Below are 45,300 nucleotides of genomic sequence, written 5' to 3' on the forward strand. Positions count from 1 at the left end.
GGTGAAGACGTACGTCAGCCACATCTTCGACAAGCTTGGGGTGCACAGCCGCACGCAGGCGGTCACACACGCCCTGCGGCTGGGGCTCGTGCCGTCCGGAGAACTCGCCCACGGCCTCGCCGCGGCGGACGAGCACCGGTGGTCGGCGTGATGAAGCCGCACCGACACCGGCCATCTGCGTGACTACACCAGCGACCCCTACGGCTCCTACACCCGCCGCAGCGGCTACTACGTCGAAGGCGGCCCGATCTTCCCCGTGCTCGCCCGCGACCGGTCGGGGCGGCTTGCGGACAAGGACGTGGTCGTGGGCGTACGACGGGGCCCACATCGCCTCGCGATCAGCAAGGAGCGGATCGAACGCGAAGGGTCCGTCCGAGCCGAGCTCGGCGGCGCGCCGGTGACCGTCCGGTGGGACCGGAATCTCGGCACCGCCCGGTCGGCGCGCGACAGCGATCGCGACCCGGCCGAGGCCTTCGACGCGATGTGGTTCGCCTGGTACGCCTTCTACCCCGACACCCGGGTCCTGCCATGAGCCGGGTGGTGGCCGCCCTGTCCCGGGCGGGAGATGCGGGGGATCGGGTCGCCCACGCCGTGGCGGCCACCCCCTCCCGCCTCCGCCGGGCGCTGTCCGTACAGCGGAGGCGGTGGATCGCGTTCGGTGCGGCGGCCGCGCTGCTGTTCCTGTACCTCTTGGCCATCGGCGACCTCGTCTTCTCGCCGTCGGGCCGCTGGGCTGGTATGCCGTTCGCGCAGACCGAGTGGGACCGGCTTTGGAACACGCGCGCCCCGTATCTCTTCGAGCCGGTGCTGGTCCTGCGCGCCCCGTACGCGGCGCTGTTCCTGAGCCCGGTCAACGTGCTGCTCGGCGCGGTCGTGGCGCTGCTCGCGGCGGCCAACACCGCCGTCGCGCTCGCCGCCCGCGACGAGGCGGCCTGCCGCACCCCACGCGCGCGGGGCCTGACCGGACTGCTCAGCGTGGTGCCGGGCTTCCTGCTCGGCTTCGCCTGCTGTGTACCGGCCTTCCTGCTGGCCCTGGGCACCGGCACCGCCGCCGCGGTCCTGCCGTTCGTGGTGCCCCTGCGCCCGGTGTTCTATCCCCTCAGCTTGATACTGCTGACCGTCTCCGTTGTGTGGGGCGCCAGGAAGCTCGACCGCCCGGCGGCGCCGAACGGGGCCGAGGAAGATGCACTGAAACATGGTCGGTTTGCTCAGATGCCCCAAGTGCCACCCACTTCGACTTCCCCTCCGCGAAGCTCGCGGCCGCAGCCGGGTGACGACGGATCGTCGAGCGTTCCGCCCAGACCGACGTAGGCGACGGTGGCGGGGACGATCCCGATCGCCGTGGTCGTGACGTACGGCACCAGCCGGATCCCGGTGGCCCCGGCCGCACAATCGACCGGCGCGGACGGGAACAGCGGGACCAGTCTGAGGAGCAGTACAGCCATGAAGCCCCGCGCGGACGCCATCACATCCAGCCGTGCCGGCCGCCCATGGCCGACCCATCGGGCCAGGCCCGAACGACAGCACCGTGGCTGTACCGGTCACCCACCGAACAGCGCCCCGGCGAACGTGGTCGGCACAGGCTCCGGGCGCGAGTGTCGTCGCGGCCAGTGGGCGAGCACGTACGACGGCGCCCGTACCCCCGAGGCTCACGCGGGTACGGGCGCCGCAGTGGATCTTCGTGTCACACAGTTCCGTCGTGCGCCTTGCTCGGAGCACCATCGACGGGCGGACGGTGATGGTCCGCCTTGGAGGGCTCCCGTTCCGGGGCGGTTCGGCGGCTCCACAGGGTCCGGGCCGTCCATCCGAGGGCCATGAGCACGGCGAGGGTTGTCAGGATGGGGGCCGGGCCGAGGTCGTTCAGCCACCGGGTCACGGTGCCCTGCCAGTGGGTGGCGGTGGTGATCACGGGGTCGTCCGCCGTGCCTCCGTGCAGCAGCCGGATCTCGTACCAGCCGTAGTACGCCACGTACGCCCCCGCGATCAGCAGCAGTGCTCCCGAGATGCGCGTGACATACGGCAGGACGGCGCGGATGCGGGCCACGGCGGCCTGCCGGGAGAGGGCGACGGCGAGGGTCAGCACGCCGACGACGGCGCCCATCCCGGCGGCGTAGGCGAGGAAGACGCCGACCACGGCCGGCACGCTGCCGCCCCGGAAGGCCGTGGTGGTCAGGGCGAGGAAGGGGCCGATGGTGCAGGACAGGGAGGCGACGGCGTACGAGATGCCGTACAGGCCCATGGACAGAGCCGAGTCGGCCGGGCGGCTGGTCGTGTGCACCTTGGGCAGCCGCACCTGCACTTCACGGCCTGTCAGCAGCCAGGTGCCCAGGGCGAGCAGGACCAGGCCGATGACGACGGTCGCCCAGGGCAGCCACCGCTCGACGGACAGGGCGAGCGGGGAGACCACGAGCGCGAAGGTCCCGAAGACCGCCGCGAAGCCGCCGGTCATGGCCGCCGTCGCGATCAAAGCCCGGGTCACCGCGCCTCGCTTGCCGGCATGTTCACCGCCCGGTTCACCACCGGAGACGAATATCGTCAGGTAGGCGGGCAGGAGCGCGAAGCCGCACGGGTTGACCGCGGCCAGCATGCCGGCGGTGAGCGCGAGGGCGTAGGGAATGCCGTTCACTGCTGGGTCAGCCGCTCGAGTTCGGCGTCGAACTGGGCGCTGGTGACCGGCCCCAGACCGACCTTGACCTTTCCGTCGTCGTTGACGAACGCGACCGCGGGCTGGGCGGGCACGCCGAAGCCGGCCCACAGCGAGCCGTCGGCGTCGACCGCGTGCGGCATGCCGTCGAGCCCGGTGTCGGAGATGAACTGCTTCATGTCCGCGGTCTCGCCACGACCCGGCACCCCTACGAAGGTGACCTTGTCGCTCCACTTCTCGGCGACCTTGGCGACGGTCGGCGCCTCACCCCGGCACACGGTGCACCAGGGGGCCCAGAACCACAGCACCGCGTCCTTGCCCGCCAGCGAGGAGCCCTCGAACGCCTTGCCGTCCACCGTCTTCGCGCTGAACCTCAGCTGCGTCGGCACCTTCGCCGCCGTGCTGCCCGCGCCCGCCTCGGAGGTCTTCGAGCCGGTGCTCCCAGTGCTCTCAGTGGTCTCTGCGGTACCACAGCCCGCCGTGAGTGCGGCGAGGACCACAGCCGTCAGGGCGGCGGCGGTCGTCCGGAAACGAAGAAGGCGCATCGAGTTCCTCCGGGGGAAGGCGTGAAGAGCGAATGGCGAAGGTGTACGGCACGACGGAAACCCGGTATCGGGCCTGGGGCTTCCCTCATTCGGCAGGGAACGCGACGTTCCGCGGTGGCCCTGTCCGTACGCTCAACAGACAACGACGCCGTCCACGCCTCGATGTGCCTGCCCGTTGTCACTACTCTGCCGTAGGTGTCGGGGCAGATCAGGCGCGTGCTGCGCAGGGCACGCAGGCGCATCCGCGTCCGGCCGGCGGCGGCCGGGCTGGATGAACTGCTTGCAAGGTGGCCCGGGTCCTACAGGGGTACCTCGACGGGGAGACGGACGAGGTCACCGCCCGCCGGGTGACAGCGCATCTGGAGGACTGCCGCCGCTGCGGACTGGAACTCGAAACCTACCGGGAGATCAAGGGTTCGCTCACTCGCCGGTCAGCACCGGACGCGGACGCGGTCGAGCGGCCGCGCGGGTTCGCCGAGGGACTGCCGCACAACGGTGGGGACGGGGAGGAGGGGGAGTGGGGCTCGGTGTGGTGTGGGCGCGGGAGGGACAAGCGTGGCGGTGAGCGGCATCGACAGGGCGGCGGCCGACACGGCTGGGACGGCCGCCGCCCTGCGTCGGCTCGTGCCCGTTCCAGAGGGGTCAAAGGGAATGTGGAGGCGCCGTCCCTGGGTTTCCAGCGTGTGGAAAGCCCCCTCACTGGGCGTCGACGGCACCTGTCGGCGGTGAGCGGGGGTTGTCGACTGTCCAGGCGCACGGGGTGGACGGTCCGGTTCCCGAGTGAGCGTTCCCGAACGGTGACAGCGTGCAGCGCCTCGACCGGCTCCGGTTCGGGGGCCACACCGTTGGCGAAGTCGGTGACGAACCCGACCAGGGCCAGGGGCAGTTCGGCCTCCCCGGCCAGTACCGCCTCCGGGCCGGCGGTCTGGCTGACGGCACTCACTCCGGCGGCGCGCAGGGCGGCGATCTCGCTGCGGGTGTTGAACCGCGGCCCGTCCACATGCCCGTACACGCCGTACGGCAGGACCGGTACTCCCAGTTGCCCAGCGGCGCTGATCAGCGCCTGCCGGAGGGGTTCGCTGAACGGCCGGTCGAAGATCCAGTGGCCTCGGCCCGGCTGACCCGGGGTGTCGTACCAGGTGCAGGGAGAGCCGTCGGGCAGCCGGTTGGAGGGGAAGTACAGGTCGTCGAAGACGACCAGCGAGCCGGGCGCGACCGCCGGGTCGACCGCCCCGCACACGGTGAGTGAGACCACGGCGTCGACGTCGAGCGCGCGCAGCGCGGCCAGGTTGGCCTTGTGCTCGATCTGGTTCGACAGACGGCGGTGGCCCGCGCCGTGTCGGGACAGCTGGACGATGTCCGTCCCCTTGAGCCGTCCCTCGGTGACCTGGGCCTCGCCGTGCGCCGTGGTGACGGAGCGCCCCGTCGCCCCTTCGAGATGGGGCCAGTCGTAGCTGCCTGAGCCGGTGATGACGCCGATGCGCATCCGGACTCCTCTCCTTTGCTTCCTTGCCGATTACTTCCTTGCCGACGTGCGGACTTCGACGATCGGCAGCAGCTTGCGCAGCTCGGCGTTCTCCACCGGGTCGAGGACCGAGTGCTGGACGCAGGCCGGGACCAGGGTGCCGTCCTCGGGGTGGGCCATGGAGTACTGGCAGGCGGCCAGGCGCTCCTGCGTTTCGCGCACACGGGGGTCGTCGCTGGTCTCGCCGCGCTGCATCAGTTCCCAGGCCGGGGCGACGTCTTCGGCGTCCATGAACATGTGCATCACGAACGTCATTGGCCGCACGCGGAAGATGTGTCGTAGCAGGCGGCCGGTACCGACCCGGCGCACGGTACGGGCCAGCCAGCCCAGTGCGATGCCGACCGTGTGCGGGTGGCGGGCGACGACGCGCAGCACCTTGGCGGTCAGCAAGGCGGGTGGGGTGCCGGTGAAATTGACCTTGCCGAGGTGGCGGAAGAAGGCATCCCGTACGGCGATGTCGCGTGGGTCGTCGCCGTCGAGGAACGGGAACCAGCGGCGGCCGACGTAGAAGCCGTAGGCGGTGCGGTTGCAGCGCACATCGCCGTTGTGGAAGACGTTGTAATCGAGGCGGGTTCCGGCGCCGCGCTCGATCTCGGTCCACACCGTGTCCGGGGTGGCCGCACGGTACTGCTCCTTCCAGCGCCGTTCGTCGCCGACGAACGCGGCGGGCTGGAAGGAGAACATGCCGTATCCGGCGGCGTGGTTGTCGCGGATGACGTCGGCGATCTCGTCCAGGTTGCCGGGGGTGACGGTCATGTTGTGGGCAAGGAAGAACCGCACCCCGTGGGCCCGCTTGAGTTTGCGGAACATGGCCGCGAACCGCTGCCGGTAGGGGCCCAGCGCCTTCTCGGTGGGCGGGCGCTCGATGCCGCGCCGGCCGTACATGAACTTGTCGAAGTGCGCGGCGAAGGAGAGCCGGTCGAAGCGTTTCTGCCCGTTCGGGCCGAGGGCGAGCCGGGTGAGGTAGTCGTAGTCGAAGTCACCGTGGGTGAAGCTCATCGGCTCGCGGCCGTGGTCACGCATGATCTTGAGGGTGGCGGCGTGGTCGTCGGGCGGCAGCAGGCTCACCTCGCCGCCGATCAGCTGCGTGTGGGCGCGGGGACCGCGTAGCTTGCGCAGCAGTTCCATCTGGGTGGCGACCTGCTCGCGGGTGTGGGGGCCGTCGACGCGGACGGCGTTGGCGTCGTGGGAGTGGTAGCAGGGGGTGCACTTCAGGTTGCACTTGGGGAAGACGCCGTGGGTGCCCTCGCAGCCCACGCCGTGCTGTCCGATGATCTGTGCCGGGGTTTTGACCCCGTCCGGGAGTTCGGCCCAGCGGCGTTGCATCGCCTCGGTGAATTCCGGGTCGTAGGGGCGGGTGGCGCGCTCCAGGGCACGCAGTCTCGCCGCGAATCCCATCAGTTCTGTTCCTGCTCTCTTGGTGCCGTGCGGCCGACCGGGATGGCCGACGTGGGTATGTGGGGTCCGGTGGGCGCGAGGGCGCGGCTGCTCCTGCTCCCGCGCAGCAGCAGCCAGGCGTACAGCAGCATCAGCGCGTCTTCGGCCAGCACCCACCAGCGCAACGGCTGTGTCGCGTACCGGCCGAAGCAGCCACAGTTGTCGATGGCGAGCCCGCGCGCGTACGCCTGCACGGCCAGCACCGCCCACACCGCGCTGACGGTGGTGTAGATCCATACCGGCGTACGCACCGTGGAGCGGGGACGGGCCAGGAACCACACCCCGGCGACCGCCTCACCGGCGATCAGCGTCACGGCGAGGACGGCCGAGCCCGCGCCGGCGGTCAGCCGGTAGGCGTCGAGGATGGCGGGCATCGCGTCGAAGGACACGAGCTGGCCCACGGCCATGGCGATGAACAGCGCCCCGAGGACGAGACGGAGGATCACCGCCGCACCCTCCTGCGCAGGCCCATCAGGCCGCCGATGATCCCCTTGTTGCGGGCCAGCCGGTCGTAGACGTCCAGCAGGGCGGCGTGCCAGGGCCCGTCCGCGTACGTCGGATACGCGTGCACGGTCCTCGCGTCCTGCGACGGCGTCCAGCCCAGCCGGTCCCGTTCCACCACTAGGTCGTTCGTGCTCATCGAACCGCCTCACTCGTCCTTTCCGTACGCACCCGCACTCCTGTCGCACCAGCGGTACGCGGGGGGAACCCGCTCAGGTGGTGGTTCCCTTCCGTTCGGGTACGCCTATTCGCGACGAGGGCCGTAGCGGTCTCGAACGGCGTCGGCGCGGCGTGTCCTGCGGAGACAGCGACCGGGGGAATGAACGCGGCGGCCTGGCGGGTTCCCGGCAGGCCGCACCCTGGCCCCCGGCGGACCGCCCGACGAATCATGGAGAGAGATGGCACTCGACACAGCCGCACCCACCGGTGAATCCCTGGTCAAGGAGTCAGTGAAGGAGTACTACGGCAGGGTCCTCGCGTCCTCCGCGGGCCTGAAGACCTCGGCGTGCTGCACGGACGCGGCTCCGCCCCCGCACATCGCCGCCGCGCTGGGCCGGGTGCACGAGGAGGTCCTGGACCGCTTCTACGGCTGCGGTGTGTTGTCGCCTCCAACCGACGCGATCAGTGCCCCGCTCCTCGCTGTGTCAACGGCCATCTCGTTCGGTCTCGCAGGCCGCCAGGAGGCGGCCACCGGCGATTGGAGGCGCTCGGCGTGGAGGGCGACCGCCTGACGATCACCGGCCACCACAGGCACCAGTCCGGCGACGGCGGCCGTTCTCGCACATGGCGCTGGACACGGACCAGCCTGGCCGCCGAGGTGGTCCGCACTGGGCCCGGACCATGGCCGTCACCACACTCCTGACGTATGCGCGTCGGTCATTCGCGGACCGCGAGGCCATGTGAGATGAGAAGCGGGTCTTCAGCTTGCGGGGGCAGCGCCAGCGGCGCGGGCTGACGAAAACAGGTCGGTCGGAGGAGAACGCCGGAGTCGGCGTGTTCTCCCCCGGCCTCTTGAATAAGGACACCATCCGTCGATCGCCTGATGGCGATCACCTCGGCAGGGTACGGCCACCTTCACTAGCCCTCGGACGACTCTTCGCCCTCGGCCTTTGGCGCCTCTGCCTCCTCCTTCTCCGTTTCGGCTGGGGGCTGTTCGCCTTCGGCCGGGGTCGCCTCGGCTTCCGCGGTCTCACCGGTCGCGGGAGCTTCCGCCTCCGTGCCTTCCGTGGTCTCCGCCGCTTCGGCCGCCGGCTGCTCGCCCTCGGTCGGGGTCTCCTCGGGTTCCTGAGGTGCCTGTTCGGTGTCGCTCATGTGTTCACCTCCTTCTCGCCGCGCACAAGTCAGAGAATGCACACTTTCATATGCTTTACAGGTTTTGTCCTAGTCCTCGAAGGTGAGGATGTCAATGGGACCTGGGGCGCGAGGTGCGGGTGCGAACGCCAGACTGCAGTGGTTTCTCGCCGGCGCTCTCCTTGCTGCCGCTTGTAGGTCGGTGGTTTGCGCCCGGACAGCGATGCGTCGTTGGTGGCGAAAGGGGAGTAGCCGACTGCGTTGTCACACAGGACGGTGTCACGCGAGTGGCCACCGGATCGGAGAGGGGCGGTCAGGCCCTTACCTCCCCAATCCCCCGTGCAACACGGAGAGTTGGTCGGCCCACTTCCGGCGGGGGCCTGAAGGGACACGGCGGCCTGGTCCGTATGGATCGGGGACACGCCGACGGGGCCGTTTCGATGCCCCAGTCCTCACCGCCCCCTACCCTCGGCGCTGTGACGCTGACAGACGGAACGTACCGGCTCGGGCCGTCGGCCGCCCGCCTCCTGATCAGGACCGGCCGTGCCGGGCTGGGTCGCAGGGCGGGACACGACCTCATGATCGAGGCCACCCGGTGGTCCGGGGAGGCAGTGGTGGTTGCCGGTGACCCGGACAGGTCGTCGGTGAATGTGGTGGTCGAGGCGGGCTCGCTGGAAGTCCGGGAGGGAACGGGCGGGCTGAAAGCGCTCACCGACGCCGACCGTGCCGAGATCAAACGGACGTTGGGAGACAAGCTCCTACTGCACACCGCAGAGCACCCCACGATCACCTTCCGCTCCACCCGCATCACGGGAACACCGAACTCCTTCGAGATCACCGGGGACCTCACGATCAAGGGCCGGACTCACCCGGCGACGGTGCACGGCAAGGGGAATGGCGACGGACTCTTGCGCGGCTGGGCGACCATCACACAGTCCACCTGGGGAATCAAGCCCTACACCGCGTTCCTGGGCGCGTTGCGACTGGCCGACGAGGTCCGGGTGGAGTTCGAGGTGGCCAGGCTCGAACCGGTGAACCGGCCTGAGTAGTCGCCCACACCAACTTCCCGCTCGCGCAGGGCATCCGGCACCCGGTCGGCATCAAGCCCCACCGGGGCGGCGGTTCGCGACGCCCTGCCTCTCCCGGCTCTCCTGAAGACGCGGCTTCGCGCGGGGTCCGCTTCGGGCTTGGGCCCACGCGGAGCCGGTCTCAGGGGTGGAAAGGCCGATGCCCGGTGGTTCGGTGCGGAGGATGTCCCGGCCGCCCGGTGCGGCCTGGAGGGGGACGCGGACGGGTACAGGGCGGTGGGGTGGGCGCCGGGGAGTCCTGCGCCGGTGCGTAGGGGGCCGGCGGGTCGAACTTGTCGGGCTCGTCCTCCCGATTTCCCGCAGCCACCCGAACGGCCCATGCGCCCCTGTGAGCCGAGCCACCCGCTATCGCCCGCCTCCCATGCCCCAGAGCCTCGGGACAGCATCTTCCCGCCGTGCACTGTGCGCCGTTTGGACGGACGCTGAGCAAAGGCTCGATCCCGGCGACTGCGGGAGGCACCGTGTGGTTGTGGCTGCCTTGCTTGTGCCAGTGGGGATGCTGTTGCTCCTGATCGCCATGGAGGCGTACGAGGACCGGCTGTTTCCTCTGCCTCCAACACCCCCGCCGCAGGGCGACGACTCCGAACAGCCCGCATCGGACTGAACCGGCGGCTCCGTCGGTGGTCGCCACGACACCGTGCGACTGACTTGACTTCGCCGTTCGTCATCGTTCGGTCGCATGACCCATGCCCATGCATGCTCGTTGGGCACAGCATCACGTTCTTGATCCCGCGGGTGCGCGATCCCTCGTGAGGGCCCGATCCCCATCCAGCCCTGGGTCCTCACCTGGTCCGTGGGCATCTCCGATGACACCCCGGTCTTCGACCGGCGCCCTGTCACCCTCGATCACATCCGTGCGCTGCGCACGCTTGGGCCCGGTGCCGACGAGCTTTACCTTGTCTTCTCGGCGAGCGGGGGAGCGGAAGTGCTGCCTCTGGACACCATCGAGAGGCGGCTGGCCAAGGGGTGGCTGGGCGTCCTCATCGCAGGCGCCCGTGATCTGCCCGGAAGCGTGATCGGCCCGGAAGCGTGATCGGCCCGGAGGAGCCGGAACACAGTCCCGAGCCCGAGGCGCGTGATGCTCAGCTGCCCGGTCGCGGCCAAGGCGTCCACGATCCGTATTTCCCGAAGGTCTGGGTCTTGCCGAGGGCAGACCCGCCGCCAGACCTACGGCACCGAAGACCGGGACCTGGATCTTCGCCTGCTTGCCCTGGCGCGCGGCGTGCACGACCTGCGAAGCCTGGACGCCGGACGGCCTGGTGGGCTGCCGGCGGCGGTATGGCACGGCCTGCTCACGGAAGACCGCCTCGACCTCGCGCCTTTCCGCCGGCCCGGCAGTGACCGTTGGCGAAGCGGCAGCGGCCTCCCCTTGGGCCCCTTGGCCGCAGTCCAGCTCTACATCACCAACGCCAACCCGAAGATGACCGCGGGTCTGTCGAGGACCTCGGTCGGACTATCTGATGGCGGCCGGGGATCCGGCCGAGGTCAGCCGGGCGCATGTGGAGGCGTTCCAGGCATGGGTCCTCCCATGGCAGTGTCGTCGTCCACCACGAGGCACACCGCCCGCCCCCCATCGCGCATCCGTGCCAGTATCTCGTCGACCGGCTGGTCGGCCCGGCAGGTGAGCACCTCGCGCTGCGCCACGGCCCCCGCCGACAGCGCCGCGGCGGACCGTCCCTCCGCGAGCCATCCGGCTGCCAGCCAGTCGGCCTTCCCCGGAACGTAGTCGTAGACCTGGCGTTGGACGCTCAAGACCGGCGTTTGCGGCAGCTGGGCGGCCCGGTTGTCCGGCAGGTAGGCGGGGTGCGCTCGGCCATGTCCTCCAGGGTGGCGCGCGCAGCGGCCTCGGCGGCGCCGATCGACCGGCTGCATGAGCAGCCTGGCCAGGATTCGTCCATACCCTGCGCTCTTCCCTCCTCGCGCATCCGTTTCAGGCGCGGCACCGCGGGGACCCGGTACTGGATTCTGTGGGAAGGGAAGCAGGCCGTGCCCGACACCGAGCTGCGCCGCATCCGGGACGAGGCGCTACCCCTGACCGATCAGACGTCGCTGGACCCGCTGCTTGAACGAATCGGCGACGCCCGTTACGTGCTGCTCGGTGAGGCGTCCCACGGCACCGCCGACTACTACCAGGTCCGTGACGTACTGACGCGCCGGCTCATCAAAGAGATGGGCTTCTCCTTTGTCGCGGTGGAGGGGGACTGGCCGGACTGCCTGGCCGTGCACAGCGCGGTGGTCGCCGCGCCGGGCGCGCCCGAGGACCCCGGCGAGGTGCTGGCGGGCTTCCGGCGCTGGCCGACCTGGATGTGGGGCAACACCGACGTGGCGGACTTCGCCCGGTGGCTGCGTCGGCACAACGAGCAGCTGCCGCCAGGGCGGCGCGTCGGCTTCTTCGGGCTCGACGTCTACGGCCTGTGGGAGTCGCTGCACGCGGTGCTCGCCCATCTGCGGGAGCACGACCCCGACCACGTGGAGCACGCCTTGGAGGCGTACCGCTGTCTCGAGCCGTATGCCGAGGACCCCCAGGCCTATGCGCCGGCCACCCGCTTCACCCCGGAGGACTGTCAGCCGCAGGTGGTGTCCCTGCTCACCGAGCTGCGGCAGCGGGCGGCACGGCCCGCGGTGGCCGACGGCTCGCTCGCCGAGTTCGCCGCACGGCAGAACGCGGAAGTACTGGCCGGCGCTGAACGCTACTACCGGGCCATGCTCTACAGCGGGCCCGAGTCCTGGAACATCCGCGACCATCACATGGCCGACACCCTGGACCGGCTGATGAAACACCACGGTCCGGACGCCAAGGCGGTGGTGTGGGCGCACAACACCCACATCGGAGACGCCCGCGCCACGGACATGGCTGACATCGGCGAGGTCAACATCGGCCAGCTGGTGCGCGAACGCCACATGGGCAAGGGCGTCGTGCTCGTCGGCTTCGGCTCGCACTCCGGCACCGTCGTCGCCGCGGAGGAGTGGGGCGACGTGCCCCGGATCACGGATGTGCCGCCCGCGCACACCGGAAGCATGGAAGACCTGCTCCACCGGGCGCTTCCGGCTGAGCGGGCCCTGTTCATCTTCCCCCACGTGCAGTTGCAGCGGCCGCCGACCACCGGCCTGGGCGAATGGTTCCACCAGGAGCGCGGTCACCGCGCCATCGGCGTGGTCTACCGGCCGCAGTACGAACGCATGAGCAACTACGTCCCCACCGTCCTCGCTCAACGCTACGACGCCTTCTGCTATCTCGACCGCACCCATGCCCTCACCTCGCTGCAGCCCTTGGCTGCGGAGAGCCTGGAGGAGCAGACCTGGCCCGTGGGCGTGTGACGTTCAGTGCGGTTGGGGTGGAGTCGCTGGGCCGTCCGGGGCAGACTCCGGAAGCGTTGCCGGAGTGACGGCAGCTGCGCGGCTCAGCCGACCGAAGCAGCCGCTGAGCAGCCCGGAGACGGGCTCTGCGAGATCGCCGAATGCCGAGTGGGGCGGGCGACTGCTGCGGCTCCTGACCGACCGCGGCGCCCGCCGACGCGGGCTGTCCGCGTCACCCGGATCCTCGGCGCAGTGGACGCAACCGCAGTCCCTGCATGCCGCCGTCGACGGCGAGGGCGGTGCCGGTGACGGAGGCGGCGGCGGGGCTCGCGAGGTAGGCGACGGCCGCGGCGACCTCGTCGGCGGTGACCAGACGGCCCATGGGCTGACGGGCGCCCAGGGCGGCGCGCTCCGCCTCGGGGTCGTCGGCGGCGTCCAGCAGCCGGGAGACCCAGGGGGTGTCGGCGGTGCCGGGGTTGACGCAGTTGACGCGGATGCCCTCGCGGACGTGGTCGGCGGCCATCGCCAGGGTCAGTGACAGCACGGCGCCCTTGCTGGCGGAGTACAGGGCGCGCTGCGGCAGACCGGCGGTGGCGGCGATGGAGCAGGTGTTGACGATCGCCGCGCTCGTGGAGCGCCGCAGATACGGCAGGGCGGCACGGGTGGTACGGACGATACCGAGGACGTTGACGTCCAGGACCCGGTGCCACTGCTCGTCGGGGTTGTCCTCGACGGTGCCCGCGGCGCCGATGCCGGCGTTGTTGACGAGGATGTCGACACCGGCGAGTTCCGCGGCGGCCGTCTCCACCGCGGTCCGTACCGAGGCGTCGTCCGCGACGTCGGCCGTGAGGCCGAGCAGCGGCGGGCGGACCGCCGACGGGTCGAGGTCGAGTACGGCGACCCGGGCGCCCTGCACGGACAACGTCCGGGCCGTGGCCAGCCCGATGCCGGACGCGCCACCGGTGACGAGGGCCCTGAGGCCTGACAGGCCGGTCATGCGGCCTGCTCCGTCCCGGCGAGGTCGGCGGCCCAGAACGCGCCGTCCGGATAGCGGTATTCGGCGATGGACTCGGGGTGCATCGTCGCGGAGAAGCCGGGGGCGAGCGGCGCGGTGTAGTGGCCGTCGCGCATCACCACGGGCGCCTCGAAGTGCTCGTGGAGGTGGTCGACGTACTCGATGACGCGGTCCGCTGTGGTGCCGGACAGGGCGAGGTAGTCGAACATCGACAGGTGCTGGACGAGTTCGCACAGTCCGACCCCGCCGGCGTGCGGGCACACCGGCACCCCGAACTTGGCTGCGAGCAGCAGGATCGCCAGGTTCTCGTTGACGCCCCCGACCCGGGCGGCGTCGATCTGCAGCACGTCGATGGCGTCGGCCTGCAGCAGTTGCTTGAAGACGATCCGGTTCTGCACGTGTTCGCCGGTGGCGACCTTCACGGGCGCGACACCCTTGCGCACGCTGGCATGGCCGAGGACGTCGTCGGGGCTGGTGGGTTCCTCGATCCAGTACGGGTCGAAGGCGGCGAGTGCGTTGGTCCACTCGATGGCCTCGCCGACGTTCCAGCGCTGGTTGGCGTCGATGGCGATGCGGATGCCGTCGCCGACGGCGGCGCGGGCGGTGCGCAGCCGGCGGACGTCGTCCTCCAGGTCGGCGCCGACCTTGAGTTTGATCTGGGTGAAGCCGTCGGCGACGGCCTGCCTGGCCAGCCGGGTGAGCTTCTCGTCGGAGTAGCCGAGCCAGCCCGGAGACGTGGTGTAGCCGGGGTAGCCGCGCTCGAGCAGGACGGCCTCGCGGTCCGCCAGACCTTCCCGGCGGGCGCGGAGCAGGCCGAGGGCCTCTTCGGGGGTGAGGGCGTCGGCGATGTAACGGAAGTCGACCTGGGAGACCAGCCACTCCGGTTCGGCGTGGGCGAGCAGCTGCCACAGCGGCTTGCCCCGCCGCTTGGCGGCCAGGTCCCACACGGCGTTGACCACGGCGCCGATCGCCATGTGCATCACGCCCTTCTCGGGGCCGAGCCAGCGCAGCTGGCTGTCACCGATCAGATCCCGGTTCACCAGGCCGGGGTCGGTGCACAGTTCCTCGACGCCGCGGCCCAGCAGATGGGGGCGCAGGGCGTTGATCGCGGCGACCTGTACGTCGTTGCCGCGCCCGATGGTGAAGGTGAAGCCGTGGCCTTCGAGCCCGTCGCCCGCGTCGGTACGCAGCACCACATAGGCGGCGGAGTAGTCGGGGTCCGGGTTCATCGCGTCGGAGCCGTCCAGCTCCCGTGAGGTGGGAAACCGGATGTCATAGGTGTCGACAGCGGTGATCCGGGGTGCGGTTGCAGTCACGAGGCTGCCTTTCAGGCTTGGGCGAAGGTCTGGCGCTGGCCGCCGAGCCCGTCGATGGAAAGTTCGACCGTGTCACCGGGGCGCAGGTACGGGGTGCCGGGAAGTCCGAGGGCCACGCCCGCGGGTGTCCCGGTGTTGATCACGTCACCCGGTTCCAGGACCAGGTACTGGCTCAGGTACGACACGATGTGGTCGACCGGGAAGATCATGTCCTGGGTGTGGCCCTGCTGCCGCTTCACGCCGTTCACGCTCAGGTGCAGGTCGAGGTTCTGTGGTTCGCCCACCTCGTCCGCGGTGACGAGCCACGGGCCGAGCGGATTGAAGGTCTCGCAGGACTTGCCGAGGTCTCACTGGGACGAGTACTCGAGCTGGAACTCGCGTTCCGAGACGTCATGGCTGACCGCGTAGCCGGCGATCACGTCGGCGGCTTCCTCGGGACCGCCGAGATAGCGGGCCCGGCGGCCGATGACGACGGCGAGTTCCACCTCCCAGTCGGTCTTCACCGAACCGCGCGGGATGAGCACCTCGTCGTAGGGGCCGACCACCGTGCCGGGGTCCTTCATGAAGACCACGGGACGTGGGGGGATGGCGGCCCCGGTCTCGGCGGCGTGGTCGCGGTAGTTCAGACCGACGCAGATGACCTTGCCGGGACGGGCGACGGGCGCGCCGATCCGGACGCCCTCGGCGTCGAGTTCGGGCAGCGTGCCCGCCCCGACGGCGGCGCGCAGCCGGTCGAGGCCTCCGGAGCCCAGAAACGCGCCATCGATGTCGGCGGTGACGGAGGACGCGTCCAGCAGCAGCCCGTCCTCGGTGCGGACGGCCGGCTTCTCCTCGCCGGGGGCGCCCAGGCGCAGGGCGTCGCCTTCCTCTTCATCTCCCACCATCTGCAGGAGGTCTACGACCTCTGCACCACGGTCACCGTCTACCGTGACGCCGCCCACATCCTCACCGCGCCCGTCGCCGATCTGGGCCACCGGGCACTGGTGGAGGCCATGACCGGAGAGTCGGCCACCGCCGCCGCGACGTCCGCCGCGGGCGGCTCCGCGTCCGCGCGGACCGACTCCAGGGAACTGCTGAGGATCGAGGGTCTGACGCTGCCGGGCGCGTGCGAGGAGCTGTCGCTGTCGGTCCACGCGGGCGAGGTGGTCGGGCTCGCGGGTGCCACGGCCAGCGGCAACGTCCGGCTGGGGGAGGCGATCGCCGGTCTGCACCGCTCCGACAGCGGCACGATCCGCGTCGACGGCCGCAAGCTGCGCCCCGGCAGTGTGCCGGCAGCCCTCGCCGCCGGGGTGGGTCTGGTGCCCGAGGACCGTCATCTGCAGGGCCTGGTCGGCAACCGCAGCGTGGCGGAGAACGCGACGCTGACCGTGACCGACCAACTCGGCCCGTTCGGCACCGTACTGCCCGCCCGCACCAGGACGTTCGCCCAGCGCATGATCCGGGATCTCGACATCAAGACCCCGGGAGCGGCCACCCCGGTCTCCGCCCTCTCCGGCGGAAATCAGCAGAAGGTCGTCGTCGCCCGCGCCCTGGCCACCGACCCCCACGTCCTGGTGGCCATCCGCCCCACGAACGGGGTGGACGTCAAGTCCAAGGAATTCCTGCTCGGCAGGATCAGTCAGGTCGCCGACGCCGGGAAGGCCGCCCTGATCGTCTCCGACGAACTGGACGACCTCAAGGTGTGCGACCGGGTCGTCGTGATGTTCCACGGCCGCGTGGTCGCCCGGTTCGACCGCGGGTGGAAGGACGAGCACGTGGTCGCCGCCATGGAGGGCGTCGGCGGACCGGCCACCGCATCCGGCGTCGAGCACACCGCCGTATCCGATCCCGGGCAGACAGAGCAGCCCGAGCAGCCCCAAGCGCACGGAAGGTAGTCATGTCCGCAACCACAGAAGTCACCGACCCCGCAGCGAGCGTGGCGGCGCCGCCCGCCGCGGACCCCGTCCGGCGCGGGCTCGACCTCGGCCGTTTCCGTGACCTGTCCCTGGTACCGGCCATCCTGGCGCTCGGCGTGATCGGTTTCATCGTCTCGCCGGCCTTCCTCACCGCCGACAACCTCATCGGCGTGGCCCAGCAGTCCACGGAGCTGAGCCTGCTCGTGCTGGCCACGGCGCTGATCCTCATCGTCGGCCGGATGGACCTGTCGCTGGAGTCCACCATCGGTGTGGCCCCCGTCATCGCCGTCTGGCTGGTCCTGCCCAGCAGCGGCGGGCGGTTCACGGGCCTCGGGCTCTTCCCCGAGTGGATGGCGGTCCCGCTCTGTCTGCTGGTCGGCGTGCTGATCGGCGCCGTCAACGGCTTCCTCATCCTCAAGCTGCGCCTCAACGGATTCATCGTCACCCTCGGCGGGCTGACCATGCTGCGCGGGCTGCAGGTCGCCCTCTCCGAGGGGCAGTCCATCGTGGATCTGCCCTCGTCGTTCACCTACCTGGGCAAGGCATCCTGGCTGGGCGTGCCGGCGGCCATCTGGATCTGTGTGATGCTCTTCGCCCTCGGCGGCAGCGCGCTGGCCTGGCTGCGGCACGGCCGGGCGCTGTACGCGATCGGAGGCAACGCGGAGGCCGCCCGCACGGCCGGCATCCGGGTGGACCGGATCGTCTGGGGTGTCCTCATCCTCGGCAGCCTGCTCGCCGCGTTCGCCGGCATCCTCTACAGCGGGCACTACGGCTCCGTCTCCGCGACCCAGGGCAGCGGCTGGATCTTCCAGGTCTTCGCCGCGACGGTCATCGGGGGCGTCAGCCTCAACGGCGGCCGGGGGTCGGTGCTCGGTGCCCTCACCGGTGTGCTGACCCTCCAGCTCGTCGTCAACGTCATGACCCTGGCGGGTGTGCCGCCGCTGTGGAACCAGTTCCTCAACGGCGCGATCATCATCGTCGCGCTGATCATCTCCCGGTTCGCCTCGGGCGAGAAGCAGGAGTAGGAGGCCCCCGCGCCGCGGCTCCGCCCGGATCTCACGGGTTCCGGGCGGAGCCCCCCACCCGACCGGCACGGAGAGGCTCACTGATGGCGCTGACGGACGAGGCCATAGACAAGATCAAGGCGATGATCCTGGACGGCCAACTGGCCCCCGGCTCGAGGCTGCCGAAGGAGGAGGTCCTCGCCGGACAGCTCGGCCTGTCCCGCAATTCGCTGCGCGAGGCGGTCCGGGCGCTGACCGCGATGCGGGATCCTGGTCGCCCGGCAGGGTGACGGCACCTATGTGTCCAGTCTCGAACCCCAACTCCTGCTCGAGACGCTGTCCTTCGCCGCCGACGTCTCCCAGGGCGACACAGCCCTCCAACTGCTCCAGGTGCGCAGACTGCTCGAACCGCAGGCCACGGGACTGGCCGCCGCCCTGCTCAAGCCGGAGGACCTCCGTGCGCTGCGCGGCATCCTCGACCAGTGCCGCTCCGCAGCCACCGTCGAGGAGTTCGTCGCCCACGACATCGCGTTCCACCTGCGCATCGTCGAAGCCGTCGGCAACCCGGTGCTGTCCATGCTGTTGCGCGTGCTGTCCACCCGCACCCAGCGCGTGCGCATCGTCCGCGGCAGCCGTACCCGGTTCGCCCTGGGGCAGGCTCACCGGGACCACGAGGAAATCCTCCGCGCGCTCCAGTCGCGCCTCCGCCGCCACGGTGCACATCTCCGCCGTCGAGCAGTGGCTGGCGGGGCACCCAACGGCCACGGCCCACAACCGGGGAACGCTGGACAGCGGCTGAACAGCTCGTCGCCCGAACCAGCTCACTGGCGCGATCCCGTCGGTTCGGCGAGGCGGCGGGCGGGCAAGGTGGCGGTGGGCATCGGGAGGGTGTCGTGCGCGGTGTGGCGGAGGTGCCGTACGTACTGCTCTCGCGGTGCGAGAACGGCGCCCAGGTCGCGGACGTGCGGGCTGTCCCGCTGCGCGTCGAGCAGTACGCCGCCGGCCTGGGCGAAGCGTGCCGCGAGGTCGGTCACCGCGACCTTCGAGGCACCGGGACGGTGGAAGAACATCGAGTCCATGCTGAAGACCGAGCCGACCTGGAGGCCGAAGACGCCGCCGATCAGATCGCCGTCCTCGCCGCCCTCCCACACCTCGACGCTGTGCGCGTGGCCCGGATCGTGCAGGCGGACCAGGCTTGCGATCAGTTCGTCGGTGAGCCACAGGGGCACGCGGCCGGCGCGGAATTCGCGGACGACCTGCTCGAAACGCCGGTCCAGACTGGTCGACCAGGCCAGCCGGTTGCGCAACCGCCGGGCGAGGCTCCGGCTGAGGTGCGTGGCCGCGACGGGCAGCACCGGCCTGGGGTCGGCGACCACCAGGACACGGCGTAGGGATCGGCCGATTCCTCGCCCACGCGGCGGCCCTGCTCGCCGCCTCGACGGTCTCCCTCGCCCTGCCACGCCTGACCCGCGCCGGCGCGCAGTGAGGTCGGTCGGCCGGGAATCCTGTAGTCCCGACCTGCGTCAGGCCCCGGTGGACGTCCACAGCAGGTTGGTGCCGGTGCCCCAGGTCCACTGGGACCAGGCGTACCAGGCCCCCCGCATGTCCCGCCCGGGTCGGGGTACCCCGGGCACATGACCGACATCCGACTCAGCAGTAGCGCATTCAATGATCATTCGTTCATCACGCGCCGGTACGCATACGAGGGTGAGAACGTCTCGCCCCCGCTGACCTGGAGCGGCGCGCCGGACGACGCGGCCGAACTGGTGCTGCTGTGCGAGGACCCCGACGCGCCGTCGGGCACCTTCGCACACTGGATCGTGGTAGGCATCGACCCCCACAGCGACGGCGTCGAGGCGGGGCAGGTCCCGTCCGGCGGCACCGAGTTGGTCAACGGCTTCGGTGAACGGGGCTGGGGCGGACCGCATCCGCCCCCGGGCGACGAGGCGCACCACTACGTCTTCCGGCTCTACGCCCTGTCGGAACCGTGCGTTCTCCCCGACGCGCCCCGCGCCGACCAGGTCCACCAGGAGGTCGAGAAACGGGAACTCGCCGACGCCAGCCTCGTAGGGCTGTACCGGCGCTGACCGACCGTCCACGCTGTGGTCCGGGTGAGGAGATCGGCCTGCCATGGGAACCGTGATGGAACTCGTCCAGGAAGCCGACTACCGCTTCCGTATCGACCCGCACGGCGCGATGCGGGTGCCCGGGGTGGTGTTCGCGTCCCGGGCCCTGCTGCCGGACGCCGAGAAGTCGCTGGAACAGGTCGCCAACGTGGCCACGCTGCCCGGCATCGTCGGCGCGTCGTACGCCATGCCGGACATCCACTGGGGCTACGGCTTCCCCATCGGCGGCGTCGCCGCGACCGACGTCGACGAGGGCGGCGTCGTCTCGCCCGGCGGGGTCGGCTTCGACATCTCCTGCGGGGTCCGGCTGCTGGCCGCCGACACCGACCGGCACTCGTTCCGGTCCGCGCTGTCCGCCGTCATGGACGGCCTGGACCGGGCGATCCCGCGCGGCGCGGGGCCCGGCGGGGTCTGGCACCTGACCGGACCGGGACAGCTGGAGCGGATCCTGCGCGGCGGCTCCCGGTACGCGGTCGAGGAGGGCCACGGCGAGGAGCGCGACCTGCGGCGGTGCGAGGACGGCGGCGCGGTCGCCGACGCCGATGTCGGCGAGGTGAGCGTACGGGCACGGCAGCGAGGGCTCGGCCAGGTGGGCAGCCTGGGGTCCGCCAACCACTTCCTCGAGGTGCAGTACGTCGACGAGGTGCACGACGAGCGGGCCGCCGCCGCGTTCGGGCTCGCCCTCGGCCAGGTGTGCGTGATGATCCACTGCGGTTCACGCGGTCTCGGCCACCAGATCTGCACCGATCACGTCAAGGCCATGGACCGCGCCATGTCCCGCTACGACATCACCGTCCCCGACCGGCAACTGGCCTGCACCCCGGTCGACTCGCCCGAGGGCCGGGCCTATCTCGGCGCGATGGCCGCCGCGGCCAACTACGGCCGCGCCAACCGCCAGCTGCTGTCCGACGCGGCCCGCGGGGTCTTCCGCGGTGCCGCGGGCGCCCGGCTGTCCCTGGTGTACGACGTGTCCCACAACCTCGCCAAGATCGAGACCCATACCGTGGCCGGGGCGCGGCGCACCCTGTGCGTCCACCGCAAGGGCGCCACCCGGGCCTTCCCGCCCGGCCATCCCGACCTGCCCGACGATCTGCGCGAGGCGGGCCAGCCCGTGCTGATCCCCGGCACGATGGGCACGGCCTCGTACGTTCTGACCGGCGTGCCCGGCGGCGACGCCTTCCACTCCACCTGCCACGGCGCGGGGCGGCTGCTCAGCCGTCACCAGGCCGCCCGTACCGTCACCGGGAGGGACCTGCGGGCCAGGCTGGAGTCGGAGGGCATCGCGGTGCGCCCGCGTTCGCTGCGCGGCCTGGCGGAGGAGACCCCGGAGGCGTACAAGGACGTGGGCGAGGTGGTGGCGGCGAGCGAGGGCGCGGGGCTGTGCCGCAGGGTCGCCCGGCTGGTGCCGTTGGGTGTGGTGAAGGGCTGAGGACGGGGCCGCCGTCCCGCAGGTCACACGTCCACGGTCACCTCCACGGCTCACACGTCCACGGTCACCGCGCACGACCACCCGTACGGATCCGGCCCGATGTGCAGCCCGTGCCAGGACACGCCCTTCGGCACGGCACCGGTGATCTCCACGTCCGTCAGCCCGGCCAGGGCCAGCCGGACCTCGATGCCGTCGTCGACCGTGTCCGCCTCCAGGTCGACGGTCACCCGGCCGTCCACTTCGAGGCGGAAGACGACCTCGTCGAGCAGCGCCGTCAGCAGGTCGTCGTCGGCGTGCTCGGTCAGCCGGATACGTTCCACGGCGGTGGCCCGCACCGCAGTGAGGTCCGCGAAGGACTCCACCAGCCCCAGCGCCGCCTCGACCAGACAGCTCTCCCGGCTCACGCCCCACGCCTCGATCCGGACGTCGGCCGTGTGCGGCACCGCGCGGTGGCCGTTGTCGCCGTGCCGCCGTGCCTCGATCTCGTCGTCCGTGTCGCCGACCATGCCGCACCACCCGGCCCGTTCAGACCACGGCCTTCGGCGGCCTGCGGTGCCGACCGTGTCCGGCGCCGCGGGCGGCCATGGCCAGGCCCAGGCAGAAGATGAGAGCCAGCGCGAGGCCGGCGCTGAACACGGCGAGCGTGTCCATGGTGGCGATCTCGCGATCGAGCACCGACACCGTGTACTCGGGGCCGCCGGAGAGATTGTCGGCGATGGCCAGCCCGGTGAAGGCGCCGACGGCCGCGAGGAGGACCAGTCCGACGAACAGCATCCGGGTCACCTCCTCGGGAGAAGTGCTGCGCCCCTACGGGTACCCGGGACGGGCCAGGCCATACGGCGGCGGGCCGGCACAGGGGGCCCGCCTTCGGAGGAGGGAGCCGGCGGTGCCGGACATGGGGCAGGACGAGGCGCGCAGGCGGTTCGGGGCGGCACGGGTCGCGCGGCTGGCGACGGTCGGTACCGGGGGACGCCCGCATCTGGTGCCGGTCGTGTTCGCCCGGCACGGCGACGGGATCGTCACCGCCGTCGACCGGAAGCCGAAACGGTCCGGGAGACTGCGGCGGCTCGACAACATCGCCGTACACCCGGCGGTCAGCCTGATCGTCGACCAGTACGACGAGGACTGGGACCGCCTGTGGTGGGTACGGGCCGACGGCGACGCCCGGACCGTGCCGCCCGACGTGCCCGGGGCAGACGCGCGGGACGAGTACGCGGCCGCGATCGGGCTCCTCGGGCAGAAGTACCCCCAGTACCGGGAACAGCCGCCGGACGGACCGGTGATCGTGGTGACCGTGCGGCGGTGGAACGGCTGGCGGGCCGTCGCGGAGGACGACCGGGCCTGGTGACGCGGGCCGCCCATGGTGAGGGCGGCGACGAAGGGGATGACGAGGGTCCGGAACCGTCGGCGTCATCGGCCTCGGGTCGACGGGTCGCCGACGCTCACACGACGTAAGTGCGGCCCTCGACGCCCCATTCACCCGCCGGCGGCTTCAGGCCGGCGTCGATCGCCCGGATGCTGGGCCGCCCGATGTGGGCGTAGACCAGCCGCCGCACCCCGTGCCGTACGGCGTCCTCGGCGACGGCGTGCACATCGGCGTGGCCTCCCACGCCGCCCCGGAACCGTATCGGCCGGTTCCAGGCGGCGGCCTCGGCGAACATCAGGTCCGCCCCCGCGGCCCACGCCGGGAACTCCCAGAACTCCGGCGCCCACACCGCGGCCACGTCACGGGCCTCGATGCGATAGCCGTACGCGGGATGCGAGGTGTGGACGACGGGGTGGCAGCGCACCCGCGCCCCGCCCAGGTCCAGGTCACCGGCGCGGATCGCCACGCCCCGCTCCGCCGCGCTCCGGCGCAGCGCGGACCGCAGTTCGGCCTGCTCGTCGGTGACCAGCCAGGCGTCCAGCGGCCCGGCCGGCGGTTCGGCGCCGGGGCCGCCGTCGAAGACCGCGCGGTGTCCGGCGTACCGCAGCAGCAGGCCGGCCGGTGCGAACCGGGGGGAGTTCATCGCCCCGACGCCGAGCAGCGTCAGCCGCAGCCGACGCTTCACCGGCCGGCTCCCGCCGTGGGCGGCACCAGCGTGAGCTCGCCGTCCGGCTCCAGGGTGAGACGGACGCCGGGGCTGACCCGGTCGAGGGTGGCGTGCAGCCAGGCGGCGTCCTCGGACGGGGCGGGCCCCAGCCGCATCCGCCGGGCGCGCAGCGGCACCATGCGCAGGCGGGTCAGGGCGCCCGTGTCCGCCGCCAGCGTGACGAGGTGGGCGAGGCGTAGGTCGTCGCGGTACTCCTCGTAGCCGCCGATGCCCTCGTAGTCGTCGATGAAGTCGCCGCAGCCGTGCAGGATCAGCCGGTCCCGGTACACCTCGACGCGCCGGGGATGGTGCGAGGAGTGCCCGTGGACGACGTCGACGCCGCCGTCCACCAGGGCGTGCGCGAAGTGACGCTGATCCCGGGGCACGAGATACCCCCAGTTGGAACCCCAGTGCACGGACACGACGGCGATGTCGCCCGCCCGTTTCACCCGCTGTACGTCCCGCACCACCGCGGCGGCCGTGCCGGGCGACAGCTCGGGCAGATGGGCGACGCCGGGCAGGTCCGCGGTCGCCGCCCAGCCGGACGGGACGCCGCTGGAAGTCGCGCCGAGGGCGAAGACGAGAACGCGGCCGCCGGTGCGGACGGGGACGGCCACGGGCTCGTACGCCTCGGCGGCGTTCCGTCCCGCCCCCGCCGTCCGCAGGCCCGCACGGTGCAGTGTGTCGAGCGTCTCCGTCAGGCCCGCGCGGCCGAAGTCCAGGACGTGGTTGTTGGCCAGGACGCAGACGTCGGGCCGGGCCACCGTGAGGGCGGGCAGGTTGGCCGGGTGCATGCGGTAGTGGACCGCCTTGCCCGGCGCGAACGCGTCACTGCTCGTGACCGCCGTCTCCAGGTTGACGATCCGGACGTCCGGCGCGCTCGCCTCCAGCAGCCGCAGCGCGTCGCCCCACGGCCACGACGGGTCGACCGGCGCCGGGATCGGGCCGCCGGCCGACTCCGCCATGCGCACATAGGACCGGGCGTCCGTGACGTAGTCCTCCCGCAGTGCCGGATCACCCGGCCGCGCCAGGATCTGGTCGACACCGCGGCCCAGCATCACATCGCCGCACAGGAACAGCGTCACTGTGCCGCCGGTCATACCTACCGGTTCGGTTCCGCGGCGCTGATGTCGGAGAGCACCGACCGGGGATCGCGCTCGACGGCCAGGTCACCCAGGCTGAGGGCGCCCACGACGCGGTCGCCCTCGACGACCGGCAGCCGCCGCAGGGTGTGCTCACGCATCAGCTGCACCGCCTGGTCGATCCGGTCCTGGGGAGAGCAGGTCACCAGGTCGCTGCTGCACACCTCGCCGACGGTGGTGGAATCGGGGTCACGGTGTTCGGCGATGGCCCGGACCACCAGGTCGCGGTCGGTCACCAGACCGCGCACATGTTCCGCCTCGGTGATGATGACGTCTCCGATGTTCTTCTCCCGCATGAGCCGTGCGACCTCGGCGACCGGCGTCTTCTCGCTCACCGTCACCGGGTCCGGCGTCATGATCTCCGCGACACGCTGAGCCATGGCTACCTCCGTTGTGCGTCTCGGGGATTCCCGAGTACCCGGTGGGCGGGGTTTCCCATGCGTGGCCGGCGGTTGGTTTATCACCGCCGGTGCGGGCTACGCGGCCGGTACGGAACGCCGCGCCGACGCAGCATGCGGGAGGTCAGCATGGCCCGGCTGATACGAGACGTGATGTCGCCCGGCACGGCGGCCGTCGAGCCGATGACCACGGTGGCGCGCGCGGCGCGGATGATGCGCGAGCAGGACATCGGCGACGTCCTGGTGGCGTACGACTGCGACCTGTTCGGTGTGCTCACCGACCGGGACATCGTGCTCCGGGCGCTCGCCGAGGACCGCGACCCCGAGAGCACCCCGGTCGGAGCGGTGTGCACCCGCCCACCGGTGGTGACCCTGACGCCGGACGACACCACCGAGCGCGCGGTGGAGCTGATGCGGCGGTTCCACGTCCGCCGGCTCCCGGTCGTCGAACACGGTGGCTGCCCGGTCGGCATCGTCAGCCTGGGCGACCTCGCCGTCACCGAGGACCCGCACTCCGCCCTGTCGGACATCAGCAAGGCCGCCCCGAACCACTGACGGAGGCACCCGTGAGCGACCGACACCCCGGACTGACGCAGCGGCCGGTACCCCGGTCGCGATCGGGCGTGATCGGCCGCCGCTTCCCGCGCACGGGCACCGAACCCTGGACGGCACAGAGCCCGCTACGGCTGCGCCGACTGCTGTCAGCCGTGTTCCTGCCACTGTTCGCCGCGGCGACCGCACCGTTCGGCCTGTGGGCCGCGCGGTCGGACGCCGGGGACTCTCCCGGCCGCGGTGTCCTGGTCGGCCTGGCCGTGGTGTGCGCGCTGTTCGCCGTGGCCGCGGCGGCGGACCTGGTGGTTGTGGCGCGCCGGCTGCGGCGGGAGCGGGGCGGCTGAGGCCTGTGCGGCGGATCATGCGGCTGGACGCGGGCTCGGGCACGCACTCGTCCAGAGGGGCCCCGGTCGCGTTGTCGTCGGTCGCTGGGGGTTCTCCCGGCCGTGGTGTGTGCGCTGCTTGCCGTGGCCGCGGCGGCGGACCTGGTGGTTGTGGCGCGCCGGCTGCGGCGGGAGCGGGGCGGCTGAGGCCTGTGCGGCGGATCACGCCGCCGGACGCGGGCTCGGGCGCCGCCGATTCCCCGCGACCTGATCCCGCCGGACGAGTGGCCCGGCTCATATGGCGCCACTGGGCGGTCGCCGACACCATGGTGCACGTCACCGGCAGGCGAAGGGATCCAGGATGTTCCGCAAGGTACTGGTCGCCAACCGTGGTGAGATCGCGATTCGAGCGTTCCGCGCCGGCTATGAGCTGGGCGCGCGAACCGTCGCCGTCTTCCCGCACGAGGACCGCAATTCGCTGCACCGGCTGAAGGCCGACGAGGCCTATGAGATCGGCCAGCCGGGACACCCGGTGCGCGCCTACCTCTCGGTCGAGGAGATCGTCCGCGCGGCACAGCGGGCCGGTGCCGACGCCGTGTACCCGGGGTACGGGTTCCTGTCGGAGAACCCCGACCTCGCGCGCGCCTGCGAGGAGGCCGGCATCACCTTCGTCGGGCCGAGCGCCGAAACGCTCGAGCTGACCGGCAACAAGGCGCGCGCGGTCGCCGCCGCCCGCGCCGCCGGCGTACCCGTGCTGGGCTCCTCCGCACCCTCCACCGACATCGACGAACTGGTCCGCGCCGCCGGGGACATCGGCTTCCCCGTGTTCGTCAAGGCGGTCGCCGGCGGCGGCGGGCGCGGCATGCGACGCGTCGAGGACCCGGCGACCCTGCGCGAGTCCATCGAGGCCGCGGCCCGCGAGGCGGCGTCCGCGTTCGGCGACCCCACGGTCTTCCTGGAGAAGGCCGTCGTCGAACCCCGCCACATCGAGGTACAGATCCTCGCCGACGGACACGGCAACGTCATCCACCTGTTCGAGCGTGACTGTTCGGTGCAGCGCCGCCACCAGAAGGTGATCGAGGTCGCCCCCGCGCCCAACCTCGACCCCGCGCTGCGCGACCGGATCTGCGCCGACGCCGTCCGGTTCGCCCGCGAGATCGGCTACCGCAACGCCGGCACCGTGGAGTTCCTGCTCGACCGCGACGGAAACCACGTCTTCATCGAGATGAACCCGCGCATCCAGGTCGAGCACACGGTGACCGAGGAGGTCACCGACGTCGACCTCGTCCAGGCCCAACTGCGCATCGCCGCCGGGGAGACACTGGCCGACCTCGGGCTGTCCCAGGAGACCGTCGTCCTGCGCGGCGCCGCACTGCAGTGCCGTATCACCACCGAGGACCCGGCCAACGGCTTCCGCCCCGACACCGGCCGCATCAGCGCGTACCGCTCACCGGGCGGCTCGGGCATCCGCCTCGACGGCGGAACCACCCACGCCGGTACGGAGATCAGCGCGCACTTCGACTCGATGCTGGTCAAACTCACCTGCCGGGGCCGCGACTTCAAGGCCGCGATCGGCCGCGCCCGGCGTGCCGTCGCCGAGTTCCGCATCCGCGGCGTGGCCACCAACATTCCGTTCCTGCAAGCCGTGCTGGACGACCCCGACTTCCAGGCCGGGCAGGTCACCACGTCGTTCATCGAGCGGCGCCCGCACCTGCTGACGGCACGTCACTCCGCCGACCGCGGCACGAAACTGCTGACCTACCTCGCCGACGTCACCGTGAACAGGCCGCACGGCGAACGGCCCGACCTGATCGACCCGGTCACCAAACTCCCGCCCCTGTCCGCCGCCGAACCGCCCGCCGGCTCCCGGCAGCGGCTCGTCGAACTCGGCCCGGAGGGCTTCGCCCGGTGGCTGCGCGAGTCGCCGACCATCGGCGTCACCGACACCACCTTCCGCGACGCCCACCAGTCACTGCTCGCCACCCGGGTCCGCACCAAGGACCTCCTCGCCGTCGCCCCCACGGTGGCCCACACCCTGCCCCAACTGCTCTCCCTGGAGTGCTGGGGCGGCGCCACCTACGACGTCGCGCTCCGCTTCCTCGCCGAGGACCCCTGGGAACGCCTGGCCGCACTCCGCGAGGCCGTCCCCAACATCTGCCTGCAGATGCTGCTGCGCGGCCGCAACACCGTCGGCTACACGCCGTACCCGACCGAGGTGACCGACGCCTTCGTGCAGGAGGCCGCCGCGACCGGCATCGACGTCTTCCGTATCTTCGACGCGCTGAACGACGTGGGCCAGATGCGGCCCGCCATCGACGCCGTACGCGAGACCGGGACCGCCGTCGCCGAGGTCGCCCTCTGCTACACCTCCGACCTGTCCGACCCGGCGGAGCGGCTGTACACCCTGGACTACTACCTCCGCCTGGCCGAGCAGATCGTCGAGGCGGGCGCCCACGTCCTGGCCGTCAAGGACATGGCGGGCCTGCTGCGCGCCCCGGCCGCCGCGACGCTCGTATCCGCGCTGCGGCTGGAGTTCGACCTCCCCGTCCACCTCCACACCCACGACACCGCGGGCGGCCAGCTCGCCACCTACCTCGCCGCGATCCAGGCCGGCGCGGACGCCGTCGACGGCGCGGTGGCCTCCATGGCGGGCACCACCTCGCAGCCCTCGCTGTCGGCGATCGTCGCCGCCACCGACCACTCCGCGCGGCCCACCGGCCTCGACCTCCAGGCCGTCGGCGACCTGGAGCCGTACTGGGAGAGCGTCCGCAGGATCTACGCACCCTTCGAAGCCGGCCTGGCCTCGCCCACCGGACGCGTCTACCACCACGAGATCCCCGGCGGGCAGCTCTCCAACCTGCGCACCCAGGCGGTCGCGCTGGGCCTCGGCGACCGCTTCGAGGACATCGAGGCGATGTACGCCGCCGCCGACCGCATCCTCGGCCGGCTGGTGAAGGTCACCCCCTCGTCGAAGGTCGTCGGCGACCTCGCCCTGCACCTCGTGGGCGCCGACGTGGCACCGGACGACTTCGAGGCGACACCGGGCCGGTTCGACATCCCCGACTCCGTCATCGGCTTCCTGCACGGCGAGCTGGGCAACCCGCCCGGCGGCTGGCCGGAGCCGTTCCGCACCCGGGCGCTGGAGGGCCGCGCCGCACCCAAGCCGATGCGGGAACTGACCGCGGACGACCGCACCGGACTGGTGAAGGAACGCCGCGCGACCCTCAACCGGCTGCTCTTCCCCGGGCCGACCCGCGAGTACGAGACACACCGTCAGACCTACGGCGACACCAGCGTCCTGGACAGCAAGGACTTCTTCTACGGGCTGCGCCCCGGCAAGGAGTACGCCGTCGACCTCGAACCCGGCGTACGGCTGCTCATCGAACTGGAGGCCGTCGGCGAGGCCGACGAACGCGGCCTGCGCACCGTGATGTCGACCCTGAACGGCCAGCTCCGGCCGATCCAGGTCCGCGACACCGCGGCCGCCTCCGACATCCCGGTGACGGAGAAGGCCGACCGGGCCAACCCCGGCCATGTCGCCGCGCCGTTCGCCGGCGTGGTGACCCTCGCGGTCGCCGAGGGGGACGAGGTGGCGGCCGGCGGCACGGTGGCCACCATCGAGGCGATGAAGATGGAGGCCGCGATCACCGCCGCCAAGTCCGGGAAGGTGTCGCGGCTGGCCATCAACGGCATCCAGCAGGTGGAGGGCGGCGACCTGCTCGTCGAGATCGCCTGACCGGCCCGCCGGGTGGCTTGATCGCGCGCTGTGCCCGGGAGGACGGGTTAGGATCACGGCGTGATTACGGCCTGGTCTCCTTCCGGTGCACGCCGGAGCCGCTCGACAGCGGCTCTGTGGCGTGTCCTGGGGCTGGGCCTGTTCCTCTTCGGCCTGTTGTACACACACGCGGTCAGTCCCGAGGCGACGGTGAGTCACCTCGGCACCGACCGCGTGTCGGTGTCCACCGTGCACGTCGAGTCCGTCGCCGAGGACCTGACGGACCACTCCGACGGCCACGGACACCAGCACGCGGGCGAGGACTGCGCGCTCGGACAGCCGTCGCAGGGCCCCGACATGGCGGCGCCCTGTCTGTCCCCGCTGCACCCGGTGAGCGACGAGAACGAGCCGCTCCGCCCGGTGGCGGTCCGTCATGCCGCGCCGCGGGACCTCGTGGCGCCGCCCGCGCACGCGGCCGCATCCGCGGTTCTCCGCGTCTAGACCAGGGTCAGCGCTTCTCACGCAGTTCACCGTGACCCCCCACCTTCCTCTGCGCGGAGGACCTGTGCCGCTCCCCCCTGCCCGCTTCCGGAACAGCCGGATCATCCTGACCACGCTGCTGTACGCCCTGCTCCTCACGTTGCTCGCGTGTCTCGGCGACCAACTCCACTCCCCGGAGCACCCGCACGGCCGCTCGGCCGCCGCCGCGAGCGGGACGTTCGACGCCTCCGAACCCACCGAGCGCTGCCACGACTCCGACGCCGAGTCCGCTGCGTTCCCGCAGTCCTCGCCGCGTACCGCGCCGACCGAGGCCACGGTGGACCCGTCGGCGCCGGACACGACGCCCGTACCGGTGACCGCCGTACGAAGACTGCCGCCGAGCGGCGGCCGGTCAGCCCTCCCCGCCCTCTGTCGGTGGCGCATATAGGAGCCGCGCGCACCACGCCGAGCATCCGCACGCGTTCACACCGATCGAGAGCGACACACATGCACTCCCTGACCACGAGTGACTTCACTCCCGCCGGCTCCACCCTCCCGGGTCTCGTCGGCAACACCCCCGTACTGCACGTCTCCCAGCCCTTCACCCCGGCCGACCGCGGCTTCTGGGCGAAGCTGGAGGGCTTCAACCCCGGCGGCATCAAGGACCGCCCCGGACTGCACATGGTCGAACGGGCCCGCGCCCGCGGCGAACTGCAGCCGGGCCGTCCGGTCGTCGAGTCGACCAGCGGCACCCTCGGCCTCGGCCTCGCCCTGGCCGGCATGGTGTACGGCCACCCCGTCACCCTCGTCACCGACCCGGGCCTGGAACCCTCGATGACCAGGCTGCTCGCCGCCTACGGCGCGAAGGTCGACCTCGTCGAGAAGCCGCACGCCACCGGAGGCTGGCAGCAGGCCCGCCGCGACCGGGTCGCCGAGCTGCTGGCGGAGCACCCCGGAGCGTGGTGCCCGGACCAGTACAACAACCCCGACAACGTCTCCGCGTACACCCCCCTGGCCCTCGAACTCGCCTCCCAGATGGGCCACATCGACGTCCTGGTGTGCAGCGTCGGCACCGGCGGACACTCCGCGGGCATCTCCCGCGTCCTGCGCCAGCTGTACCCCGGGCTGCGGCTGGTGGGCGTCGACACGGTCGGCTCGACCATCTTCGGCCAGCCCAACCGGCCCCGCCTGATGCGGGGGCTCGGTTCGAGCATCTACCCGCGCAACGTCGCCTACGACGACTTCAGCGAGGTGCACTGGGTGGCGCCGGCCGAAGCGGTCTGGGCGTGCCGGCAGCTGGCCGGCTCGCACTACGCCACCGGTGGCTGGAGTGTCGGCGCGGTCGCGCTGGTGGCCGGCTGGGTCGCCCGTACCAGCGCCCGGAACACCCGGGTCGTGGCGGTCTTCCCGGACGGCCCGCAGCGCTACCTGGAGACCGTCTACGACGACGGCTACTGCGCCGAGCGCGGACTGCTGGACGTGCCGCCCGCGCCCGAACCCGAGGTCGTGGGCCGCCCGGACGAGAAGGAGGTCACCCGCTGGACCCGCTGCACCGGGGTCCGCGACCCGCTCTCCCCGGCGACGGCGGGAGAGACGGCCGGCGCGGAAGGCGGCGAGGACCTGTGAAGACGACCCTCGCGCAGGTCCGCACCTACGACCGGAGCGTCCAGCTGCTCCTGCTCAACCAGTTCACCATCAACCTCGGCTTCTACATGCTGATGCCGTACCTGGCCGCGCACCTCTCCGGCACCCTCGGCCTGGCCGGCTGGCTGGTCGGACTCGTCCTGGGCGTACGGAACTTCAGCCAGCAGGGCATGTTCCTCGTCGGCGGCACCCTCGCCGACCGGTTCGGCTACAAGCCGCTGATCGTCGCGGGCTGTGTGCTGCGCACGGCCGGCTTCGCCACACTCGGCCTGGTCGACTCGGTGCCGGCGCTGCTCGCGGCCTCGGCGGCGACCGGGTTCGCGGGCGCGCTGTTCAACCCGGCGGTACGCGCCTACCTCGCCGCCGACGCGGGCGAACGGCGCGTCGAGGCCTTCGCCCTCTTCAACGTCTTCTACCAGGCGGGCATTCTGCTCGGCCCGCTGGTGGGGATGCTGCTGACCGGCTTCGACTTCCGGATCACCTGCCTCGTCTCGGCGGCGGTCTTCGCCGTACTGAGCGTCGTACAGATCCGGGAGCTCCCCGCCCGCAAAGCCGACCGTGCCGCGGACGCCGGTGGCCGGGAGAACGTGCTCGCACAGTGGCGGGGCGTCGTGCGCAACCGCGCCTTCCTGCTCTTCTCCACGGCCATGATCGGCTCGTACGTCCTGTCCTTCCAGGTGTATCTGGCGCTGCCGCTGGAGGTACGACGCCTCGGTGGCGACGGGGAGTTCGGGACGGCGGCCGTAGCGCTGCTGTTCGCCGCGTCCGGGCTGGCCACGATCTTCGGCCAGACCCGGGTGACCGCGTGGTGCAGGGCCCGCTGGGCGCCCGGACAGGCCCTGACCTGGGGGCTGCTGGCCATGGGGCTCGCGTTCGTGCCGCTGCTGGCGGCGACGGTCGTGCCCGTGCCGGACGCGGGGCTCGGACGCCAGGTGCTGGCCGCGGTACCTCCGACCCTGTCCGCGCTGATGCTGGCGCTGGGCACGATGATCGCGTATCCCTTCGAGATGGACACGATCGTCCGGCTCTCCGGTGACCGGCTCGTCGCCACCCACTACGGGCTCTACAACACCATCTGCGGCATAGGCATCACCTTGGGCAACCTGCTCACCGGGGCGGCTTTGGACACCGCCCGGTCTGCGGGCCTGTCCGCACTGCCGTGGCTCGCGCTGCTGGTCCTGGGCGTGGCCTGCGCCGCGTCCCTGTACGGGCTGCACCGCTCCGGCCACCTGACACCCACCGCCGCCGCACGCGAACCCGCGGCGGCCTGACCCGGGGCGGGGGCGAGCCGACCGCTCGCCCCCGCCCTCACCGAGCAGTTCGGGGACAGCCCGCAGCACCAGCGACAGCCCGCGGACTGAGAGGATGGCACGGACCGCAACAGAAAATGAGGGGGAAGAGCGTGATCGTGCTCGTCTTGGTCGGCGTCGTCCTGCTGGTCGCCGGCGGCTGCGCCTGCGTCGTGTGGGCGGAACGGGGTGGCCCCCGCTGGGCGCGCGGGGTGGCCGCCGTGACCCTGGCGGCGGGTGAGCTGGTGCGCAGGTCGGGGCGTTCGAACCGGGGGTCGGGCTCGGGCTCGGACGATTAGGGCCTGTCCGGCGGGACCGGATCCGACAGGCCCCTGCCCTCGTACGACCCCAGACACCCGAGGATGGTAGAAGCAGGCATGACCACTTTGTCCTTCCCCTCCCACCCCGCAGCCCCGAGATGACCGCCGGTATCGACACCCCCGACCGCCGCGGCCGCACCGGACTCGACCGGACCGGCCGGGACCTCACCGGCAACCCGCGGGTCAAGGTGCGGGACGTCCAGCTCCTGTCCAGCTACTGGTACGTCGAACGCAACACGACCTTCGACCTCCAGCACGCCGACGGCACCTGGAGCACCCAGCAGCGCGAGACCCACGACCGCGGCAACGGCGCCACCATGCTGCTCTACGACGCCGAACGCGAAACCGTGCTGCTCACCCGCCAGTTCCGGTTCCCGGTCTACGTCAACGGCCACCCCGACGGCATGCTCGTCGAGACACCGGGCGGACTGCTCGACGACGATGACGAGCACCCGGAGATCGCCGTACGGCGCGAGGTCGTCGAGGAGACCGGGCACACCATCGGCGAGGTCCGGCACGTCTTCGACGTCTACATGAGCCCCGGCTCGGTCACCGAACGCGTCAGCTTCTACGCCGCCGCCTACGGCCCCGCGACCCGCACCCACGAGGGCGGTGGCCTGGACGAGGAGGGCGAGGACATCGAGATCGTCGAACTGCCCTTCCACAGGGCCCTGGAGATGATCCGGACCGGGGAGATCGCCGACGCGAAGACCATCATGCTGCTGCAATGGGCCGCACTGGAGGGGCCGTTCGCCCAGAAGGTGTGAAGTGCCTGGTGTGAAGTGGCTTGACTTCAAGTGCACTTCAAGATGAAGACTCCCCAGGAGCCGAAAATCCCGGCCCATCGGGGAGGAATCATCATGAAGTACCGCACCATCGGCACCGACCCCAAGCACCGCCGCGAGGTGAGCGTCCTCGCGCTCGGCGCGATGCTGTTCGGCTCGCGCACGGACGAGGAGACCTCCTTCGCCGTACTCGACCGCTATGTCGAGGCCGGCGGCAACTTCATCGACACGTCCGACAACTACGCCTTCTGGGAGGACGGGAGCCAGGGCGGCCAGAGCGAGGAACTGCTCGGCCGCTGGCGGCGCAGCCGCGGCGTCGGCGACGAGATCGTCATCGCGACCAAGCTCGGCGCCCGCCCCCTGGCCCCCGGCACCAGCTACGTCGACAACGCGGAGGGCCTGTCGGCGAAGGTGATCCGCGAGTCCGCCGAACGCAGCCGCGAACGCCTCGGAGTGCCGAAGATCGACCTGCTGTACGCCCACATCGAGGACCACAAGGTCCCTCTCCAGGAGACCGTCGAGGGCTTCGCCGAACTGGTCGCCGAGGGCACGGTCGGGCTGCTGGGCGTCAGCAACCACGCCGTCTGGCGGGTGGAGCGGGCCCGCGCCCTCGCCGCCGCGGCCGGGCTGCCCGGCTATGAGGTGTTCCAGTACGAGCACAGTCACCTGCGGCCCCGCGCCGACGTGCCCCAGGACCTGTTCCCCGACGGCAGCCTCGGCCGCGCCGGCGCCGAGCTGCTGAGCTATCTGCGGGCCGAGCCCGGTCTCACCCTGGTCGCCTACTCGCCGCTGCTGAAGGGCGCCTACGTCCGTCCGGACGTGCCGCTGCCGCCGGACTTCGACCACCCCGGCACCCCGGCCCGCCTGAAGGTGCTGCGCGAGGTCGCCCAGGAGACCGGCGCGACCGTCAACCAGGTCGTCCTGGCCTGGCAGATCGGCGGCGACCTGCCGATCATCCCGCTGGCCGGGGCGTCGTCCGTGGCCCAGCTGGAGGAGAACCTGGCCGCCGTCGACCTGGAGCTGACCCCGGAGCAGCGGGCCCGGCTGGACTCCGTCCACTACTGACCGCGCCGGTCGGACACCGCCGCAGTAGGCTCCACAGAGGCGTCGAAGGAGAGTGGCCATGCCTCTGTTCCCCACCGAGCGGTCCGTCCGTACGACCTCCGAAGGCCTCCTGTGGGAGCCCGGCGAGCGCTGGGTGCGCGGCCGGAAGGGCGACGTCACCGTCGTCGACAGCCGGCACCCCCTCCTGGTCTGGGAGCCCGAGGTGCCCGTGCCGTGTTACGCGTTCCCCCGCGAGGAGGTCCGCACCGACCTCCTCCGACCGGCCAGGAACCCCCCGACGGGCTCGCACACCGGATCGCAGGTCTTCTACGACCTCGAAGCCGGCGGCGAGCTCGTGGAGAACGCGGCCTGGACCTTCCCCGCCGCAGACCTCGCCGGGCACATCGCCTTCGAGTGGTTCCTGCACTGGGGCAGCGGCCTCGACCACTGGTACGAGGAGGAGGAAGAGATCTTCGTCCACCCGCGCGACCCGCACAAACGGGTGGACGCCCTGCCCAGCAGCCGCCATGTCCAGGTCGAGGTCGCCGGCACGACGGTCGCGGACACCCATCGCCCGGTGCTGCTCTTCGAGACCGGGCTGCCGACGCGGTACTACATCCCCCGCGAGGACGTCCGCCTCGACCTGTTCGAACCCACCGACCACAGCACCGGCTGCCCCTACAAGGGCACGGCCCGGTACTGGACCTGGCGCGGCGAGGGCGACGTCCCGCGGAACATCGTATGGAGCTACGCGGAACCGCTGCCCGCGGTGGGCGCCGTCAAGGGGCTGCTCGCCTTCTACAACGAGGCCGTGGCCCTCACTGTGGACGGCGAGCGTCTGGAGCGCCCGGTCACGCCGTTCACCGCGAGCCTCAGGGCCTGACCAGCAGCTGGAAGTCGAACGCGTACCGGGACGCGCGGTAGATGTGCGTCCCGTACTCGACCGGTCGACCCGTGTCGTCGTACGCCGTGCGCTGCATGGTCAGCAGCGCCGCGCCCTCGGCCTCGTCGAGGCGTTCGCCCTCCTCGGCGGTGGCAGAGCGGGCGCCGATGGTCTGGCGGGCGCTGTGCAGGGTGATGCCGGCGGTGCGCATCATCCGGTACAGGCCCGTCGCCTCCAGCCGGGCCGTGTCCAGGTCGAGCAGCGTCGCGGGCAGGTAGTTGCAGAGGATCGCCACCGGCTGGCCGTGCGTGCAGCGCAGCCGCTCCAGCAGCGTGACCTCGGCGCCCTCCGCGATCCCGAGCGCGGCCGCCACGTCCGCGGCCGCCTGGACGCGCTCGTTGCGGACGACCTCGGTGGTCGGCCCCTGCCCGGCGGCCTCCAGGTCGTCGTAGAGACTGCTCAGTTCGAGCGGCCGCTTGACCTGGCTGTGCACCACCTGCGTGCCCACCCCGCGCCGCCGCACCAGCAGTCCCTTGTCCACGAGGGACTGGATCGCCTGCCGGACGGTCGGCCGGGACAGGCCCAGCCGTACCGACAGGTCGACCTCGTTGCCCAGGAGGTTGCCCGGGGCGAGGACACCGTGCTCGATCGCCGCCTCCAGCTGCTGTGCCAGCTGGTAGTAGAGCGGCACCGGACTGCCCCGGTCCAGGGCGAAGTCCAGCGAGTCGAGCGCGGGGGCGGTCACGGCACGAGTGGTGACGCGGGTCTTCGCCATGGGGCCTCCTTCTTGTCGTCCCTCGGCTGGTGTGTCAGGAGTGGCTGGGGAAACCGAGGTTGATACCGGCGTCGGACGGGTCCGGCCAGCGCGTGGTGATCACCTTGCCCTGGGTATAGAAGGCGACGCCGTCGTTGCCGTAGACGTGCAGGTCGCCGAAGAGTGAGTCCTTCCAGCCACCGAAGGAGTGGTAGCCGACGGGCACCGGGATCGGCACGTTCACGCCGACCATGCCCGCCTTGACCTCCAGCTGGAAGCGGCGGGCGGCGCCGCCGTCGCGGGTGAAGATCGCGGTGCCGTTGCCCCAGCGGGAGTCGTTGATCAGCTTGATGGCCTCGTCGTACGACTCCGCACGGACCACGACCAGCACCGGGCCGAAGATCTCGTCCTTGTACGCGTCCGCCGTCAGCGGCACCCGGTCCAGCAGCGAGACACCGAGGAAGAAGCCGGCCGCGCACTCGGGGTGTCCCTCCACCGAGTGGCCGGTGCCGTCGACGACGACCTCGGCGCCCTGCTCCGCCGCGCTCGCCACGTACGAGGCGACCTTGTCCCGGTGCTCGCGCGTGATCAGCGGGCCCATCTCGGACGCCGGGTCGGTGCCGGGGCCGATGCGCAGGTTCTTCGCCCGTTCGGCGATCTTGCCGACCAGCTCGTCACCGGTGTCACCGACGGCCACCACGACCGACACGGCCATGCAGCGCTCGCCCGCCGAGCCGTACGCCGCGTTGATCGCCTGGTCCGCGGCGAAGTCCAGATCGGCGTCGGGGAGCACGAGCATGTGGTTCTTGGCGCCGCCGAGGGCCTGTACGCGCTTGCCGTGCTCGACCGCCTTGAGCTGGATGTACTTGGCGATCGGCGTCGAACCGACGAAGGAGACCGCCTCGATGTCCGGGTGCTCCAGGATGCGGTCGACGGCCACCTTGTCGCCCTGCACGATGTTCAGGACGCCGTCCGGCAGCCCGGCTTCGGCGGCCAGCTCGGCGAGGCGGTACGACGCCGACGGGTCCTTCTCGCTCGGCTTCAGCACGAAGGTGTTGCCGCACGCGATCGCGATCGGGAACATCCACATCGGCACCATGGCCGGGAAGTTGAACGGCGTGATGCCCGCGACCACGCCCAGCGGCTGCCGGATCGAGGCCACGTCGACCCGGGTCGAGACCTGCGTCGACAGTTCGCCCTTCAGCTGCACGGTGATCCCGCAGGCCAGCTCGACGATCTCCATGCCGCGCGCGACCTCGCCCAGCGCGTCGGAGTGCACCTTGCCGTGCTCGGCGGTGATCAGCTCGGCGATCTCGTCGCGGTGGGCGTCCAGCAGCTCGCGGTACTTGAAGAGGATCGCGGTGCGCTTGGCCAGGGACGCCTGACCCCAGCTCTCGAACGCGGCCTTCGCGGAGGCGACGGCGGCGTCCACCTCGTCGACGGTCGCGAACGCGACCTGCTTCTCCTGGGCGCCGGTCGCCGGGTCGTAGACGGCGCCGAAGCGGCCGGAGGTGCCCTCGACGGGCTTGCCGTCGATCCAGTGGGTGATGGTCTTCATGGTGCGGGGGCCTTTCGGGGAGGGGAGTTCAGAGGTGGAGGCGGCGGTCGGCGACCTGGCGGTCGTACTCCTCGCGAGCGGTCGACGCGGCCTTGCGGGAGGCGACTTCGGCCACCGGCACGTCCCACCAGGCCTCGGCCGGGGGAGCGGTCGGGGTGGCGGTGTCGGTCTCGACGTACACGCACGTCGGCCGGTCGGAGGCACGGGCGGCGGCCAGCGCCTCGCGCAGCTCGCGCGCCGTCTTGGCGCGCAGCACGTCCATGCCGAGGCTGCCCGCGTTGGCGGCAAGGTCGACGGGGAGCGGGGCGCCGCTGAAGGTGCCGTCGGCCGCGCGGTAGCGGTAGGCGGTGCCGAAGCGCTCGCCGCCGACCGTCTCGGAGAGGCCGCCGATGGAGGCGTACCCGTGGTTCTGGATGAGGACCAGGTTGACCGGCAGGCCCTCCTGGACGGCGGTGACGATCTCGGTCGGCATCATCAGATAGGTGCCGTCGCCCACCAGCGCCCACACCGGCGTGTCGGGCGTGGCCTGCTGGACGCCGATGCCGGCCGGGATCTCGTAGCCCATGCAGGAGTAGCCGTACTCCAGGTGGTACTGGCGAGGGCTGCGCGCCCGCCACAGCTTGTGCAGGTCGCCCGGAAGCGAGCCGGCCGCGTTGATGACCACGTCGTCGTCGCCGACGACCGCGTCCAGGGCGCCGAGCACCTGGGTCTGCGTCGGTACGGCGTTCTCGTCGTCGGCGCGGTAGGCGGCGTCGACGACCCGCTCCCAGCGCTCCTTGCCGGCGCCGTACTCGGCCTCGTACGCCGGGTCCACCCGGTGCCCGGCCAGTGCTTCCGCCAGCTTCTCGAGCCCGGTCCGCGCATCGCAGACCAGCGTTCGCGCGGACAGCTTGTGGGCGTCGAAGGCGGCGATGTTGAGGTTCACGAACCGCACGTCGGGGTTCTGGAACAGCGTCCCGGAGGCGGTGGTGAAGTCGGTGTAGCGGGTGCCCACGCCGATGACGACGTCCGCGCCGCGGGCGATGTCGTCGCAGACCGCCGTGCCGGTGTGGCCGATGCCGCCGAGGTCGGCGGGGTGGTCGTGGCGCAGGGAGCCCTTGCCGGCCTGGGTGGAGGCGACCGGGATGCCGGTGGCCTCGGCGAACGCCTTCAGCGCGTCCTCGGCCTCGCTGTGGTGGACGCCGCCGCCCGCCACGACCAGCGGCCGGGAGGCGCCCCGGATCGCCCGCACGGCCTCCGCCAGCTCGACCGGGTCCGGCGCGGGACGCCGTACGTGCCACACCCGCTCGGCGAAGAACTCCTCCGGCCAGTCGTACGCCTCCGCCTGCACGTCCTGCGGCAGGGCGAGGGTGACGGCGCCGGTCTCGGCGGGGTCGGTGAGGACCCGCATGGCCTGGAGGGCCGACGGGATCAGGGCCTCGGGGCGGGTGATGCGGTCGAAGAACCGGGACACGGGCCGCAGGGTGTCGTTGACCGACACGTCCGCCTCGGTGGGGTGCTCCAGCTGTTGGAGCAGCGGGTCGGCGACGCGGGTCGCGAAGTAGTCGCCGGGCAGCAGCAGGACCGGCAGCCGGTTGACGGTGGCCAGGGCGGCGCCCGTGACGAGGTTCGTCGCACCCGGGCCGATGGAGGTGGTCACCGCCTGGGTGGAGAGGCGGTTGAGCTGGCGGGCGTAGCCGACCGCCGCGTGCACCATGGACTGCTCGTTGCGGCCCTGGTGGTACGGCATCGCGGCGCCTGGTTCGATGCCTGCCTCCATCAGGGCCTGACCGAGGCCGGCGACGTTGCCATGGCCGAAAATGCCCCAGGTGCCGGCGATCAGCCGGTGCCGTACGCCGTCGCGCTCGGAGTACTGGGCGGACAGGAACCGCACCAGAGCCTGGGCGACGGTCAGGCGGACGGTGGGCTGGCTCATCGGGGACCTCACTGGGACGGAGCGGTGTAGAGGGGCAGACGGGGGTCGACGGGCTGCTCGGGCCAGGTGCCGCGGACCCAGGCGTGATCGGGGTGGTCGCAGATCAGCCAGGCACGCTCGGCCTCGGGGCCCGCCATGACGTTCAGGTAGTACATGTGGTGGCCGGGCACCGCCATCGAGGGCCCGTGCCAGCCGTCGGGGATCAGCACGACGTCACCGCCGCGCACCTCGGCCAGCACGTCCGTGTTCCGGCCCTGCCCGGACGGGGAGACGCGCTGGTAGCCGAGGCCGGGGGTGCCGTCGTGGTCGGCGAACTCGAAGTAGTAGATCTCCTCCAGCACCGACTCCTCGCCGGGGCGGTGCTCGTCGTGCTTGTGCGGCGGGAAGGACGACCAGTTGCCGCCGGGAGTGATCACCTCGACCGCGATGAGCTTGTCGCACTCGAAGACACTCGCCGCGCCGAAATTGTTCACCTGGCGGCTGCTGCTGCCCGTGCCGCGCAGCTCCACCGGCACCGACGACGCCGGACCGTACCGGGCGGGCAGGCGCCGCGTGCAGCGCGCGCCGGTCAGCGCGAACCGTCCGCCGTCCGTGGTCGAGACGGTCGTACGGGCGTCCCGCGGCGCGTACACGAAGTCGCTGACGCCGCTGAACACGCTGTCGCGGCCGGTGACCTCGAAGGTGCTGTGGCCGAAGTCGTCGGCCGTCGTGACCGTGCAGCCGCCGGTCAGCGACAGGACGATCCACTCGCTGTCACCGGTGTCGAAGGTGTGCGTGCCGCCGGGCGGCAGTTCCAGGATCCGCAGACTGGAGTAGCCCCAGCCGGCCTTCTCGGGCGTCACGTCCACGACGTACGGGCCGCCGAGCGCCTTTCCTGCGGGAAGGTGATACGTCATCGTGTGCCTCCGCGTCACAACAGGCCGACGGCCGTGTCCACCGCCGTCTCCACGCTGCCCCCGGCCGGGTAGAGCAGCGAACGGCCGACGACCATGCCCTGCACGGTGGGCAGCCTGAGCGCCTTGCGCCAGCGCGCGTAGGCGCCCGCTTGTTCTTCAACGGAGCCCCCGACCTCGCCGCCCAGCAGTACCACCGGGAGTGTGGACGTCTCCAGGACCTGGGCCATGTCGTCGGGTTCGTCGGTGACCGGCAGTTTCAGCCAGGTGTAGGCGGAGGTGCCGCCGAGGCCCGCGGCGATGGCGATCGACTTGGTGACCGCCTCGGCGGACAGGTCGTTGTGGACCCTGCCGTCGACCCGCCGGGAGACGAACGGCTCGACGAAGACGGGCAGCCGGTGCTCCGCGCACGCGTCGACCGCGCGGGCGGTCGCCTCCAGGGTGGTGAGCGAGCCGGGGTCGTCGTAGTCGATACGGGTGAGGGTCTTGGCCGCGTCGAAGCGGAGCCGGGCGATGTCCTGGGCGCGGTAGCCGGTGAAGCGGTCGTCCAGCTCGAAGGCGGCGCCGGCCAGGCCGCCGCGGTTCATGGAGCCCATGACGACCTTGTTCTCCAGCGCCCCGAGCAGCAGCAGGTCCTCCAGGATGTCGGCGGTGCCGAGCACCCCGTCCACGCCCGGCCGCGACAGCGCGACGCACAGCCGCTCCAGCAGGTCGGCCCGGTCGGCCATGGCCAGCCGCCGGTCGCCGACGCCGAGCGCGCCGCGCGCCGGATGGTCGGCGGCCACGATCAGCAGGCGGCCGCTGTCGCCGACCAGCGGGCGGCGCACCCGGCGGGCGGCGGCCTCGGCGATCGCCTCCGGGTGCCGGGCTCTGACCGAGACGAGGTCGGGGATGCTGATGCTCAAGGAAAGCTCCTTCAGGGATGAATCGGTCAGCCGCGGGCGAGGAGGTCCTCGACCTCGGCCTCGGTCGGCATCGCGGAGGAGCAGGCCAGACGGGATGTCACGAGGGCACCCGCAGCATTTGCGTACCGCATGGTTTCAGCCAAATCCCAGCCGGACAGCAGCCCATGGCAGAGCGAGCCGCCGAAGGCGTCGCCGGCGCCGAGACCGTTGGCCACCTCGACCGGCACCGGCGGCACCTCGGCCGTCGTGCCGTCGCGGTGCACGGCCAGGACGCCCTTGGGGCCCTGCTTGACCACCGCCAGCTCCACGCCCGCCTCCAGCAGCGCCTCGGCGCACGCGCGCGGCTCGCGGACGCCGGTGGCGATCTCGCACTCGTCGAGATTGCCGACCGCGACCGTGACGTGCCGGAGGGCCTCCGCGTAGTACGGGCGGGCCTCCTCGGGGTCCCTCCAGGCTGTGTTGTTCCAAAGCGCGGGTCGCCAGTCGAGGTCGAAGACCGTGGTGCCCGCCTTGGCGCGCGCCTTGAGGGCGGCGAAGGTGGCGGAGCGGCTCGGCTCCTCGCTCAGACCGGTGCCGGTGATCCAGAAGACACGGGCCGAGCGGATCGCGAAGTAGTCCAGCTCCTCGGTGTGAATCTCCAGGTCAGGGGCCTTGGGCTGCCGGTAGAAGTACAGCGGGAAGTGGTCCGGCGGGAAGATCTCGCAGAACGTCACCGGCGTCGGGTACGCGGCCACGGGCGTCACCCAGCGGTCGTCCACGCCGAAGTCCTTCAGCGCCGCGTGCAGATAGGCGCCGAAGGGGTCGTCGCCGGTGCGGGTGATGACCGCGGTGGAGCGGCCGAGCCGGGCGGCGGCGACGGCCACGTTTGCCGCAGAACCGCCTAGGAATTTGCCGAAGGTCTCCACCTGTGCCAGCGATACGCCAGACTGCAGGGGGTAAAGATCCACTCCGATGCGGCCCATCGTGATCAGGTCGAAGGGCGGGGCTGACTCGGCCATGCGACGCTCCTAGAGCTGGTGGGGGTGCGGGTCCCAGAGGGCCTGCCGCCTCCCAGGTGTAGGTCGCGAAGGGTGGCGCTGTCAATACTTTGTACTTACATTCGGACCTGCATGTGAAATGATGTCTTAACAAAGTATTGACAGCGGACGTATCAAGGGATTGGATCCCGTCCCAGCGCAACTGCCGTGTTTCACGGCACACGACCCGGGCTTCCCGAGGGCCCGGGCCCGGATCCCCGTGATCCCCTGCCTTTCCCCCCGTCGCACAGTGAGGTGCTGGAAAGATGGACCGCTCTTACTCTCGCTCCCGCAGACTGACCCCCGTGGTGGCCGTGGCCGCGGCGGCAGCTCTGACCCTTGCAGGCTGTTCCAGCAGCTCCGGCGGCAAGAAGGCCGAGGAGAGCGCGGACGGCGCCTCCGCGGGCAAGGCGACCACGCCCCGCATGACCATCGCCCTGGTGACCCACCAGTCGGCCGGTGACACCTTCTGGGACATCGTCCGCAAGGGCGCCGAGGCCGCCGCGGCCAAGGGCAACGTCAAGCTTGTCTACTCCGCCGACCCGAACGCGGGCAACCAGGCCAACCTGGTGCAGAACGCGATCGACCAGAAGGTCGACGGCATCGCGATCACGCTCGCCAAGCCGGACGCCCTCAAGGACGTCGTCAGCAAGGCGAACGCGGCCGGGATACCCGTCGTCGGCCTCAACTCCGGTGTGAGCGAGTGGCAGAAGCTCGGCCTGATGGAGTTCTTCGGCCAGGACGAGACCGTGGCCGGCGAGGCGCTCGGCAAGCGGTTGAACGAGGCCGGTGCCAAGAAGGCCGTCTGTGTCATCCAGGAGCAGGGCAACATCGGCCTCACCCAGCGCTGCGACGGCGTGAAGAAGACCTTCGAGGGCGACACCGAGACCCTGAACGTCAACGGCACCGATATGCCGTCCGTGAAGTCGACGATCACCGCCAAGCTCAAGCAGGACAGCGACATCGACTACGTCGTCGCCCTGGGTGCCCCGTTCGCGCTGACCGCGGCGCAGTCGGTGTCCGAGGCGGGCAGCAAGGCGAAGGTCGCCACCTTCGACCTCAACAAGCAGCTGACCGGAGCCATCAGCGAGGGCACCATCGAGTTCGCGGTGGACCAGCAGCCCTACCTCCAGGGCTACCTGGCGATCGACTCGCTGTGGCTGTACAAGAACAACGGCAACTACATGGGCGGCGGTGAGCAGCCGGTCCTGACCGGCCCGGCGTTCGTCGACAAGTCCAACGTCGAGGCGATCGCCAAGTTCGCCGCGAAGGGCACCCGGTGATGAGCATGACCCGACAGGCTGAGCCGGCGGTGACCACACCGCCGGCCCCCGGCCCGAAGGAAACCGACGGCCGGACCGCCGAACGCCCCCTGGCGCTGCGGCTGCTGGCCCGTCCCGAGGTCGGCGTCTTCCTCGGCGCCGTGGCGGTGTACGTCTTCTTCCTGATCGCCGCCCCGCCGGTGCGTGACGGCAGCTCGATGGCGAACATCCTCTACCAGTCGTCGACGATCGGGATCGTGGCGATCCCGGTGGCGCTGCTGATGATCGGCGGCGAGTTCGACCTGTCGTCGGGCGTCGCGGTGATCGCCTCGGCGCTGACCGCGAGCATGCTCGCCTACCAGCTGAGCATGAACGTCTGGGTCGGCGTGCTCGTGGCGCTGCTGGTGTCGCTGGCGGTCGGGTTCTTCAACGGCTGGATGGTGGTCAAGACCGGGTTGCCGAGCTTCCTGGTCACCCTCGGCACGTTCCTGATCCTGCAGGGCGTGAACCTCGCGGTGACCAAGCTGGTCACCGGCAACGTGGCCACCGACGACATCAGCGACATGGACGGCTTCGACCAGGCGAAGAGCGTCTTCGCCTCCTCGTTCGAGGTCGGCGGCGTCAATGTCAAGATCACCATCGTGTACTGGCTGGTCTTCGCGGCCATCGCCACGTGGGTGCTGCTGCGTACCAAGTACGGCAACTGGATCTTCGCGGTCGGTGGCAACAAGGACTCCGCCCGCGCCGTCGGTGTCCCGGTGAACTTCACCAAGATCTCGCTGTTCATGCTGGTCGGCTTCGGCGCCTGGTTCCTCGGCATGCACCAGCTGTTCTCCTTCAACACCGTGCAGTCCGGCGAGGGCGTCGGCATCGAGCTGATCTACATCTCGGCGGCGGTCATCGGCGGCTGCCTGCTGACCGGTGGCTCCGGTTCCGCGATCGGCCCGGTCTTCGGCGCGTTCATGTTCGGCATGGTGCAGCAGGGCATCGTCTACGCCGGCTGGAACCCCGACTGGTTCAAGGCGTTCCTCGGCGTGATGCTGCTCGGCGCCGTCCTGATCAATCTGTGGGTCAGCCGCACGGCGACCCGGAGGTGACCCCCATGACATCCACCAACGGAACCGGCACCCACGGCGCCGTCATCGCGGACACGGCCCCCGAGAAGGACGGCAAGCCGGTCGTCGAGCTGAAGGCCACCGGCAAGTCCTACGGCAACGTCCGTGCCCTGCACGGCGTCG

General features: G+C 71.3%; 46 protein-coding genes and 6 pseudogenes. 28 read left to right on the plus strand and 24 right to left on the minus strand.

The genetic code is table 11. The features are described 5' to 3' along the window. Positions 1-172: 172 nt before the first annotated feature. Both AQJ91_RS43740 and AQJ91_RS43745 read left to right on the plus strand, forming a co-directional pair. Positions 173-532 (plus strand): annotated as a pseudogene (locus AQJ91_RS43740) (DUF3179 domain-containing (seleno)protein); the annotation flags it as partial. Next, positions 529-1,311, plus strand: coding sequence for a hypothetical protein (locus AQJ91_RS43745; RefSeq protein ID WP_159054802.1), 783 nt, complete (start codon positions 529-531; stop codon positions 1,309-1,311). The pseudogene AQJ91_RS43740 and the gene AQJ91_RS43745, both read left to right, overlap by 4 nt. Here the strand turns inward: AQJ91_RS43745 and AQJ91_RS58615 are convergent. The 3 genes from AQJ91_RS58615 to AQJ91_RS43755 form a co-directional block, all read right to left on the minus strand. Continuing rightward, positions 1,209-1,466 (minus strand): VTT domain-containing protein, encoded by a 258-nt coding sequence (locus AQJ91_RS58615; RefSeq protein ID WP_407697046.1) that lies wholly within the window; start codon positions 1,464-1,466, stop codon positions 1,209-1,211. The two genes, AQJ91_RS43745 and AQJ91_RS58615, sit on opposite strands and share 103 nt — an antisense overlap. A 218-nt stretch (positions 1,467-1,684) precedes the next feature. Next, a complete protein-coding gene (locus AQJ91_RS43750) occupies positions 1,685-2,626 on the minus strand; it encodes a cytochrome c biogenesis CcdA family protein (protein WP_079085657.1) in 942 nt (313 codons plus the stop codon). Next, positions 2,623-3,189, minus strand: a complete 567-nt coding sequence (locus tag AQJ91_RS43755; RefSeq protein WP_067034329.1) for a redoxin family protein — start codon at positions 3,187-3,189, stop codon at positions 2,623-2,625. Before AQJ91_RS43755 ends, AQJ91_RS43750 begins: the two co-directional genes overlap by 4 nt. A 287-nt stretch (positions 3,190-3,476) precedes the next feature. On the opposite strand from AQJ91_RS43755, the pseudogene AQJ91_RS56940 reads away from it, so the two are divergent. Then, positions 3,477-3,530, plus strand: a pseudogene (locus AQJ91_RS56940) (anti-sigma factor family protein); the annotation flags it as partial. A gap of 56 nt (positions 3,531-3,586) precedes the next feature. Here the strand turns inward: AQJ91_RS56940 and AQJ91_RS53065 are convergent. From AQJ91_RS53065 to AQJ91_RS43775, 4 genes are read right to left on the minus strand one after another with little or no spacing between them, the layout of a single operon-like run. Next, positions 3,587-4,675 (minus strand): MTAP family purine nucleoside phosphorylase, encoded by a 1,089-nt coding sequence (locus AQJ91_RS53065; RefSeq protein ID WP_107122703.1) that lies wholly within the window; start codon positions 4,673-4,675, stop codon positions 3,587-3,589. A gap of 30 nt (positions 4,676-4,705) precedes the next feature. After that, positions 4,706-6,112 carry a radical SAM domain-containing protein gene (locus tag AQJ91_RS43765; protein ID WP_067034331.1) on the minus strand — a complete coding sequence of 469 codons (1,407 nt, stop codon included), beginning with the start codon at positions 6,110-6,112 and terminating at the stop codon, positions 4,706-4,708. After that, positions 6,112-6,597, minus strand: a complete 486-nt coding sequence (locus tag AQJ91_RS43770) for a MauE/DoxX family redox-associated membrane protein (RefSeq protein WP_067034334.1) — start codon at positions 6,595-6,597, stop codon at positions 6,112-6,114. The genes AQJ91_RS43765 and AQJ91_RS43770 overlap by 1 nt, the downstream gene beginning before the upstream one ends. After that, positions 6,594-6,791, minus strand: a complete 198-nt coding sequence (locus tag AQJ91_RS43775; RefSeq protein ID WP_067034337.1) for a hypothetical protein — start codon at positions 6,789-6,791, stop codon at positions 6,594-6,596. Before AQJ91_RS43775 ends, AQJ91_RS43770 begins: the two co-directional genes overlap by 4 nt. 259 nt (positions 6,792-7,050) lie before the next feature. Between AQJ91_RS43775 and AQJ91_RS54920 the strand changes: the two genes are divergently transcribed. Then, complete coding sequence (locus tag AQJ91_RS54920; RefSeq protein WP_067034340.1) at positions 7,051-7,383, plus strand: hypothetical protein; 333 nt, start codon at positions 7,051-7,053, stop codon at positions 7,381-7,383. A 346-nt stretch (positions 7,384-7,729) separates the two neighbouring features. Here the strand turns inward: AQJ91_RS54920 and AQJ91_RS43785 are convergent, their stop codons facing one another. Beyond that, positions 7,730-7,963 carry a hypothetical protein gene (locus tag AQJ91_RS43785; RefSeq protein ID WP_067034343.1) on the minus strand — a complete coding sequence of 78 codons (234 nt, stop codon included), beginning with the start codon at positions 7,961-7,963 and terminating at the stop codon, positions 7,730-7,732. Positions 7,964-8,418: 455 nt separating this feature from the next. Between AQJ91_RS43785 and AQJ91_RS43790 the strand changes: the two genes are divergently transcribed. The 3 genes from AQJ91_RS43790 to AQJ91_RS54925 all read left to right on the plus strand — a co-directional run bounded on the left by AQJ91_RS43790 (position 8,419) and on the right by AQJ91_RS54925 (position 10,063). Continuing rightward, positions 8,419-8,991: a YceI family protein gene (locus tag AQJ91_RS43790; RefSeq protein WP_067034346.1), complete on the plus strand. Its 573-nt coding sequence runs from the start codon at positions 8,419-8,421 to the stop codon at positions 8,989-8,991. A 508-nt stretch (positions 8,992-9,499) separates the two neighbouring features. Continuing rightward, positions 9,500-9,634: a hypothetical protein gene (locus AQJ91_RS57615; protein WP_267891310.1), complete on the plus strand. Its 135-nt coding sequence runs from the start codon at positions 9,500-9,502 to the stop codon at positions 9,632-9,634. A gap of 189 nt (positions 9,635-9,823) precedes the next feature. Further along, positions 9,824-10,063: a hypothetical protein gene (locus AQJ91_RS54925; RefSeq protein ID WP_067034349.1), complete on the plus strand. Its 240-nt coding sequence runs from the start codon at positions 9,824-9,826 to the stop codon at positions 10,061-10,063. 452 nt (positions 10,064-10,515) lie between these two features. Here the strand turns inward: AQJ91_RS54925 and AQJ91_RS54930 are convergent, their stop codons facing one another. Further along, positions 10,516-10,782 carry a CBS domain-containing protein gene (locus AQJ91_RS54930; protein WP_067034352.1) on the minus strand — a complete coding sequence of 89 codons (267 nt, stop codon included), beginning with the start codon at positions 10,780-10,782 and terminating at the stop codon, positions 10,516-10,518. 234 nt (positions 10,783-11,016) lie between these two features. Between AQJ91_RS54930 and AQJ91_RS43805 the strand changes: the two genes are divergently transcribed. Then, positions 11,017-12,348: an erythromycin esterase family protein gene (locus AQJ91_RS43805; RefSeq protein WP_234383399.1), complete on the plus strand. Its 1,332-nt coding sequence runs from the start codon at positions 11,017-11,019 to the stop codon at positions 12,346-12,348. Between the two features lie 211 nt (positions 12,349-12,559). Here AQJ91_RS43805 and AQJ91_RS43810 read toward each other — a convergent pair whose 3' ends face one another. From AQJ91_RS43810 to AQJ91_RS43820, 3 genes and pseudogenes are all read right to left on the minus strand, one after another. Further along, entirely contained in the window at positions 12,560-13,324 is a 765-nt protein-coding gene (locus AQJ91_RS43810) for an SDR family NAD(P)-dependent oxidoreductase (protein WP_067034355.1), read from the minus strand. Beyond that, a complete protein-coding gene (locus AQJ91_RS43815; RefSeq protein ID WP_067034359.1) occupies positions 13,321-14,658 on the minus strand; it encodes an L-fuconate dehydratase in 1,338 nt (445 codons plus the stop codon). The genes AQJ91_RS43810 and AQJ91_RS43815 overlap by 4 nt, the downstream gene beginning before the upstream one ends. An 11-nt stretch (positions 14,659-14,669) precedes the next feature. Next, positions 14,670-15,542 (minus strand): annotated as a pseudogene (locus AQJ91_RS43820) (fumarylacetoacetate hydrolase family protein). Between AQJ91_RS43820 and AQJ91_RS43825 the strand changes: the two are divergent. The 3 genes and pseudogenes from AQJ91_RS43825 to AQJ91_RS43835 form a co-directional block, all read left to right on the plus strand. After that, positions 15,504-16,532, plus strand: a pseudogene (locus AQJ91_RS43825) (ATP-binding cassette domain-containing protein); the annotation flags it as partial. The pseudogenes AQJ91_RS43820 and AQJ91_RS43825 overlap by 39 nt on opposite strands. 2 nt (positions 16,533-16,534) lie before the next feature. Then, the gene (locus AQJ91_RS43830; protein WP_067034363.1) at positions 16,535-17,578 is read left to right on the plus strand and encodes an ABC transporter permease; all 1,044 of its coding nucleotides are present in this window, start codon (positions 16,535-16,537) and stop codon (positions 17,576-17,578) included. An 83-nt stretch (positions 17,579-17,661) separates the two neighbouring features. Beyond that, positions 17,662-18,356, plus strand: a pseudogene (locus AQJ91_RS43835) (FadR/GntR family transcriptional regulator). 22 nt (positions 18,357-18,378) lie between these two features. On the opposite strand, the gene AQJ91_RS43840 reads toward AQJ91_RS43835, so the two are convergent. Then, complete coding sequence (locus AQJ91_RS43840) at positions 18,379-18,933, minus strand: leucyl/phenylalanyl-tRNA--protein transferase (protein ID WP_067034366.1); 555 nt, start codon at positions 18,931-18,933, stop codon at positions 18,379-18,381. A gap of 258 nt (positions 18,934-19,191) precedes the next feature. On the opposite strand from AQJ91_RS43840, the gene AQJ91_RS43845 reads away from it, so the two are divergent. After that, positions 19,192-19,644, plus strand: a complete 453-nt coding sequence (locus tag AQJ91_RS43845; RefSeq protein WP_067034369.1) for a YbhB/YbcL family Raf kinase inhibitor-like protein — start codon at positions 19,192-19,194, stop codon at positions 19,642-19,644. A gap of 43 nt (positions 19,645-19,687) precedes the next feature. Further along, the gene (locus AQJ91_RS43850) at positions 19,688-21,112 is read left to right on the plus strand and encodes an RtcB family protein (protein WP_324618056.1); all 1,425 of its coding nucleotides are present in this window, start codon (positions 19,688-19,690) and stop codon (positions 21,110-21,112) included. A 50-nt stretch (positions 21,113-21,162) separates the two neighbouring features. On the opposite strand, the gene AQJ91_RS43855 is transcribed toward AQJ91_RS43850, so the two are convergent. Further along, positions 21,163-21,618, minus strand: a complete 456-nt coding sequence (locus tag AQJ91_RS43855) for an archease (RefSeq protein WP_067034372.1) — start codon at positions 21,616-21,618, stop codon at positions 21,163-21,165. A gap of 19 nt (positions 21,619-21,637) precedes the next feature. Further along, positions 21,638-21,886 carry a hypothetical protein gene (locus AQJ91_RS43860; RefSeq protein WP_067034374.1) on the minus strand — a complete coding sequence of 83 codons (249 nt, stop codon included), beginning with the start codon at positions 21,884-21,886 and terminating at the stop codon, positions 21,638-21,640. A 112-nt stretch (positions 21,887-21,998) separates the two neighbouring features. Between AQJ91_RS43860 and AQJ91_RS43865 the strand changes: the two genes are divergently transcribed. Beyond that, complete coding sequence (locus tag AQJ91_RS43865; protein WP_067034377.1) at positions 21,999-22,460, plus strand: TIGR03668 family PPOX class F420-dependent oxidoreductase; 462 nt, start codon at positions 21,999-22,001, stop codon at positions 22,458-22,460. Between the two features lie 94 nt (positions 22,461-22,554). Here the strand turns inward: AQJ91_RS43865 and AQJ91_RS43870 are convergent, their stop codons facing one another. The 3 genes from AQJ91_RS43870 to AQJ91_RS43880 are packed head-to-tail and all read right to left on the minus strand — an operon-like array spanning position 22,555 to position 24,706. Continuing rightward, positions 22,555-23,163, minus strand: coding sequence for an MBL fold metallo-hydrolase (locus AQJ91_RS43870; RefSeq protein ID WP_067034380.1), 609 nt, complete (start codon positions 23,161-23,163; stop codon positions 22,555-22,557). Then, positions 23,160-24,284, minus strand: a complete 1,125-nt coding sequence (locus AQJ91_RS43875) for a CapA family protein (protein ID WP_067034383.1) — start codon at positions 24,282-24,284, stop codon at positions 23,160-23,162. Before AQJ91_RS43875 ends, AQJ91_RS43870 begins: the two co-directional genes overlap by 4 nt. Before the next feature lie 2 nt (positions 24,285-24,286). Beyond that, a complete protein-coding gene (locus tag AQJ91_RS43880) occupies positions 24,287-24,706 on the minus strand; it encodes a CBS domain-containing protein (protein WP_067034386.1) in 420 nt (139 codons plus the stop codon). A gap of 147 nt (positions 24,707-24,853) precedes the next feature. Here AQJ91_RS43880 and AQJ91_RS43885 point away from each other — a divergent pair, with 147 nt between their 5' ends. The 11 genes from AQJ91_RS43885 (at position 24,854) to AQJ91_RS43935 (ending at position 35,759) form a co-directional block, all read left to right on the plus strand. Continuing rightward, positions 24,854-25,279, plus strand: a complete 426-nt coding sequence (locus AQJ91_RS43885; RefSeq protein ID WP_067034455.1) for a CBS domain-containing protein — start codon at positions 24,854-24,856, stop codon at positions 25,277-25,279. Between the two features lie 11 nt (positions 25,280-25,290). Beyond that, positions 25,291-25,620: a DUF6343 family protein gene (locus tag AQJ91_RS43890; RefSeq protein ID WP_234383400.1), complete on the plus strand. Its 330-nt coding sequence runs from the start codon at positions 25,291-25,293 to the stop codon at positions 25,618-25,620. Positions 25,621-25,960: 340 nt separating this feature from the next. Further along, positions 25,961-29,335: a pyruvate carboxylase gene (locus AQJ91_RS43895; protein ID WP_067034389.1), complete on the plus strand. Its 3,375-nt coding sequence runs from the start codon at positions 25,961-25,963 to the stop codon at positions 29,333-29,335. 60 nt (positions 29,336-29,395) lie between these two features. Further along, complete coding sequence (locus AQJ91_RS43900; protein WP_067034392.1) at positions 29,396-29,815, plus strand: hypothetical protein; 420 nt, start codon at positions 29,396-29,398, stop codon at positions 29,813-29,815. A gap of 64 nt (positions 29,816-29,879) precedes the next feature. Beyond that, on the plus strand, positions 29,880-30,242 hold the full coding sequence (locus AQJ91_RS53075) for a hypothetical protein (protein ID WP_067034395.1): 363 nt from the start codon (positions 29,880-29,882) through the stop codon (positions 30,240-30,242). A gap of 59 nt (positions 30,243-30,301) precedes the next feature. Further along, positions 30,302-31,420 carry a PLP-dependent cysteine synthase family protein gene (locus AQJ91_RS43910; protein WP_067034397.1) on the plus strand — a complete coding sequence of 373 codons (1,119 nt, stop codon included), beginning with the start codon at positions 30,302-30,304 and terminating at the stop codon, positions 31,418-31,420. Continuing rightward, positions 31,417-32,709 (plus strand): MFS transporter, encoded by a 1,293-nt coding sequence (locus AQJ91_RS43915; RefSeq protein WP_067034400.1) that lies wholly within the window; start codon positions 31,417-31,419, stop codon positions 32,707-32,709. The genes AQJ91_RS43910 and AQJ91_RS43915 overlap by 4 nt, the downstream gene beginning before the upstream one ends. Before the next feature lie 131 nt (positions 32,710-32,840). Continuing rightward, positions 32,841-33,026: a hypothetical protein gene (locus tag AQJ91_RS43920; RefSeq protein WP_067034402.1), complete on the plus strand. Its 186-nt coding sequence runs from the start codon at positions 32,841-32,843 to the stop codon at positions 33,024-33,026. A 119-nt stretch (positions 33,027-33,145) separates the two neighbouring features. After that, positions 33,146-33,814 (plus strand): NUDIX domain-containing protein, encoded by a 669-nt coding sequence (locus tag AQJ91_RS43925; RefSeq protein ID WP_067034405.1) that lies wholly within the window; start codon positions 33,146-33,148, stop codon positions 33,812-33,814. 93 nt (positions 33,815-33,907) lie between these two features. Further along, entirely contained in the window at positions 33,908-34,897 is a 990-nt protein-coding gene (locus AQJ91_RS43930; RefSeq protein ID WP_067034408.1) for an aldo/keto reductase, read from the plus strand. Positions 34,898-34,955: 58 nt separating this feature from the next. Continuing rightward, on the plus strand, positions 34,956-35,759 hold the full coding sequence (locus AQJ91_RS43935; protein ID WP_067034411.1) for a DUF427 domain-containing protein: 804 nt from the start codon (positions 34,956-34,958) through the stop codon (positions 35,757-35,759). Here AQJ91_RS43935 and AQJ91_RS43940 read toward each other — a convergent pair. Genes AQJ91_RS43940 through iolC form a run of 6 tightly spaced genes read right to left on the minus strand, consistent with a single transcriptional unit; the run spans position 35,749 to position 42,782 of the window. Further along, complete coding sequence (locus tag AQJ91_RS43940; RefSeq protein WP_067034414.1) at positions 35,749-36,534, minus strand: GntR family transcriptional regulator; 786 nt, start codon at positions 36,532-36,534, stop codon at positions 35,749-35,751. The genes AQJ91_RS43935 and AQJ91_RS43940 overlap by 11 nt on opposite strands. Positions 36,535-36,568: 34 nt before the next feature. Continuing rightward, positions 36,569-38,071, minus strand: a complete 1,503-nt coding sequence (locus tag AQJ91_RS43945) for a CoA-acylating methylmalonate-semialdehyde dehydrogenase (RefSeq protein WP_067034419.1) — start codon at positions 38,069-38,071, stop codon at positions 36,569-36,571. A gap of 28 nt (positions 38,072-38,099) precedes the next feature. Continuing rightward, on the minus strand, positions 38,100-39,986 hold the full coding sequence (gene iolD / locus AQJ91_RS43950) for a 3D-(3,5/4)-trihydroxycyclohexane-1,2-dione acylhydrolase (decyclizing) (RefSeq protein ID WP_067034422.1): 1,887 nt from the start codon (positions 39,984-39,986) through the stop codon (positions 38,100-38,102). A gap of 8 nt (positions 39,987-39,994) precedes the next feature. After that, positions 39,995-40,882, minus strand: a complete 888-nt coding sequence (gene iolB, locus AQJ91_RS43955; RefSeq protein WP_067034425.1) for a 5-deoxy-glucuronate isomerase — start codon at positions 40,880-40,882, stop codon at positions 39,995-39,997. 14 nt (positions 40,883-40,896) lie between these two features. Then, positions 40,897-41,784, minus strand: coding sequence for a Cgl0159 family (beta/alpha)8-fold protein (locus AQJ91_RS43960; protein ID WP_067034428.1), 888 nt, complete (start codon positions 41,782-41,784; stop codon positions 40,897-40,899). Between the two features lie 26 nt (positions 41,785-41,810). Continuing rightward, complete coding sequence (gene iolC, locus AQJ91_RS43965) at positions 41,811-42,782, minus strand: 5-dehydro-2-deoxygluconokinase (protein ID WP_067034431.1); 972 nt, start codon at positions 42,780-42,782, stop codon at positions 41,811-41,813. A gap of 284 nt (positions 42,783-43,066) precedes the next feature. Here iolC and AQJ91_RS43970 point away from each other — a divergent pair, with 284 nt between their 5' ends. The 3 genes and pseudogenes from AQJ91_RS43970 to AQJ91_RS53080 form a co-directional block, all read left to right on the plus strand. Continuing rightward, positions 43,067-44,083: a sugar ABC transporter substrate-binding protein gene (locus AQJ91_RS43970; RefSeq protein WP_067034434.1), complete on the plus strand. Its 1,017-nt coding sequence runs from the start codon at positions 43,067-43,069 to the stop codon at positions 44,081-44,083. After that, complete coding sequence (locus AQJ91_RS43975) at positions 44,083-45,159, plus strand: ABC transporter permease (RefSeq protein WP_067034437.1); 1,077 nt, start codon at positions 44,083-44,085, stop codon at positions 45,157-45,159. Before AQJ91_RS43970 ends, AQJ91_RS43975 begins: the two co-directional genes overlap by 1 nt. Positions 45,160-45,164: 5 nt before the next feature. Further along, positions 45,165-45,300, plus strand: a pseudogene (locus AQJ91_RS53080) (sugar ABC transporter ATP-binding protein); the annotation flags it as partial.

It is taken from the genome of Streptomyces dysideae, assembly GCF_001514305.1.
GTDB classification, from domain to species: Bacteria; Actinomycetota; Actinomycetes; order Streptomycetales; family Streptomycetaceae; genus Streptomyces; species Streptomyces dysideae.

What these genes read in the sequence shown, in the direction of transcription:
- AQJ91_RS43975 (WP_067034437.1), top strand. Translation starts at nt 44,083, where the DNA reads ATGAGCATGACCCGACAGGCTGAGCCGGCGGTGACCACACCGCCGGCC.
- AQJ91_RS43850 (WP_324618056.1), top strand. Translation starts at nt 19,688, where the DNA reads ATGGGAACCGTGATGGAACTCGTCCAGGAAGCCGACTACCGCTTCCGT.
- AQJ91_RS43930 (WP_067034408.1), top strand. Translation starts at nt 33,908, where the DNA reads ATGAAGTACCGCACCATCGGCACCGACCCCAAGCACCGCCGCGAGGTG.
- AQJ91_RS43925 (WP_067034405.1), top strand. Translation starts at nt 33,146, where the DNA reads ATGACCGCCGGTATCGACACCCCCGACCGCCGCGGCCGCACCGGACTC.
- AQJ91_RS43845 (WP_067034369.1), top strand. Translation starts at nt 19,192, where the DNA reads ATGACCGACATCCGACTCAGCAGTAGCGCATTCAATGATCATTCGTTC.
- AQJ91_RS43775 (WP_067034337.1), bottom strand. Translation starts at nt 6,791, where the DNA reads ATGAGCACGAACGACCTAGTGGTGGAACGGGACCGGCTGGGCTGGACG.
- AQJ91_RS43895 (WP_067034389.1), top strand. Translation starts at nt 25,961, where the DNA reads ATGTTCCGCAAGGTACTGGTCGCCAACCGTGGTGAGATCGCGATTCGA.
- AQJ91_RS43910 (WP_067034397.1), top strand. Translation starts at nt 30,302, where the DNA reads ATGCACTCCCTGACCACGAGTGACTTCACTCCCGCCGGCTCCACCCTC.
- AQJ91_RS43785 (WP_067034343.1), bottom strand. Translation starts at nt 7,963, where the DNA reads ATGAGCGACACCGAACAGGCACCTCAGGAACCCGAGGAGACCCCGACC.
- AQJ91_RS54920 (WP_067034340.1), top strand. Translation starts at nt 7,051, where the DNA reads ATGGCACTCGACACAGCCGCACCCACCGGTGAATCCCTGGTCAAGGAG.
- AQJ91_RS53065 (WP_107122703.1), bottom strand. Translation starts at nt 4,675, where the DNA reads ATGCGCATCGGCGTCATCACCGGCTCAGGCAGCTACGACTGGCCCCAT.
- AQJ91_RS43970 (WP_067034434.1), top strand. Translation starts at nt 43,067, where the DNA reads ATGGACCGCTCTTACTCTCGCTCCCGCAGACTGACCCCCGTGGTGGCC.
- AQJ91_RS43855 (WP_067034372.1), bottom strand. Translation starts at nt 21,618, where the DNA reads ATGGTCGGCGACACGGACGACGAGATCGAGGCACGGCGGCACGGCGAC.
- iolD (WP_067034422.1), bottom strand. Translation starts at nt 39,986, where the DNA reads ATGAGCCAGCCCACCGTCCGCCTGACCGTCGCCCAGGCTCTGGTGCGG.
- AQJ91_RS43860 (WP_067034374.1), bottom strand. Translation starts at nt 21,886, where the DNA reads ATGCTGTTCGTCGGACTGGTCCTCCTCGCGGCCGTCGGCGCCTTCACC.
- AQJ91_RS43935 (WP_067034411.1), top strand. Translation starts at nt 34,956, where the DNA reads ATGCCTCTGTTCCCCACCGAGCGGTCCGTCCGTACGACCTCCGAAGGC.
- iolB (WP_067034425.1), bottom strand. Translation starts at nt 40,882, where the DNA reads ATGACGTATCACCTTCCCGCAGGAAAGGCGCTCGGCGGCCCGTACGTC.
- AQJ91_RS43875 (WP_067034383.1), bottom strand. Translation starts at nt 24,284, where the DNA reads ATGACCGGCGGCACAGTGACGCTGTTCCTGTGCGGCGATGTGATGCTG.
- iolC (WP_067034431.1), bottom strand. Translation starts at nt 42,782, where the DNA reads ATGGCCGAGTCAGCCCCGCCCTTCGACCTGATCACGATGGGCCGCATC.
- AQJ91_RS43880 (WP_067034386.1), bottom strand. Translation starts at nt 24,706, where the DNA reads ATGGCTCAGCGTGTCGCGGAGATCATGACGCCGGACCCGGTGACGGTG.
- AQJ91_RS43885 (WP_067034455.1), top strand. Translation starts at nt 24,854, where the DNA reads ATGGCCCGGCTGATACGAGACGTGATGTCGCCCGGCACGGCGGCCGTC.
- AQJ91_RS58615 (WP_407697046.1), bottom strand. Translation starts at nt 1,466, where the DNA reads ATGGCGTCCGCGCGGGGCTTCATGGCTGTACTGCTCCTCAGACTGGTC.
- AQJ91_RS43830 (WP_067034363.1), top strand. Translation starts at nt 16,535, where the DNA reads ATGTCCGCAACCACAGAAGTCACCGACCCCGCAGCGAGCGTGGCGGCG.
- AQJ91_RS43945 (WP_067034419.1), bottom strand. Translation starts at nt 38,071, where the DNA reads ATGAAGACCATCACCCACTGGATCGACGGCAAGCCCGTCGAGGGCACC.
- AQJ91_RS43810 (WP_067034355.1), bottom strand. Translation starts at nt 13,324, where the DNA reads ATGACCGGCCTGTCAGGCCTCAGGGCCCTCGTCACCGGTGGCGCGTCC.
- AQJ91_RS43755 (WP_067034329.1), bottom strand. Translation starts at nt 3,189, where the DNA reads ATGCGCCTTCTTCGTTTCCGGACGACCGCCGCCGCCCTGACGGCTGTG.
- AQJ91_RS43745 (WP_159054802.1), top strand. Translation starts at nt 529, where the DNA reads ATGAGCCGGGTGGTGGCCGCCCTGTCCCGGGCGGGAGATGCGGGGGAT.
- AQJ91_RS43940 (WP_067034414.1), bottom strand. Translation starts at nt 36,534, where the DNA reads ATGGCGAAGACCCGCGTCACCACTCGTGCCGTGACCGCCCCCGCGCTC.
- AQJ91_RS43765 (WP_067034331.1), bottom strand. Translation starts at nt 6,112, where the DNA reads ATGGGATTCGCGGCGAGACTGCGTGCCCTGGAGCGCGCCACCCGCCCC.